Origin of the sequence: Streptomyces fructofermentans (assembly GCF_014651055.1) — a bacterium.
Classification (GTDB): domain Bacteria; phylum Actinomycetota; class Actinomycetes; order Streptomycetales; family Streptomycetaceae; genus Streptomyces; species Streptomyces fructofermentans.
In genome coordinates this window covers 113,370-157,978 of record NZ_BMWD01000023.1, presented here as the reverse complement: position 1 = coordinate 157,978, position 44,609 = coordinate 113,370, and the positions used below count along the sequence as shown (strand labels likewise).

The 44,609-nt window shown below is 69.6% G+C and carries 34 protein-coding genes and 3 pseudogenes (1 of these 37 only partly in view); 17 read left to right on the top strand and 20 right to left on the bottom strand.

The window, feature by feature from the left end; genetic code table 11:
- Positions 1-186: 186 nt before the first annotated feature.
- The 4 genes from IE265_RS27895 to IE265_RS27880 all read right to left on the bottom strand — a co-directional run bounded on the left by IE265_RS27895 (position 187) and on the right by IE265_RS27880 (position 5,011).
- Positions 187-501, bottom strand: a complete 315-nt coding sequence (locus IE265_RS27895; protein ID WP_229916629.1) for a hypothetical protein — start codon at positions 499-501, stop codon at positions 187-189.
- Positions 502-909: 408 nt separating this feature from the next.
- On the bottom strand, positions 910-1,851 hold the full coding sequence (locus tag IE265_RS27890) for a hypothetical protein (RefSeq protein ID WP_190038450.1): 942 nt from the start codon (positions 1,849-1,851) through the stop codon (positions 910-912).
- Between the two features lie 353 nt (positions 1,852-2,204).
- A complete protein-coding gene (locus tag IE265_RS27885) occupies positions 2,205-3,101 on the bottom strand; it encodes a DUF4238 domain-containing protein (protein ID WP_190038449.1) in 897 nt (298 codons plus the stop codon).
- Positions 3,102-3,553: 452 nt separating this feature from the next.
- Positions 3,554-5,011, bottom strand: coding sequence for a hypothetical protein (locus IE265_RS27880; protein ID WP_229916628.1), 1,458 nt, complete (start codon positions 5,009-5,011; stop codon positions 3,554-3,556).
- 846 nt (positions 5,012-5,857) lie between these two features.
- Here IE265_RS27880 and IE265_RS27875 point away from each other — a divergent pair.
- Positions 5,858-6,112 (top strand): hypothetical protein, encoded by a 255-nt coding sequence (locus tag IE265_RS27875; protein WP_190038477.1) that lies wholly within the window; start codon positions 5,858-5,860, stop codon positions 6,110-6,112.
- Positions 6,113-6,208: 96 nt separating this feature from the next.
- On the opposite strand, the gene IE265_RS27870 is transcribed toward IE265_RS27875, so the two are convergent.
- Positions 6,209-7,480, bottom strand: a complete 1,272-nt coding sequence (locus IE265_RS27870; RefSeq protein WP_190038448.1) for an AlbA family DNA-binding domain-containing protein — start codon at positions 7,478-7,480, stop codon at positions 6,209-6,211.
- A gap of 409 nt (positions 7,481-7,889) precedes the next feature.
- Here IE265_RS27870 and IE265_RS27865 point away from each other — a divergent pair, with 409 nt between their 5' ends.
- From IE265_RS27865 to IE265_RS27855, 3 genes are all read left to right on the top strand, one after another.
- Positions 7,890-8,414, top strand: coding sequence for a hypothetical protein (locus IE265_RS27865; protein WP_190038447.1), 525 nt, complete (start codon positions 7,890-7,892; stop codon positions 8,412-8,414).
- 296 nt (positions 8,415-8,710) lie between these two features.
- Positions 8,711-9,028, top strand: coding sequence for a helix-turn-helix domain-containing protein (locus IE265_RS38640; RefSeq protein ID WP_229916626.1), 318 nt, complete (start codon positions 8,711-8,713; stop codon positions 9,026-9,028).
- Between the two features lie 68 nt (positions 9,029-9,096).
- Positions 9,097-10,635 carry an ISKra4 family transposase gene (locus tag IE265_RS27855; RefSeq protein ID WP_190038446.1) on the top strand — a complete coding sequence of 513 codons (1,539 nt, stop codon included), beginning with the start codon at positions 9,097-9,099 and terminating at the stop codon, positions 10,633-10,635.
- A gap of 61 nt (positions 10,636-10,696) precedes the next feature.
- Here the strand turns inward: IE265_RS27855 and IE265_RS27850 are convergent, their stop codons facing one another.
- Complete coding sequence (locus IE265_RS27850; RefSeq protein WP_190038445.1) at positions 10,697-11,305, bottom strand: hypothetical protein; 609 nt, start codon at positions 11,303-11,305, stop codon at positions 10,697-10,699.
- Positions 11,302-11,673, bottom strand: a complete 372-nt coding sequence (locus IE265_RS39370) for a DNA/RNA non-specific endonuclease (protein ID WP_190038444.1) — start codon at positions 11,671-11,673, stop codon at positions 11,302-11,304. Before IE265_RS39370 ends, IE265_RS27850 begins: the two co-directional genes overlap by 4 nt.
- Before the next feature lie 588 nt (positions 11,674-12,261).
- On the opposite strand from IE265_RS39370, the gene IE265_RS27840 reads away from it, so the two are divergent.
- Positions 12,262-12,420 carry a hypothetical protein gene (locus IE265_RS27840; RefSeq protein ID WP_190038443.1) on the top strand — a complete coding sequence of 53 codons (159 nt, stop codon included), beginning with the start codon at positions 12,262-12,264 and terminating at the stop codon, positions 12,418-12,420.
- Between the two features lie 20 nt (positions 12,421-12,440).
- On the opposite strand, the gene IE265_RS38635 is transcribed toward IE265_RS27840, so the two are convergent.
- Together IE265_RS38635 and IE265_RS27830 are read right to left on the bottom strand one after the other, a co-directional pair.
- Entirely contained in the window at positions 12,441-13,649 is a 1,209-nt protein-coding gene (locus IE265_RS38635) for a helicase associated domain-containing protein (RefSeq protein WP_229916624.1), read from the bottom strand.
- Positions 13,650-13,943: 294 nt separating this feature from the next.
- The gene (locus IE265_RS27830) at positions 13,944-16,205 is read right to left on the bottom strand and encodes an MMPL family transporter (protein WP_190038442.1); all 2,262 of its coding nucleotides are present in this window, start codon (positions 16,203-16,205) and stop codon (positions 13,944-13,946) included.
- A gap of 175 nt (positions 16,206-16,380) precedes the next feature.
- Here IE265_RS27830 and IE265_RS27825 point away from each other — a divergent pair, with 175 nt between their 5' ends.
- Both IE265_RS27825 and IE265_RS27820 read left to right on the top strand, forming a co-directional pair.
- Positions 16,381-17,553, top strand: a complete 1,173-nt coding sequence (locus IE265_RS27825; RefSeq protein WP_190038441.1) for a sensor histidine kinase — start codon at positions 16,381-16,383, stop codon at positions 17,551-17,553.
- Positions 17,528-18,190: a response regulator gene (locus IE265_RS27820; RefSeq protein ID WP_190038440.1), complete on the top strand. Its 663-nt coding sequence runs from the start codon at positions 17,528-17,530 to the stop codon at positions 18,188-18,190. Before IE265_RS27825 ends, IE265_RS27820 begins: the two co-directional genes overlap by 26 nt.
- Before the next feature lie 94 nt (positions 18,191-18,284).
- Here IE265_RS27820 and IE265_RS27815 read toward each other — a convergent pair.
- Positions 18,285-18,638 (bottom strand): annotated as a pseudogene (locus tag IE265_RS27815) (transposase family protein); the annotation flags it as partial.
- 568 nt (positions 18,639-19,206) lie between these two features.
- On the opposite strand from IE265_RS27815, the gene IE265_RS27810 reads away from it, so the two are divergent.
- The 3 genes from IE265_RS27810 to IE265_RS27800 all read left to right on the top strand — a co-directional run bounded on the left by IE265_RS27810 (position 19,207) and on the right by IE265_RS27800 (position 21,215).
- A complete protein-coding gene (locus IE265_RS27810) occupies positions 19,207-19,956 on the top strand; it encodes a hypothetical protein (RefSeq protein ID WP_229916621.1) in 750 nt (249 codons plus the stop codon).
- Between the two features lie 228 nt (positions 19,957-20,184).
- On the top strand, positions 20,185-20,532 hold the full coding sequence (locus IE265_RS27805; protein ID WP_190038439.1) for a hypothetical protein: 348 nt from the start codon (positions 20,185-20,187) through the stop codon (positions 20,530-20,532).
- 32 nt (positions 20,533-20,564) lie between these two features.
- Entirely contained in the window at positions 20,565-21,215 is a 651-nt protein-coding gene (locus IE265_RS27800; protein ID WP_229916619.1) for a nucleotidyl transferase AbiEii/AbiGii toxin family protein, read from the top strand.
- Between the two features lie 715 nt (positions 21,216-21,930).
- Here IE265_RS27800 and IE265_RS27795 read toward each other — a convergent pair.
- Positions 21,931-22,524: a peptidase inhibitor family I36 protein gene (locus IE265_RS27795; RefSeq protein ID WP_190038438.1), complete on the bottom strand. Its 594-nt coding sequence runs from the start codon at positions 22,522-22,524 to the stop codon at positions 21,931-21,933.
- 394 nt (positions 22,525-22,918) lie between these two features.
- Here IE265_RS27795 and IE265_RS27790 point away from each other — a divergent pair, with 394 nt between their 5' ends.
- Positions 22,919-26,545, top strand: a complete 3,627-nt coding sequence (locus tag IE265_RS27790; RefSeq protein ID WP_229916618.1) for an nSTAND1 domain-containing NTPase — start codon at positions 22,919-22,921, stop codon at positions 26,543-26,545.
- Positions 26,546-26,695: 150 nt separating this feature from the next.
- Here IE265_RS27790 and IE265_RS38630 read toward each other — a convergent pair.
- The 3 genes and pseudogenes from IE265_RS38630 to IE265_RS27780 form a co-directional block, all read right to left on the bottom strand.
- Positions 26,696-26,848, bottom strand: a pseudogene (locus IE265_RS38630) (DUF6357 family protein); the annotation flags it as partial.
- Between the two features lie 66 nt (positions 26,849-26,914).
- Positions 26,915-27,106, bottom strand: a pseudogene (locus tag IE265_RS27785) (kinase); the annotation flags it as partial.
- Between the two features lie 150 nt (positions 27,107-27,256).
- Positions 27,257-28,111 (bottom strand): CAP domain-containing protein, encoded by an 855-nt coding sequence (locus tag IE265_RS27780; protein WP_190038436.1) that lies wholly within the window; start codon positions 28,109-28,111, stop codon positions 27,257-27,259.
- Between the two features lie 1,480 nt (positions 28,112-29,591).
- On the opposite strand from IE265_RS27780, the gene msrB reads away from it, so the two are divergent.
- Positions 29,592-29,999: a peptide-methionine (R)-S-oxide reductase MsrB gene (msrB, locus tag IE265_RS27775; RefSeq protein ID WP_190038435.1), complete on the top strand. Its 408-nt coding sequence runs from the start codon at positions 29,592-29,594 to the stop codon at positions 29,997-29,999.
- A gap of 138 nt (positions 30,000-30,137) precedes the next feature.
- On the opposite strand, the gene IE265_RS27770 is transcribed toward msrB, so the two are convergent.
- Together IE265_RS27770 and IE265_RS27765 are read right to left on the bottom strand one after the other, a co-directional pair.
- Positions 30,138-30,989, bottom strand: a complete 852-nt coding sequence (locus IE265_RS27770; RefSeq protein ID WP_190038434.1) for an endonuclease/exonuclease/phosphatase family protein — start codon at positions 30,987-30,989, stop codon at positions 30,138-30,140.
- A 379-nt stretch (positions 30,990-31,368) separates the two neighbouring features.
- Positions 31,369-32,802, bottom strand: a complete 1,434-nt coding sequence (locus IE265_RS27765) for a carotenoid oxygenase family protein (RefSeq protein ID WP_190038433.1) — start codon at positions 32,800-32,802, stop codon at positions 31,369-31,371.
- Between the two features lie 487 nt (positions 32,803-33,289).
- Between IE265_RS27765 and IE265_RS27760 the strand changes: the two genes are divergently transcribed.
- Positions 33,290-34,738 carry an FG-GAP-like repeat-containing protein gene (locus IE265_RS27760; protein ID WP_190038432.1) on the top strand — a complete coding sequence of 483 codons (1,449 nt, stop codon included), beginning with the start codon at positions 33,290-33,292 and terminating at the stop codon, positions 34,736-34,738.
- Between the two features lie 658 nt (positions 34,739-35,396).
- Here IE265_RS27760 and IE265_RS27755 read toward each other — a convergent pair.
- Positions 35,397-35,891 carry a hypothetical protein gene (locus IE265_RS27755; RefSeq protein ID WP_190038431.1) on the bottom strand — a complete coding sequence of 165 codons (495 nt, stop codon included), beginning with the start codon at positions 35,889-35,891 and terminating at the stop codon, positions 35,397-35,399.
- 139 nt (positions 35,892-36,030) lie between these two features.
- On the opposite strand from IE265_RS27755, the gene IE265_RS27750 reads away from it, so the two are divergent.
- A complete protein-coding gene (locus tag IE265_RS27750; RefSeq protein WP_229916615.1) occupies positions 36,031-37,182 on the top strand; it encodes a serine hydrolase domain-containing protein in 1,152 nt (383 codons plus the stop codon).
- A gap of 70 nt (positions 37,183-37,252) precedes the next feature.
- Here IE265_RS27750 and IE265_RS27745 read toward each other — a convergent pair whose 3' ends face one another.
- The gene (locus IE265_RS27745; RefSeq protein ID WP_190038430.1) at positions 37,253-38,176 is read right to left on the bottom strand and encodes an AraC family transcriptional regulator; all 924 of its coding nucleotides are present in this window, start codon (positions 38,174-38,176) and stop codon (positions 37,253-37,255) included.
- A 109-nt stretch (positions 38,177-38,285) separates the two neighbouring features.
- Between IE265_RS27745 and IE265_RS27740 the strand changes: the two genes are divergently transcribed.
- From IE265_RS27740 to IE265_RS27730, 3 genes are all read left to right on the top strand, one after another.
- The gene (locus IE265_RS27740) at positions 38,286-39,251 is read left to right on the top strand and encodes an SDR family NAD(P)-dependent oxidoreductase (RefSeq protein WP_190038429.1); all 966 of its coding nucleotides are present in this window, start codon (positions 38,286-38,288) and stop codon (positions 39,249-39,251) included.
- A gap of 601 nt (positions 39,252-39,852) precedes the next feature.
- On the top strand, positions 39,853-41,676 hold the full coding sequence (asnB, locus tag IE265_RS27735) for an asparagine synthase (glutamine-hydrolyzing) (RefSeq protein WP_190038428.1): 1,824 nt from the start codon (positions 39,853-39,855) through the stop codon (positions 41,674-41,676).
- A 44-nt stretch (positions 41,677-41,720) separates the two neighbouring features.
- Complete coding sequence (locus tag IE265_RS27730) at positions 41,721-42,941, top strand: acetyl-CoA C-acyltransferase (protein WP_190038427.1); 1,221 nt, start codon at positions 41,721-41,723, stop codon at positions 42,939-42,941.
- Positions 42,942-43,091: 150 nt separating this feature from the next.
- On the opposite strand, the gene IE265_RS27725 is transcribed toward IE265_RS27730, so the two are convergent.
- Together IE265_RS27725 and IE265_RS27720 are read right to left on the bottom strand one after the other, a co-directional pair.
- A complete protein-coding gene (locus IE265_RS27725; RefSeq protein ID WP_190038426.1) occupies positions 43,092-43,751 on the bottom strand; it encodes a response regulator in 660 nt (219 codons plus the stop codon).
- Positions 43,748-44,609, bottom strand: the 3' portion of a protein-coding gene (locus tag IE265_RS27720) for a sensor histidine kinase (protein ID WP_229916613.1). It continues 329 nt past the right edge of the window; only the last 862 of its 1,191 coding nucleotides appear in the window; its start codon lies beyond the right edge, outside the window; it ends in the stop codon at positions 43,748-43,750. The genes IE265_RS27725 and IE265_RS27720 overlap by 4 nt, the downstream gene beginning before the upstream one ends.

The window sequence follows — 44,609 nt, the reverse complement described above, 5'->3', positions numbered from 1 at the left end:
TCCTCGTTTCCTTGTTCAGGACAACCCTATTGGGCGCCTGTCCGGAAACTTCGTGGCCCCTCACGTCCCAGAAGGCCGCTGGTCTGCGCCGGCACCGCACGGATGCTCAGAAGGATGCGCTGAGCATCGTAAAGAGAGTCTCGAACCGGTCCAACGTCTCATCGTCGACCTGCCCGACGAGCGCTATCAGTGGCGTGCCAGGACTCGTTGCAAATCGTCTCGGTCGAATGCGTGGCCGGAGACCAGCAGAGTTCGGGTGTAGGCGTCCAGAGCAGAGATGAGGTTTTCCGGAAATCCCGCTACTGCGGGTAGATCCCAGGCACCGCTGAGCAGGTCGTCGAGGCGGCCAGGGTCCGCTGGCAGGTGGATGTAGATCTCCCATGGCGGGACACCCTTGAGTCTGGCCCGCTCGGAGCGTGGGAACATCCTGTTTCCCGCTCGCTCCAGAGCCCGCAGCACTGCCAATTCCGGTGCAGCTGTCATGTCCAGTGCTGTCGCCATCGCAGTCCGGTCCGTTCGTTCGTTAATTCGGAGTAACGCCTCGGCAGCGCTCGCCCCAGAGCACTGCCGACCTCGTTGATCCCGGCCTGACGCTAGGCGCTGAGCCGGGGCGGACCGGCGGGGTGCACCGAATTTCAGTGCGTAGGCAGCTCATCGCAGTGTGCGCCGCTCTTGGCTGAAGGGCTGGTTGCTCACTCTTGGCCCGCCGGTCGCAGAGCAGCAACTCGACCTGCCCTTGCCGGCCGAATCCTTGATCGACAAGGGCGATGACGCGGCCGTCTCACCCAGGACCCCACACCCGATTTCCAACGAGTCACTTCATTGAGCGTTCGATCCTATTACTCCTTGAAATCCTAATTAACAGAAAAGCATGAACGAAACACTCACTTAACTCTTGCCTTCCTCGTTCTAGAACAGCTTCTCGAATCGTTGATATTCGCGCTGTAGGCTCAACGTCCCTGTGTAGCCGGCGAGGGTTGTGAGGAAAAGACGCGGCCCCGCCCAAGCACCGGTCGACCACAATCGGATCAACCACGCCGGAGCCGTGCCAAGATCTTGGGACAGCTCAACCCACGACGCCGTGTCGGCTGCATGCTCGCCGTGCGCCATCGACGACCCGCTCGTCCAGGCATACCCCTCGATGCCGATTCGGCGCTCAAGGTTCTCGCTGAGCCAGTCGATCGAAAGCGGCGTGATCTCGGTGGCACGAGGGCGCTTCTTCACAGGCCAGCCCCGGCCCTTTGCGTAACTCTCGATGTCGGCGATGTCCGTCGCAGGATCGCGGTTGCTCCCATGCTCGTCGTCGACCTGGCCGTCGTTGTCGATGACCTGGTCGGCGTCAATGACGCCATCGCCGAGGATGTCCCTGAGACGAATACCTGCCGAGAGTCGTGCGAGGCGACGCGTCAGAGCACGCTGCAAACGCACGTCAGTAGTGATGGTCGGGTCGATCACCGCTGTGGCCCATAGGCACGCCTCGAAGATGCCGCGCGCGACCGAAACCGCGCCCATCAACGATGCCTCCGCGCGAAGCAAGACGGCGAAACCCCGAAGCTGATCGGCGGCGCTAAGGATGTTGACCGCTGCTTCATACCTGAGAATCTTCGCGACTGGTTCGGCACGACCACCGAGCAAGACGTCGGGTGCCATCATGTCCTCGCGCGCTGGGCTCGTTTGTTTCAACGTCCAAGGCTTGAGGCCCAACTGCGTGAAACCCTTAGCTATTTCGTCAACCGCTGCCGCGAGCGCGTCACGACGCTCATGCGCCTCCTGTGCGCCTCGGTTGATCCGGCCGAGCATTTCCATCGCCCAGGCCTCGTCGTTCTGGCTTACATAGCTCTCGCCTGTCACCCGACACAGCCTGCCAGAAGGCACCGATGTAGGAATGGCATTTTCCGTCGCAGGACGCGCCCGGGTACGGTGCAGGTACTCACGCTCACGTCCATCTGAATGCACGCGACATCTTGATCGAGAAGTCCCACGAGGCCTGCCGAACGCCCAGCGGTTGCCAGACGCTCAACGGCCCCTGAGCGGACTCCGTGGTCACCGCGTGCGCACGGGAATCTATGAGGCACCGGACGACGTCGCCGTACCCGTCGATGGTGGAACGATCACGGATGCGCCGACAGTGCCAGACGGGCGAAGGGCATGCCTTCGGCCCGCGGCTGGAACACCTTGAAGTCCCAGTGGGGGCACGTCAACGGCTACTTTGCCGTGCGTCTCCCGCCGACCATGGCGCACAGGGGTTGGCACACCCGATCCAGAGTTTGTGTGCCGTATCCACAGCCGAGTTCAATGCGGCACTTGCGTGCTTGCGGATCGACGGGCTCGCAGGCGAGTGAGAGCTGCGGGCGGCGGGCGAGCCTTCGGCCGGCAGGAAGGTCAGTGTCGTTGGGCAGAGCGATCACCGCCGCCTCCGCGTTCTTGATGACCGCCGCACGCAAGCGGTCGACATCTCTGCGGCCCAGCGTGCGGTGCACGACCTTGCGTCCGCAGAGGCCTTGGCTGAGCACAAGCATGCGAGAGGGGCTGAGTGGCCACCACAGGTATCGGCTCGTGAGCGTGGACGGAGTGCGACTGATGGAGCCGAACGACATAAGGACGGGCTGATCGCTGGTGATCAGCCGTGCTTGAGGGTCGTCCCACAGTTCGAGTTGCCGGGTGGAGTGTTCGTCGGCTGCCCGGTAGGCACTGCGGAAGACCTTCTTCACAAATTCCGTCGAGGTCAGTTCCGGAACCTCCTGTCCCCCGCGTATACGCATCCAGGCATCCTGGGCCTCGAGCAGGCGTTTGCGCTGAGGGGTGCGGTTGCGCTGAAAGGCGAGGACCACGGCGAGGGACATGAAGTCGTCGAACTCCACATCGTCGCCTGGCTCCCAAGCGCGCAGCAGACGAAGGAGACGTGCGGTCTCATCGTCGATCACGGAGAGCATCGCCTCGGCCTGGTTGTGCGGCCCGTGCTGAGGGTCCGTCACGCGGTAGAAGTTCTCCCTGACGCAGGTATCGCGAAGGCCCAAGAGACGGTCGAGGCCGTTGACCGTGTCCAGGACCCGAACGCGCTTGCCGTCAGGACTCCAGGCCCTCAAGTAGGCCTTGGGCACGTAATGGTGCCTGCGGGAGGCACAGTCACGCCTTACCGCAGCCGCCGCCACCCTCGCCATGTACTCCTGTACACGGGGGTTCAGATCCTGACCACCGTCAGATACCGGGATCTGCCCCCACGGGTTGGGCACGCTACTGACCAGCCTCCACTCCATGTTGCTCCCTACGCAGTGCCCGCCACCTACTGCGCTGCCGATTCTCGCAACCCTCACCCCGCGGCCGCTCAGCATTTACGGCCTCACCAAGCCCATCCTTCGCCTGGAGCCCTGGCACAAGCACTCCGCCGTCGCGGGCGCACTCGCAGGTCGGCCACCACAGCCGTACGGACAGACGGCCGCCGCGGGACTGGCCCGACCGGAGTCGTAGGCATGACGACCGGCGCGCGGCGGCCGGGTGACGAGGCGGTCTGGGACCACTGTTGTCGTACGGGGCGGGGTGCCCCGTCATCCCTCTATGCGGAGTTGGCGCCGCGTGAACGGAACCACGGCCTGCGCTGCCGCGGGGCATTCGCTGTGCTCTGTACCGTGGACGGTGTGCTCGGCTGACTGGACTGGGGACGTCCGAGCACGGCGGTCCGCACGGCTGGCCAGTCTTGCGTACGCCACCAGCCGAAGAGCTGGCCACTGGCGAGCACCGGGAAGGTGAGGGCATCGACGAACTCTTTGTGCTGGTTGCGCTGGTACACCTCGGTGGGGCGCTGCGCGGGGTCGAGCCGGTGCTGATGGTTGACGATCAAGGCGGAGCAGGTCACCGGCTGGTCGGGGCGTAGCTGCGGCCACTTGTCCAGGTGCCTTTGAAGGTAGGAGACCAGCTTCTCCGGGGCAGCGCCGGATGCGGCCTTCACCTCGATCAGGCACGTCTCCTGATCTAGTACAGCGAGCAGGTCAGCCGATTGGGTACCCAGCTCCGCGTCCAGTTCGGTGACGGTGAAGCCGGCGGCGCGCAGCACTACCGCGACCGCGACTTCCAGTTCACGGCCAGTGCCGTACAGCAGTCCTGACCGCATGGGTTCGGCCTCCTGCCGAGCCTGTTCGAGGTCGGTCTGGAGGCGGGCCTTGTCGTCGAGGTAGCGGCGCTCCAGTTCGTCGAGGGCGGCGCGTGCTTTCGTCTCTGCGGGGGTCTCCAGGTCGGCATCGATGCTGTGCAAGGACCGGACGCGGCGCAACGCTGCCGGGACATGCTCGGGCAGAGCCTTCTGAACGATCCAGTCGACCATGGTGTTCCAGTCGACCGCATCAGGGATCACGTACCAGATCTGCCAGCCGTCACTGGGCATCCAGCGGGCAGCGACCGGCTCGCCCACGCTGTCCACCAGGATCGGCACCAGTTCACCTTCAGGCTCGTGGACAGTGGTCCCTCGAGGACCCTCAAAACCGATGGACTGCAGAGCCATGGCCCACCACGGGGCACCGGCTGGGCGGTTCTGCAGTCGCAGACCCAGATCCCGGTCAGCCGCGTCCAGACCGGGAGCCAGCGAGACCTCCGCCCCAGCGAGCAGGCGCTTCCCGGCGATCGATCCGGTGAAGTTGAGGAAGTCCACACTGGCGTCGTAGCGACTGAAGATGTTCCTTCGAAGCCCGCCATCGTCCTCGTTGCCCATGGTGGCGATGATCAGCGCCGGCTCTCCGCGCGAGGCCGCTCCGGACAGGAATCGGTCGAACTCGTCTGCACCTCGGTTGTACAAGCGGCTCGGGTTGATGGCCGCGGCGCACGTGCTGGTATCCATACCGAGCCAGCGCGGTTCAGCTCCCAACGCGCTCCAGGAGACGGCTGCGTACTTGGCCGAGGCCGCGAAGAGATCGCGCGCGTAGTCGGCCGCCTCCGGATCAGGCTCCGCCATCGTCGCGGGGTCGCGAACAGCAACGTGCACAGAAACGAGCCCGTTCGGGCCTTGGAAGTGCGCAGCCATAGCAGCACCGTATCCGCCGGGTACGACACCGCGGCCACACTCTTGCCTACGGCAGGTCAGCTTGACCGGCCGGCGTCGCGCGCGGCCCCGCCGCCACGCGCGAGCCACACCCAGCGGCGCCCAATCCCCTCGCGCGCCACCCGGGGTCCGACCCATCCGCTTCGTCCACTGCGAGTTGGCCAACTGGGTGGAGGAATCGGTGCGGTTCACCGGTACGTGGCGCGGGGTGGGGTGGCTCGGCCCGCTAGGCCGTCGTCGTCCTGGTCCACGTTCTCGTCCCGCCGCGCACCAGCTGGCCCGCCATAGGCACCCGACCCCGGCCGCCCAGGTGCTGGCGCCTGTAGGCGATCTGGACCGGGTCGCCAACCAGTCCTGAGGGAGCGCGAGAGCCGGAGGGCCTCCGACTCTCTTACTCGCAGTCGAACAGCTCAGGAACTGTTCACAGAGCAAGGCCCGGACCAGGTCTCCGGGCCCTCGTCGTACCCCCGACATCTTTGCCTCCCGGCTACTGCTGTCCGTGCCCAGGCTTTCGGCACTACGGGGTGAAGGAACCGTGCCCAGCAGGACGAGACGCAAGCACCGGCGACCTGTCACCGTCCCGATCCCTCAGCCGAACTCACACCGGAGGCAGTACCGGTGACCACCCGCCAGACACCCAGGGCAACACCCGCGCCGACCGCCACTACTCTGAACACGCCACCCTGGGCTCGGGCAGAAGCCCCACAGGGACGCTCTCAGGCAGAGAGCAGCAGAACCGCCGACCGCGAGGCGCGCACCACCCCCACGCGGACGCCACCACCACACGTGGCCGCCGTCTCTGTTCCTTCGCCTCGTAGGAGAGTCCCGATGTCTCGGGATCCACACCCGCACTCCCCCGTACCCGCTCCACCCGAACCGTCCGGCACGCCCAGCCCGGGGCGGCCGTCGGAGACCCCGCTGCTGTCGGTGCACGCCGCCGTGGTGTTCCTGGCGGCCTTCATCATCGGCCTCGTCATGGGCGCCCTCATGTTCCTTCACGACAAGTCCGTGCCCGCGGCCGTCGGGACGGGCTTGGGGGCCGCTGGAGGCAGCCTTCCTTTGCTACACAAGCTGATCGGCTGACGGCGGCGGGGCGCCGGGTGCATCTGCTGCACCCGGCCCCACCGCCTCTCTCGCATCTACAGGACGTCTGTGCGACGAGGAGGTCGTGATTGAGGCTCAGGGGGAGGTGCTACGGAGCTGTTCCAGAACCTTCTCCATACCGAGCAGGCCGGAGTCCAGGCTGATTTGCTGGAGCCAGCTGTCGATGAGCTCACGGCGCTCTGCAGGGTCGCGCTGGTCAACGCCCGGGTCAGCGAGCAGGTTGGCCCCTCGGGAGGTGCCGGCGTCTGCCACCAAGGTCAACCCGTTTCCGGCGAGCAGGTCCGGCATGTCCGTACTGCTGAGAAAGTCCAGGCCAAGCGGCTGAGGCAGTACGAGAGGATCGACACCCGCCAGAGCGGCGAGCGCTTCGGTGACCTGGGCATCGACCAGCGTGGCCGTCAGCGCGTCGATCAGCTCATGCAGGCGGGCAATCGAAAGGGGCACGGTGCGGCCGAAGGTGTGCTGGAAGCGCGCGACAACCTGCAAGGAGACCTGCAGGTGCGAGACGGGGGTCCCGTACGCATCCGGCAGGTCGATCCTGGCCACAGCCTCCAACGGGAAGACTGGCGCTCCGTCAGGGCCGCCCTGCCACAGCAGCCGGACCTTGCGGGCCCGGTTGAAGCCCGACCGGTGGAACGGGTTCATACCGCCCTCGCCGATCGATGCGCACCATTGGAACAGGTCACGGTGCAGGGGGGAGTTGTTCAGCGCGTCGGCGAATGCCTGCACGCCGCGCTCCGACAGCGGGCGCCAGGTGGCCGACGCGTCGACCGGAACGAACATCCCTGTACGCACGAGGAAGTCAGCGCTCGGCCTCCCCTGACCGTCCATGGGCAGGTCGGCTGGCGGCAACCTCAGTCCGGCAGTTGCAGCCTGGGGCGCGGTTTCATTGATCAACCGTGCGAGCCCCGCCCGGTCCGCTACCGCGTTGCGTCCGTGCAGTCGGATCGGGGCGGCACCCTGGACCAGAAGTGGGCATGGTGCCTTCGCCGGATCCACACGGACGACCAGAATCATCCGGCCGATACTGTCCGGCAGGGGCACCGGGATGATCTCCGGCTCCCAGGGCGGCTCCAGCGTCTGATGGCAGCCGTTGACGATCTGGACGATCGCGTCCTCGGGCACGCCGATGATCCGGTCGTCGACGCTGCGCTCGGTGACGCCGACCAGGATGAGGCCGCCGTAGCTGTTGGCCATCGCCGCGACGGAGACAGGGACCTTGGGGGTGTACTTCTCCTTGTACTCCAAGGTCAGGCTCTCGGGCTGGCCGATAGCGACCAACTCACGAACCCGCTCCAGGGTCACGTCCGCAGGACGGCAGGCGAACAGCGAAGCCGCGGATGTCATACGAGCCGCCCATCCACTGGACGTGTATGGATCAAAGGTGTCATTAGGTCAAGTTAGCGAAGCCGTAGGGCCCGTGCCCCAGATTTCCCTGCCGCTCGCCGGGCCACTCGCACTCCGTACGCAGGGCTGGCTGCGTAGGTTTCAGGCGGGTTCTGGCACAGATCTTGGGGAGTCGTCGCGGAGGGTGACGGTGTCGTTCGATTGAGGGCGCGGGTCCGGGGCCCGTCAGCGTTCTCGCATTCTGGTCCACCACCAGCCGAACACCGCCAACTCAATAGGGTGCGGATCCTCTGGAGTGAAGGCCAGCGGCCGTCGTTGAAGTGGGCAGCGGCGAGGAGGCCACGCGTGCTTTTGTCGCTCAGCAAGAGCTCGCTTGCGAATTGAGCACTGAGCCTGCCAGGGTCCCGACGTGACCGTACTTCTGGGAGACAAGAACAGGTTCGCTGCCGAGGCCGGGGCGTGGGACAACGCGTTGCGCCGGGTGGATCTGTGGGCTGCAGGTAAGTGGCTGACCTGCGACGACAACTCGGTTTTCGTCGGGCAGTTCCGCCGGGACGTGCTGGACACGGCCGCCTGGCTGCGTTCTGGGCAGGGCTCTCCACTGCCGTTCGACGGCCTGTCCCCGGAAGCCACGCACCGGCGCCTCATGCACCGTGCCGGGGCTGACGACGAGACCGAAGCCGACTACGCGCTTCGCAGCCAGTTCCGCGTCCTGAACTGGGGTCCCACGACTGACAACGTGACGGCTCACCTCTTCCGCGACGCGGACCGCTTGGCACTCACTCTTCAGTTCTGGCGCGAGGAACATCTGATCAAGCATCCGGAGCATGCGGGCGAGGTCTTCGTGGCGGAGATCCCGACCATGGAGTTCGTTGGGATCCTTGAGGGTCTTGTGGCTGTGCTCGATGACGGCCAGAGTCCAGGGGGCCCGTGATCGTCTCACTCGGTCGCTGGGCTTCGAGCTGATTAGGGCTGTGCTCGGGGCTGCTCGTCCCTACCGTGGTGGTGGAGGTGGGTCGCCATGGCGTCTTTGCCGGAAGAGCTGCAGGTGCGGGAAGCCGCTGCTCGGCAGCGAGTAGAGGAACTCCAGGCTGAGGCAGCCGAGTTGGCCCTGCAACTGGAGACGGCGCGGGAGGATCTGTCGCGGTTGGAGATCACGCGGGAGACCGTCACGCAAGTACTGGGGGAGTTGTCGGCCGCGGAGGTCGAACCGGACGTTCCTGCGGGGGAATGCCGGAGGCGCACGAGACGTCGGTGCCTCATGGCGTCGGGGTGATGATGGTGCCGCCGTGGCGGGAGGGCCTGGTCGTGGCGGTGTTGCCGGATGTCTACCGGGACATCGTGGAGATCATCTCTGACGCGCCGGGACCGATGCAGGCCAAGCAGATCGTGCCGCGGATCGGTCTGCCGACGACGACCGGGAAGATCGAGGGAACCCGGGGAAAACTCAAGCGGCTGGTGGAACGGGGCTGGCTGGATGAGGACACGCCGGGGCAGTTCACCCTCGCCCGGCAAGGCCCGGGGCGGGACCGGGCCAACTCCCAGTGACCAAGGGCTCTTCTCCGTAGATTCGTAGGTGCCAACCAAAACGAATCACTCCCGAAGAAGAGCCCTCGATGGAACCGTACGACGCCTTACCCGAGCCTGATCCGTACTCCGCCTCCCGCGATGCCTTCGAACGCCTCATCTCGACGCTGGCCGACGGTCCGGCAGCGAACATGCCTCATGACGAACTGGAAGCCCAGTTAGAGCAGTTGGGACGCGAACTGCTGCGGCAGTTGATGCAGAACCACCTCGATCAGCGAGCCAGGAAGGAGGAGGACACGGTGCGAGCGGACGGACAGCGGCCGCTGGTACTCGGTCCGGAAGGACAGCCGCGGACCTGGCGGGAGACCGGCCACCGGCGCCTGCTGACCTGCATGTTCGGACCGGTCCGGGTGACCCGGATCGCCTACCGCGGCCGAGGCGTTGCCAACGTGCACCCGGCGGACGAGAAACTGTCGCTGCCCGCCGGCCGACACTCACGAGGACTGGCCCGCCTCGCGGTCCTGGAAGCCGTCCGCGGCTCATACGACCAGGCCACCGCCGCGATCGAACGACGATGCGGCAAAGTGCTCGGCAAGCGCCGCCTCAAAGAACTGGTGGTCGCCTCGGCCGTCGACATCGCCGCCTACTACACGGCGAAGATCCCCACCCCGTGCACCCGCGAAATGCCGCTGATCATTCAGATCGACGGCAAGGGCGTGGTCATGCGCCCCGAAGCCCTGCGCGAAGCCACCCGCCGAGCCGTGGCCAAGAGTGCGGCGGCCGGGCGACGCGGACGCCTGGCCCCGGGCGAGAAACCGAATCGCAAACGGATGGCGACCGTGGCCTGCGTCTTCGACACCACTCCCGCCTCGCGCCGGCCACATGACATCGTCCACCCACCCGGCGGCCGCAGCGAAACCCGGCCGCCACGGCCGGGCCCGAAAGCGGTACGGAAATGGTGCACCGCCTCAGTGATCCGCTCTCCGGAGCAGGTCATCGCCGGCGCCTTCGCCCAGGCCGAGGCCCGCGACCCGCAGCATCTGCGGAACTGGATCGTGCTCGTCGACGGCGCCCGCCACCAACTCGACCTGATCCACGCCGAAGCCGCCCAACGCGGCATCCACCCTCACGTCCTGCTCGACTTCGTGCACGTCGCCGAATACTGCTGGACGGCCGCGCACGCCTTCCACCCACCCGGCAGCCGCGAGGCCGAAACCTGGGCCGCGGACAAACTCACCGCGATCCTCGCCGGACATGCGGACCGCGCCGCCACCGAGATGACCGCCCAGGCCGCAGCCGAACAACTCCCCGCCGCCCGCCGCGAAGCAGTCACCACCTGCCACCGCTACCTCACCGGCCACCTCGACCAACTCCACTACGACACCGCCCTCGCGGCCGGCTGGCCGATCGCCACCGGAGCCGTCGAAGGCGCCTGCCGCCACCTGATCGCCGACCGCCTCGACATCACCGGCGCCCGCTGGGGACTCGACGGCGCCGAAGCCGTCCTCCAACTCCGCGCACTGATCACGAACGGAGACTTCGAGGACTACTGGACCTTCCACGCAGTCCGCGAACACCAACGCCTCTACCCCAGCCCTGACCAGCAGGACTACAGCCTCACTACTTGATCCCGACCGTCACTTCAGAGGATCCGCACCCAATTGCGTATGGCCCAAAAGCTTGAAGGGGTCAGGAGTATCCATCAATGGATCTGCCAGCATAGGGATCGGGTTCGCCTGTCCAGGGGAGAACCCCCTCCTCCTCACAGCGCCGAATGTACGCATCGCTAAGAAACTTGGGCGCTGAACACCCCCACACCGTCTCGTCACTGAGCGGACACGTAGCGTACTCACACAGAAACATCCCAACAAGGAACCCTGACAGGCCACAGTCAAAATCGAGCCAGGGCGAGGTGAGATCATTCCGCTTCCAAACGCTCACGGTCCACTGGTCAGGGTCCGAATGCCCAACCTTCCAGCAGAGGATATCGCCGGCAATCGTAACGCCCCACGCAAGGACCGAAAAAGGCTCTGAACCAACGAGGCCATTCGCATTTTCGGTTACGTAAACCATTCCTCCTTCATCAGGATCTCCGGGGACACTCGGAGGAACAATGTACAGCGAGTCCTCAATTCCCCCCGACCCATATCTCGACATAAACTCCACGTAATCCGAGGGGAACCCCGCGACACCCCATCCCGCCTGCAGCCAGCTCCAATCAACCGGCTCCCTCTCACCGAATTCAGGCGCCATCATCCCCAACAGTCGAGAAAAATCGCCAGACCGCTTCCCGCTCACGACATCGCCCCCATCGGCTCGATTTTGTTATCATGGAAGACTACACCCAGGTTTCGCCATCCATACTTTTCGCTATACACCGAATTCGGCACAACCTCATACAGATTAATCCCAGGAGTTCCATATTTCGTGACACCCGAAGCCTTCATTTCAAAAGTCACCGGAACAGTCCTGGGACCTCTATACTGCGGCGTAACCGTATACCTCACACGCTGCCCCAATCCAATTGCAGCTACCACCTGCTCCTCGAAATATCGCATATTGTGCCCCAATCCCTTCTCACCCTTCACGTAGAAATTTGCCGCTCGCGAACAGGTGGCGAGATTGGCGAGATTCCTTCCGTCACCGCCGAGCGCAGCGCCAAGCAAATGACAGTTATTGATGACGACGGGAGGTTTAAAGGCCTAGGGTCGCTGCATATCGGCCCGCCCAATCATATCCAGGAGGCCTTATCTCCTTCGTAACGCTACTGCCTGGATTCTCCTTAATGTATGCCGAATCGAGACACGCGTTCATAGCGGTGGCCCGATTACCATTCGCCGAATCTCTGTCTCCGGGATCAACCCATCCCTTTCCATTCCGCCAGCAGTCCGATAACCTGTCCCCTGTATCGGAGTCATTGTCTGGTCCACCTTGAATTATGGCATTCGGAGCCAGCGCTTCAACCGGTATGAAGTACTGCAAAGCTCCCTCGATCGCATGCACGAGCGCCCTTTGGTCCACACCCACAGCACGATCCAAGGACCTCTGCTGCACCCGCTTAACGTCGACCCGTGGTTTCGGAGCAGGCCGTGTCGGTGCCGGTCTGCTCCGATGTTGCAGACCCTGGTCCTGGTAGAGGTTCCGGAGCTGGTCGGGAAGCAGGTAGCCCTGCCGCGCCGGGCGGGGGTAGTTGCCCTTGTTGCGCGGGCGGTCGGGGCGCTGAAACGGCGGCTCTCCATAAGCAGGCGCAGCTGGTGCACGGTGAGGCCGAGCGTGTGGGCGACGTCTCGGGCGGCTATGTCGGGGGCCAGCAGTGCGCGGAGGCGCTCGGTTTCGCGGCCCTCGTGCAGAAGGTCCCGCACGAGGGCCGAGCGCGCAGCGCGCACGGATCACCTCCCCTCGCGCAGGGGTGATCCGCCGCTGCCTGGGGTGCCTACATGCAGGCGATGCAGCGTGTGAGGTCTCCGGCCAGGAAGACACTGCAGTTCTGCGACCTTTCCGCGGGGTAGATCGCGCCGAGGCAGATGGGATCACCGCCGGCCGCGTGCAATGCGCGGACCGCCTCGGCCAGGCCCGGTTTGAACCTGCCGTCCTCCAGGATGAACTGCTCACGCGACGCCCATACATCAAACAGGTGACGGGCCGATGCGCGGCGGCCGGACCAGACCTCGAACTTGGCGCCGGCTCTGAGGTGCTCGGCGGCCGCACGTGCGCGCTCGCTTCCGTTGCTCTGCAGCACAGCGATCAGTTCCTCGCGTTCCATGCGGTACCAGCGCATGCCGAGTTCGCTGAGCTCCATCCGGCCTTCGGCGGTGAGCTCGTCCGCCCTGCGCTCGATGTGGTCCAGCCACTCTCCAAGCCGGACCGACAGGCCGTCTTCCCCGCTCTCGTCCGCCGCTTCTTCGACGTGGTCGCGCGGCACCCGCAGATGTCCCTCACGCGCATGGAACCGGCGGGCCGCCGCCAGGTGGGCCGCCCAAGGGTCTGCTTGACCTTGCCGGCCCGACTGCTGCCCGCTCTCGCCCTCCGATTCGAGGCCGGACCGGTCGCCCTCGGACCCCGGAGTCTCGGCGGTGGTCATGTACAGCCGCCGTACTGCCGGTATCCGCTCCTGGTCGTTGACGACCGCCCAGGGCCCCGCCCAGGCCGCGCCCACGACCCGGGGAGGGAGGTGGACTTCGTCGACGACGATCAGGTCCCACACCGCCAGGCCCAACTCGTGCGCCTGCGGCATAGCGCCCAAGCGCCCCGGCTCATACGGTTCGAACACCGTCACCACCTCCAAATCCTCGACCAATGACACCAGTTCACCCGGGTCGCCCGTACACGGGAGGCCGGGGGTGTCCAGCGGGTGGAACGAGGACGCCCCGACCATGGCCCCCTCACGGCCAACACTGCGCCAGGCCGCGGCCGCCTGCATCATCCGGTCAAGGCCCCAGCCCGGCACCACCACCAGCACCCGCCGTGCGGACAGGCGCCGGGCCGCTTCCACCGCGATCAGTGTCTTGTCCGACCCGGTGGCGGCGACCACCTCCGCTCTCAAGCCCTCGGAGGGAAAACAGCCGTCGGCGGGAGGCTGGAGATGGCGCACCACCCTGTCCACGGCCTCAACCTGGTGAGGAAGGAGCGTCATCTGGGGCATCGGAGCCTTCCCGAGAGCAAGTGGCGGTACGCACAGGCGATTGTGCCGCCTGGCACACCATGCAGATGAGCCAGGCTGCCGCCAGCCGACCCGCTGCGCCTTGCGTCGCCGCGGCTGTGCCTGATGAGGTCTCAGTCAGACGTGGAGCAGCCCGAAATTGGAGGGGCTACGACCAGCCCTTCGAGCGGCTGGCAGCCGGGCTGGCGCAGAGAGTCACACCGGTCGGCGCTCGGGGCCGGCACTAGCTAGGTGACGCGCTGAGGTGGCGGACGCCAGGGGCGGGCAGGAGTTGAGTCAACGGTCAACCAGCCGTGGACGCGGGGCCTCCCCCGTTGATTGCACGTCGGTGCCGACCGGGCCGCGGGGAAGCATCCGGTCCAGCCACTTCGGCAGCCACCAGTTGGTCCGGCCGAGGAGCGTCATGGTCGCCGGTACCAGCACCATGCGTACGACCGTGGCGTCGATGAAGATCGCGGTGGCGAGGCCGAGCCCGAACATTTTGGTGGAGGGGTCGTCGGCGACGGCGAAGGACAGGAAGACCGCCACCATGATGAGGGCGGCCGAAGTGATGATCCGGGCGGTGCGCGAGACGCCCTCAACGATCGCCGTGCCGTTGTCGCCGGTGCGCAGGTACTCCTCGCGTACGCGGGAGAGGAGGAACACCTCGTAGTCCATCGACAGGCCGAACAGGATGGCGAACAGGAACATCGGGATGAACGACACGATCGGAACCGTCGCTTCCAGCCCGATGAGAGCGCCTCCCCAGCCCCACTGGAAGACCGCGACCATGATGCCGTAGGCCGCGCCGATGCTCAGCAGATTCAGCAGTACCGCCTTGAGCGGTACGAGTATCGAGCGGAAGACCAGCATCAGCAGCAGGAACGACATCGCCAGCACGGCGGCGACGAACACCGGCAGGCGTTGGCTGGTGCGTTGGCCCACATCGGACAGGCTCGCGGCGGCGCCGCCGACGTGGGCCCTGGCCGGGCCGTGCCCGATCGCCATGGGCAGCACGTCGGTGCGCAGCCGGGCGATGGTGTCGGCTGTGGCCTTGTCCTGAGGGCTGGTGGTCGGGAACACCACGAGGGTCGCGATGCCGGTGGCCCGATCGATGTGCGTCGGCGCGACGGATGCGATGCCCGGATCCGCCGCGACCGCCCCGACGAGTCGGTCCAGCACTCCCGGATCACCGGTGGGGTCCGCGGCGATGACGAGGGGACCGTTGGCGCCCGGGCCGAACCCCTCGGCGACGAGGTCGTAGGCCCGGCGCTCGGTACGGCTGTGGGGCAGTGAGCCGTCGTCGGGCAGGCCGACGCGCAGGCCGAGCACGGGCAGCGTCGCGGTCAGCAGGAGTCCCGCCGCGCCGACCGCGTACGGCACCGGGTGCTGGCTGACGTGCCCGATCCAGCGACGCCACCCGGCGGCGTGGGCGGAGCCTGCCGCCGGGTGGCGCCGCCGTGCGAGTCGGCCCAGTTTCCTGGTCTGCAGAGCCCGGCCGATCCGGCCGACCCGGGCCAGGCGCGGGCCGGCGGCGCCGAGGAAGGCCGGCAGCAGCGTCACCGACGCGAGCACCATGGTCAGGACGACGATCGAGACGGCAAGCCCGCCCACCGTCATGAACGGCACGTTCGCGACCGCCATGCCGAGGATCGACACGACGACGGTGCCGCCGGCGAAGACCACCGGCCGCCCCGCCGTGGCCACCGCTTGTCCGGCCGCCTCGTGCGGATTGAGCCCGCGCGCGAGGTACTCCCGGTGCCTGGCGAGCACGAACAGCGCGTAATCGATGCCGACTCCGAGCCCGACCATGCTGCCCAGGACCGGTGCGAAGGTGGGGACGTCCGTGACCCCCGCCAGTACCGTCATCGTGGCGACCCCGACGGTCAGTCCGAAGACCGCCATACCGATCGGCAGCGCGGCGGCGACGAGCGAACCGAACGCCAGGAACAGGATCGCGGCCGCGGCGAGGAGGCCGATCAGCTCGCTTGCGCCGCCGTCCGGGTCGGAGAAGGCGTAGAAGAGGTTCCCTCCCATCTCGATGCGCAGGGGCAGTTCGGCGCGCAGCCGGTCGCCGAGATCGACGAGGGCGTCGAGGTCTTTGGCCGACAGCCGGCTCTGGTCGGGGTACTGCACCCGGACGACTGCGATCCGCCCGTCGGCCGAGACAAGGCCGCCGTGCGCGATGGTGTCCCCGCGTGCGTCGAGTGCCCCCGCCGGGTCGCTCGTGCCGAGGACGTGCGGCAGCCGCTTCACCTCGGTCTGCAGCCGCGTGAGAGCGGTGCGCGCGCTGCCGTGGTCGAAGAACGTCGCAGCGCCGTCGAGGGGGGTGACGACCACTTGGGCGGTCATCCCTTCCTGGCCGGTGCCGGCCCTCTCGATCAGTTGCGCGGCCTGTTGGGAGTCCAGTCCCGGAGCGGTCATCGAGTCCGCGGTCCGCCCGCCGAAGGCGACGGCGGCGAGGACGGCGAGTGTGGCGGCGACCAGCCATGCCGCGATCACCCGCCAGGGATGGCGGGCGGCGCTTGCGCCCAGGCGCAACAGGGCTTTCGAGAGCATCGGGTCCTCCAACCACCTCGTCGGCCGTCCTTGTACGGCCGCCGATGCCGAGGCTCGTCGCCACGGCGCTCCGCGGCATCGGCCCGCGGGCCGCGGATCCGTCGGCCCCGGGGCGGAGTGAGGAACCGTCCTTTCGGCCGATGCGCGGCACGCCGCGGTCCCTAGGCTGAAAACCGTGCTGCGAGAAGACCTGCGACCCCTGTGGACCGAACCCCGGCCGCCCGACGCGCCCGCCCGGGTGTGGCGGGACTGGGCGCTGCTCGCCGCGGGCCTTGCTGGTGTGGTGCTGGAGGCCACCCTGCGCGAGAACGTCGTGTGGCGGCCGGTGGCGGTGGTGTTCGCCGTATGGCTGTGCCTGCTGCCTCTGTGGCGCCGGACCCGCCCCCTGGCAATGGTCACGCTGGCGTTCGGCTCGGTGATCCTGCTTCAGGTGGCCTGGTTCGTCGCCGCTCCGCGCGAGCCCGTCGGCCTGTACACCGGCGCGGTCGTGCTCGTGCTGGTGTACGCGCTGCCCCGGTGGGGATCGGGACGCGAGATCGTGCTGGGCGGCGCGGTGATCCTCGCGTCCGGCGCGCTGTGCTCCGTCACGGACGAGACCCCGGTCGTCGAGAACGTCATCGGCTTCGTCTTCCTGCTGCTGCCCGGCGTGTTCGGGGCTGCCGTGCGGTTCTGGGTGACCGCTCGCGAGCGGCAGTTGGACCAGGTGCGGTCCCGCGAGCGCGAGCAGCTCGCCCGGGAACTGCACGACACGGTGGCCCACCACGTATCGGCCATGGTGATCATCGCCCAGGCGGGCGGGGTGCTCGCGGGCGCCGACCCGTCCGCCGCCGTCAAGGCGCTGGAGGGGGTCGAGGAGGAAGGAGCGCGCACGCTGGAGGAAATGCGCGCCATGGTGGCCGCGCTGCGCGACCGCGGGGTCGGCGCCGAGCTGGCGCCCCCTGCCGGAGTCGCGGATCTGGAGCGCCTGGTGCGCACCCCGGGTGGTCGTCTCAGGGTCGACCTGGGGCTCGACGGCGAACTGGACGCGCTGCCCCCGGCCGTGGACGCGGCCGTCTACCGGATCGTGCAGGAGTCGGTGACCAACGCGCTGCGCCATGCGGTCGACGCGACCGAGCTCGTCGTTCGGGTCGCCGCGGAACGGCACGCGGTTCGGGTGAGCGTGCGCGACAACGGCCGGCGCACCGGCCGGGGTCGCGACGGATACGGACTTACCGGACTGCGCGAGCGCGCGACGCTGCTCGGCGGCACACTACGAGCCGGCCCGGGTACCGACCGGGGCTGGCACGTCGAAGCCGAACTGCCGAGAGCGAGGAACGAGAGTCGTGTCCATTCGCGTCCTCGTCGCTGACGACCAGACCATCATTCGCACCGGGTTGCGGATCATGCTCAACGCCCAGCCCGACATCGAGGTGGTCGGCGAGGCCGCCGACGGGCGGGAAGCGGTACGTCTGGCTCGCGAACTACGCCCCGACGTCTGCCTGTTCGATATCCGCATGCCTGCACTCGACGGGCTCGAGGCCACCCGGCTGATCGCCGGCCCGGGCGTCGCCGACCCGCTGGCCGTGGTCGTCATCACCACGTTCGACCTCGACGAGTACGTCTACGGCTCACTGCGTTCCGGAGCCCGCGGATTCCTCCTCAAAGACACGGGACCAGACCTTCTGGCACAGGCCGTACGGTCGGCGTCCGACGGTGAGGCGCTCATTGCCCCCAGCGTCACCGTCCGTCTGCTCCAGGCATTCGCGGACCTGCCCGCCGGCCGGCCCGTGTCCCAGCCGGTCTCCCCCGTCACCGCCCGCGAGGAGCAGGTGCTCCTCGCCGTCGCCCGCGGGCTGACCAACACCGAGATCGCCGATGCACTGCACATCAGCCTCAGCACGGTGAAGACGCATCTGGCCAGCCTGATGGCCAAACTCAACGCCCGCAACCGGGTCGAGATCGCGATGTGGGCCTACGAAACGCGCCGTATCCTCCCCGCAACCTGAGCCGGGTGCCGGGCCATGTCCCATGAGCCCCCGCCCGGACATCAGTGCACCGGTCGGCTCACGTCGTCACATGGAGTGCATTCAATGAGCTTCTTCAGCGTTGCCTCTCCAGGGTGAGGATGGCCTTGGCGATTGACGTCATGCGGTTGGGGCTGCATCGGGATCTGCGGAAGATCCGCCAGGACTTCAGGCGGGCGACCCCGCGTTCGACGGGTGCCCTTGCCGCGGCCGGCGCACGGTTGCGGGTTTTCTCGGTGGGGGTCAGCTCCTGCAGGGGCCTGCGTTTGATGCCGGTGGTCAGCCACGGGCCGGCGCCCTGGTAGGCGAGATCGGCCACGATCGGAACGCCCTGGCGCTCGCAGATCCGGATGATCCGGTGGGTTCGGGCGGCGGTCAGGTCATGGGTGCGGCCCGGCAGGGCGGGTGAGAGCCACAGCAGCCGGCCGCCTCAACAACCGCACCACTGAAGGCTAATTGCGCAGCGCCGATAATGCGGAGCCACTACCCACCTGCCGGGGATGCCCGAAGCTTCGCGGCGCGGCCTGCCGATCAGGCGGCGGGTCACCGGATCGAGATGACCAAGATTCCGGAAGGTGCCCTTCCGCGACGCTGAGCTGCGAGGATGGCGCGATGGTGAGGCCGAGAAGGCGCGTGCTCACAGTCGCCGCGGCGGTCGTGAGCGTCATGTCCCTGGCGTTGACCGCGTGTGCGCAGAACGACTCCGGGGTCGGCAGCGGCGACCGCGAGGCGGCGTACAAGCGTGTCGTCAACGACCCGCACGCGAGTCCTGACGCCGTCATCGAGGCGGCCGGCGCACCGGCCGGGGTGGCGCGGGCGGGCGACGGCTCCCTGCTGCTGTCGTACAACGCGCGCTCCATCGGGGACGACGAGGGCCCGGCGGCCGCCGCCTGGCGGATCGTCTCGCCGGCCGGCCGCACGGTCGCGCAGCAGGCGTGGCACGCGAACGTGGAGGATCAGCCGGACCAGTACATCGGCGTGCGCGACGGCTTCGTCCGATGGCACCGCAGCAGCCGCGTACGTCGAGCGCGTACGCGCTCGACGTACGCGGCAAGCGGCACAAGGTCACCGCGTCGGACCGCGCGCTGGGCACCCACCCGGGCGACATCGTCCTCCACGAGGGGATGCCGGCTCGCTTCTACCGCCCCGCCAACCGCACCGTGGCGGCCCCGGTCGGCGCACCGGAATACGTAGACTTCGCGCTGGCCGAGCGGGGCTCGGTCTGGTTCGTGGACCAGTCGCGGATGCCCAACCGCGTCGTGCAGCAACGCGACGGCCGCACCCTCACCTCCATGCCGATGCCCAAGCCGTACACCAGCGGCGGCGCCGTCACCGCTGCGGGCGGCACGACGGCGTTGGCCTTGCTCCGCGGCGGCACGGTCCGGGGCCTGATGGTGACCGCGGACGACGGCGCGCACTGGCGCAACCTCACCGGGGGCGGCATCCCGTGGCAGGACCTCAAGCGCGATCTGGTGTTCCTGGTACTGCGGGCGCTGCCGGACGGGCGGCTGCTCGTCGGCGAGAGGGAGGGCCGCTACTGGCTCGCCGACGACCGCTCGAACCGGGCCTTTCACCAGCTCAAGACCCCGGTGCCGTTTGCCTCGTTCACCGTCCAGGGCAAGACGCTGTACGGCATCGCGGACGCGACGAAAGCGACGTACAACCTGGTGAAGGGCGAGGGGCTGTACGCCTCGGACGACGGCGGGCGCACGTGGCGGCGGCAGGGGAAGCGCGGCCTACGGAGGTGAGCCGCAGAGCCTTGGTGGCCTCGCGGCCAGCCGAGGCTGTTCTCCGCGCGAGCCGCGGTGAGTCGATGGGGAGGGAAGACGCCGAGGCGGGGCTGCGCTGCTCTCCGCAGCGCATACGGTTGCGGTCCGCAAGAATGCCGCTCTTGTCCGCGTCGGCTGCCCGCCCCGTTGCGAGAGACTAGGCTGGGAATGCCCGATCATGCCGGTCCGGACGCAGGAGTGGGAGTCATGGCCGAGGGAACACCGAGCCCAGTGGCATCCTCGCGCTGGGCTCCGGCCGCGGACCAGCTCCCCCGTGATCTTGCGGAGCTCGCCGGACCGGTACACGGTGCGGTGACGTTGCCGCTGCACCTGGCGTGGTCGGGGCTGCGGACGTTCGACCTGGGGGACGAGAAGCTGCTGCTGGGGATGTACCGGATCGTGCTGCTCAACGGCCGGCACGAGGACTACACCCACTACCTTGACGCCAACCTGCTGGTGAGCCGGTGGCCCGTGCTGCGCAAGATGCTCGGCCGCGGTGTGCGCACCGTGTGGGAGGAGCGCTTCCCCCGGCTGCGGCCTGTGGCGGCCGCGTGAGTCTGCACGGCCTGCCCGAGCATCATCGGCGGTTGCTCGCCGACGCTCTCGCCGCCGGGCGCCCGTACGGGCTGGCGCTGATGGGCGGCTACGCCGTCCAAGCGCACGGCATCGTGCACCGACCCAGTCAGGACCTGGACTTCGCCACCGAACACCCCGCCGGCATGACGGAGATCATCGAGCAGATCGCTGACTCACTCGCCGACAAGGGCTGGCGGATCACCGTCGTCGACGTGGCGCCGCTCAAGGCCCGCTTCCTGGCCACCGACCCCGCCACCGACGCCACATGCGAGGTGGATCTCCTCAAGGAAGTCCTGTGGCGGCCGCCCGTGGTCATGGACATCGGTCCGGTCCTGGACCTGGACCTGGATGACTTGATCGGCACGAAGGTGCGCGCGCTCGGTGACCGCGGGCTGGCCCGCGACGCCATCGACGTCCACGCCGCCCGTGACCTCTACACCCGTGCCGAACTGGAAGCCCTCGCCGCCCGGCGCCCCGACGAATTCGACCTTCGCGAACTCCACGACCGGCTGGAGAGCCTGGAGTGGATCAGCGACGCCGAGTTCGAGGCCTATGGCATGGACCCCGTCCGCATCACACACCTGCGCCGGTGGGCCCAGCAGTGGCTGGACGACCCCGCTCAGCGCCTCGCCGAACCCTACGACGAAACCCCCGACACGTAACCGCACGCAAGCGCCATAGTGCGCACCCGGCGGCGCGCCGCCGTCAGCGCACCGTGGGCCCGGGCCGGGAATGGGACCGATGGCCTTCCGGTCCGACCGCGCGAGGAGAACAGCCCGCGTGAACAGGCGAACAAGGATTCTTTTCGCGAACCAAGACGAGAAAACGGGACACCCCCCTCACCGCACGTCGAAGGCCTGCTGCGCGCAAGTGAACTCGTACAACCCTTGGTCCGTGCTGACAGTCTGATCACGCGGGCCGTTCGGTTCTCTGATTCCCGCGGGCCGGTCGCGCAGAGAACTGCCGTACCGACCGCCTGTTTTGGCTTGGACTCACATGCGTATACATGCTGCGGCGATGGCCGGGACAACGTCCGCCGCCCTGCTGCTGACCGCTGGTGCCGGTGTTCCGGCGCACGGCGCTCGCCGCCCCGTCCCGGCCGCCGCCACACCGCCGCACCGGCGCCGTGCTCCTGGAGCTCTCCAGGGTGGTGACGACGACGGGCACCGCCTGGCGGTAGTCCCGGGCGTGCACGGAAAACCGCAGCGCCAGGGGCCTCCTGTTGCTCTCCATGGATTCGACACCCACGAGCTGTGCAGGAGGCCCCTGGCATCCGCGGCCGACCCGAAGATCACCCGACCGAGCCGCCACCCTCGAACTCACGCCCACCACGGGCGATACAGCCGCGGCTGCTCTGATGATCGGGCCGGCAAGGGCTCAGCAGACGTCGACTATGTCGATCATGTTGTCCCAGGGGGTGTTCGAGAGGCTGTCCTCCGTGTGGTACGCCGTGCTGCCGAACTTGTAGACCTTGCGGCCCTCCCAGTTGTAGAACCGAGCCACCGTGCCGGTGGTCTGGTTGTTCTTGTACGAGGTGAGGGTGTCGTTCCTGAAGGCGCTGTAGTGGCTCAGGTCGTAGTCCCGACACTGGTAGAACGCCAGCTTGCTGTCGGTCCAGTTGGGACCGGTCCACAGGCACAGGTACTCGTAGTCGCAGCTGGTGTTGGCCACGCCGGGCACGGACACCGTGATGATCGCGCTGCCGTCCTTCGCCCGGATCTCGTTGTACGCCACCTGTTCCGCCGGAACCTTGATGTCCGCCAGCTGGGCGTCCACCCGGTCCTGCACCTGGGCCGCCTGCCGGCTCGAAAGGCCCACCGCTTTCGCCTGCGCCGCGTACTTCGACTCGGCCGACTGCGCGGTCCGGTCCGTGGCGGCCGCAGCCGCGGCCGTGCTGCCGGCTCCGACTGCCAGCGCCATGACACACAGCACGGCTGAGACGGGCTTCGTGATCCGGGATCGGAACTTCATGTGGTTTCCTCCGTCGGTTGGTTTCGCTTCATGAGCAGCTCCGGTCGCCGGCGGACAGCCTCCGGCGACTGATGCGGCCGGGCCCTGACTCCCCTGGGCTGTCCGGCGAGACAGCAGGGTTGACAAGACCGGGTGGGGCGCGGACAGGTGCATGCAGTCAGGGCCGGATCTGTTGTTCCGCCGGGGAGCCGTAGGTACGACCGTCTCCCCAGCGGCAGCCCCATCCCTCGGTGCCGCTCGCCAACTGATCTCAGCGGTTGGCCTATTGGTTGGCAGGGCTGTTCCGGCGGCCAATCAATGGACGGGGGTGACGTTTCGGGCCGGGTCGGGGGGTGCAGTGGTTGAGGTGTCCGGTGTGGATGGCGAGGGGGCGGGTATGGCGGGACGTCGTGAAGTGCCAGTGGATCCGGGGGCGGGTCCGGTGCAGCGGTTCGCGTTCGAGTTGCGCAAGCTGCGGGCGGAGGCGGGCGGGATGACGTATCGGGCGATGGCCGAGCGGGCCGGCTACTCGGGCACGACCCTGTCGCAGGCGGCGGCGGGCGGGCAGTTGCCCACGCTGGTGGTGACCTTGGCCTACGTGTCGGCATGCGGGGGCGATGCGGTCGAGTGGGAAGCCCGGTGGAGACAGGCCGTGGACGACGCCGCCGCGGTCGGCGCGCAGGAGGAGGGCGGTGAGGGGGCGGATGCGCCCTATCGAGGGCTGGCCCGGTTCGAGCCGGGCGACAGCGGACTCTTCTTCGGCCGGGACCGGCTCACCACCGACCTGCTGGACCTGTTGCGGCGCCGACGGTTCGCCGCGGTGTTCGGCCCGTCCGGCAGCGGCAAATCCTCCCTGCTGCGTGCGGGCCTGATCCCCACCCTCCAGCACTCCCAGGATTCCGGCTTACGGCCCGCCGCGATCCAGATCCTGACACCCGGCGACCACCCCGCACGCGCCCACGCCGCTCTCCTTGACACGAGCAGACCCGGCGACGGCGGCACGGATACGTTGGTGATCGTCGACCAGTTCGAGGAGGTCTACACCCTCTGCCAGGATCCAGCGGAACGTACCCGCTTCATCGACCTCCTGCTCGCCGCCCTCCTACCGGCAAGCCGATTGAAGGTGCTGATCGCGGTCCGCGCCGACTTCTACGGCCGCTGCGCCGAACACCACGCCCTGGCCGGCGCACTGCGCGACGCCAACCTGCTGGTCACTGCGATGAACCGGGACGAACTGCGCGACGCCATCGTCAAACCGGCCGCAGCCACCGGACTGACCCTGGAACGCGCCCTGACCGCCCGCATCATCGAGGACGTCGCCGATGAGTCCGGCAGCCTGCCCCTGATGTCGCACGCGCTGCTGGAGACCTGGCGAAGACGCAGAGGAAGAGCACTCACCGAGGCCGCGTACGACGCCGTCGGCGGGGTGAGCGGTGCCATCGCCCGAACCGCAGAGCGTCTCTACACTCAACTTTCTCCTGAACAGGCCTCTGTCGCCCGCGATCTGCTGCTGCGGCTCATCACCCCCGGTGAAGGAGCCCAGGACACCCGTCGGCCGGCTCTGCGCACCGAACTGGCCGCAAGCACCCGCGGGGATACTGCGCTGGTACTGGAACGACTGGCCCGCGCTCGTCTGGTCACCCTCGCTGACGACACCGTCGACCTCGCCCACGAAACCCTGATCACTGCATGGCCGCGACTGCGTATGTGGATCGAGACCGGCCGCGAACAATTGCGCGTACACCGGCGTCTGACCAATACGGCCGGGGAGTGGGCGGAGCACGGCAGGGACGACGGGGTGCTCTACCGCGGAGTACGGCTGGCCGAGTGGGACGACCGGGACACCAGCCGGCTCAATGATCTCGAACGCGAGTTCCTGGCGGCGAGCCGCGACCGCGCACAGGCCGAGCGGGCGGCGGTGAGGCGCCGTGTGCGGCTGACCGTGAGTGGGCTCCTGGCGGCGGTGGTCGCACTGGCCGTTCTCGCGGGCGTCGCGTTCGTACAGGCCCGGCGGGCGGAGGCCGGGCAGGCGCTCGCGTTGTCGCGGCAACTCGTGGCGAGCGCGCGTGGCCAGGCCGAGCTCGACCCTGAGCTGGGCCTGTTGCTGGCTACCAGTGCCTACGGGACCAGTGCGACTGACGAGACCGAGGCGGCACTGCGCCAAGCCGTGTTCGAGTCACGGGTGAGGGCTGTGCTCGCCAGCCACGACGGGCAGGTCCTCGGGGTCTCGTTCAGTCCGGACGGCCGGTACCTCGCCACCAGCGGCGGCGACGGCGCGATACGGGTGTGGCGGTACGGCACGACGCTGCGAGACCCGGTGGTGCTGCGCGGCCGCGACGGCGAGGTGTGGACGCCGGTGTTCAGCCCGGACGGCACCCGGATCGCGGCAGCCGGCGAGGACGGCACGGTCTCGGTGTGGAAGTGGGCGAGCGGCGCCGAACCGGTGATCCTGCGAGGCCACACGGGACAGGCATGGGGCGCCACGTTCAGCCCGGACGGCCGCAGCATCGCCAGCACCAGTGACGATGGCACCGTACGGATCTGGAACGCCACGGGCAGAGGCAAACCGGTCGTGCTGCGCGGCCACAAGGGGTGGACGCTCGGCGTCTCGTTCAGCCCCGACGGAACCCGCCTCGCCAGCAGCGGCGGAGACGGAACGGTACGCGTCTGGAACGTCAAGGGCCGGCGGACGACCGTGGTGCTGCGCGGGCACAGCAATTCCGTGGAGGCGGTCGCCTTCAGCCCGGACGGACAGCGCATAGCCACCGCGAGCACCGACGGGACCGCGCGCCTGTGGGACCCCGACGCCCCTGCCGAGTCGGTCGTGCTCGGCAGCCACGACGGCACGGCGGAGGCTATCGGCTTCAGCCGGGACGGCGCCCGGGTCGCCAGCACGGGCAACGACGGCACCGTACGGATCTGGAACGTGCATCACCGTGCCGCACCGCTGATCCTGCGCGGGCATCGCGGCACCGTGACCGCGGTCGCGTTCGCCGCCGACGGACGGCGCCTGGTGAGCGCCAGCGAGGACGGCACCGTACGGATCTGGGAGGCTGCCCCGACGGGCAGCGACAGCGTCCTGACCGGTCACGACGGGCCGGTGTGGGCGACGGTGCCCAGCCGTGACGGCCGTCGGCTCGCCAGCGCCGGCGCCGACGGGACCGTGCGCGTCTGGCGAATCGGGAGCACCGCACCGCCGACCGTGCTGGGCGAGCACGACGGCGAGATCCTGGGCGTGGCATTCAGCCCGGACGGCCGCCGGGTGGCTGGAACCGGCGACGACGGGACCACGCGGATCTGGTCGGTGGACAACGCGACGAAACCCGTCGTACTGCGCGGCCACGACGGGCCGGTGTGGACCGCGGAGTTCAGCCCCGACGGACGGCGGCTGGTCACCGGCGGCAGCGACGGCACCGTACGGATCTGGCGCACCACTGCGGGCGCGGAGCCCTTGGTGGTCGACACCGGTCAGGACAAGGTGCGGTACGTCGCCTACAGCCCCGACGGGCGGCACGTGGCCGCGGCCGGCCTGGACGGCACCATCCACGTCCTGGACCCCGCCACCGGCAAGGATCTGCAGGTCCTGCGTGGTCACAAAGGCCTGGTGTGGACGGTGGCGTTCAGCCCCGACGGACGGCACCTCGTCAGCGGCGGCAACGATGGATCGGCCAGGCTGTGGGATCTCACGAAGCCCGGCCGGCCGCGGGTATTGAACGGGCATCAGGGAGTGGTGTGGAGCGCGTCGTTCGGTTCCGACGGCCGTCGGGTGGTGACCAGCGGCAACGACGCGACCACCCGGATCTGGAGCACCGCTGACAACAGCCCGCCCGTGGTCCTGCACGGATTCGGTGCCTCTGTGGAGAACACGAACGTCCTGCCCGGCAATCGGTTCGTCAGCTCGCACGACGACGGCACCGTACGCGTCTGGACCTGCCTGCCCTGCGCGCCGATTGACGAGGTCCGCCAGCGTGCCCGGGACGGCATCACCCGTGAACTGACCCAGGAGGAACGGGCCGGTTACCTCAACGAGTCGGCCGGATGAGGCGACTCCGGCGGGCTGTGGCCGACGGCGAGTGAGCCGTGCACCTCGGACTCCACGCCGGCTGCCGGCCCCTCGACGGCGCACTGCCCGGCCGAGGTCAGTCACACCACGCAGCGGGACACCGTCCTCCCGTTGCCGGGGGGCCGTCCGATGGTGCTGGATCCCTTCGCCCATCTCCTCGTCCTCGATGGTGAACACGTCGTTGTCCGCGGCGGAGTGATCGCCGGCGAAGTCCCAGAACTCCGCGGCGGCACCGCGGGGACCGTCCCGTGGCCACTTCTTCTCGGCACCCTTGTCGTCGGTGCTGGGATCACGTCGGCCGCGGACCCGGGCGGCACACCGCGGACGGTGCGCTCAGCGGGCGGTCGGGCCGATGTTCGCGGCACCGGGCCGGTCGCACTCCCGGAGCACGATGCGGCGGAGGCTGTCCTGGCCGGCCAGGGCCAGTCCGCGGCCGAACCGCTCACGCGGGCCGGCCGCGACGGACGGCTTCCCTGGGGTGCTCTTGCCGCGGACCACGACCGGCCGGGCCTCTTCGGTCCCCGCCGTCAAGGCCCTCACCTTTGTTTGGTTCTTCTCTGGCGCCCCGGACTCGCGCGGTACCCGCGTCCTGGACAGAACGGAACCCGCAGCGGCCCCTCCGGAGCGGGCGGAGCGGCCGCCGTCGGCGTGATGGCCGGCGGCCCGTGACGGGCGTGGGCCCCGTGCGCGTCAGCGGGCCGTGCCGAAGTCCTGCGTCCAGTAGTTGCCGGGCTGCGCCACTGCCACACCGATCTCCTTGAAGCCGCAGTCCAGGATGTTGCGCTTGTGGCCGGCGCTGGCCATCCAGCCCGCCATGACCTGCTCGGGCGTGGAGTACCCGTACGCGACGTTCTCGCCGTAGCTGCCCCAGAGGTAGCCCGCGCGCGTGATCCGCTGTCCCGGGTCGGACCCGTCGGAACCGGTGTGCGACATGGTGTTGTGGCTCGCCATGTCCGCGCTGTGGGCCTGGGCGGCCTGCGAGAGCTTCGTGTTCAGGGCGACCGGGGAGCAACCGACCTTGGCGCGCTCGCTGTTGACCAGGGCGACCACGCGGGTGACGGCAGCGGACGCGGGGGTCGCCGTGCCCGGGGCCGTGGTGGTGGGCGGCTTCGGCGCGGCGGCCGGCTTCGAGGGGGGCGCGGCGGCCGGCTTCGGCGCGGCGGCGGTCCTCGTCGGGGCGGCGGTCCTCGTCGGGGCGGGCGGGGTGGCCGCCTTCGAGACGGTCGCCCTGGGCTTGTCCGGGGCGGGCGCCGCAGTCCTGGGAGAGGTCGGCGAGGGCGAAGCCGTCGCCGTGGGCTTCGCGGTCCGGACGTCCCGGCCCCGGTGCCCGTCCCAGGACTTCTTCCCGTCCGTCCGGTGCCCGTCCCAGGACGCCTTCCTCCCGTCCGTCCAGGGGCTGCTGGACGTGGTGGTGATGGCCTCGGCTCCTTCGTCGCCCATGCGCGCCATGGCGGCCGACGGCACCGCCACCGCACCCATCGCCAGGACGGCGACGGCCATGGGCCGGCGGCGCGTCTTCCTGCGGTGCTTCCGGTGGTTCCTCATGCGGACCTCGTTCGGTCGACTCTCCTTGCGCCCCCGGCGGGCTCGGTTTCGCACAGACACTGCGCTTGACCTGCGGGGACGCCTTGCGGGGCCGTCATTGTTAAAAGCCGCGGGAGGGCACGGCAACGGGGGCTTCCCACTACCTCGCCTAGTAGACGAGGACACCCTTGAATCCGGCCCGGGATTGTGCGGGGCCGCCGCGCCGGACGCCGACGGAGCCTCACGTTCCGTCAGAAGGGCGGCAGAGGCGGTCCGGCGGCTCGAGGCCGGTGACCCGGCCCGGCGACCCTGGACGAGATGCCGCGTATGCCTGCTTCCATATGCCAGATCCGCCTATATCAACCACATGCCACGTACTATCGCGGCACGTTGACGAGGACCGGGCGCGTGAGGGATGTCACCGGCTTTCCCCGCAACCCCTTCGTCGCCCGGCGCGCGGGGGCACCCCTGCCCCTTCAATCAGGGCCGCAGGCCGGGATTGCGGCATGACGCCCCGGTTTCGCACCTCCTACGACGACGAGGGCCTGCGGCTGCACTCCGAGGCCGATGACGAGGGCCGGGCCGCACGGCAGGCTGAGGTCCGGAGGCAGGATTCACGTCCCGTGACGGCGACGTCGGGACACCACTCACCCCTCTCCCCCGCCGGCGGGGGAGAAAGGGGCGGAGCGCGTTCACCGGCCGGGGCCGGCCCCCGACGATCCGACCATGCCCGCAATCCTGGCAGCGGTCTTGAACTGCAGCGTGCGGCCCGGGCTGGTGCCGGAGTTCACCCAGCACCGGGCCAGGCAGGTACGGGTGGAGTTCACCCACGCCCTGTCCGCCCACTTCGACCTGGTCGCGCTCAAGCGCGCTGCCGACGCAGGCCCTGCAAAAGCCGGTCGACCAGTCCGGTCGGTCGGTCCAGGCGCGTATTGACGAACGCGAGGGTGCGGCGGGCATCAAACACGACGACAGCCAGTAGTGCCTGGTCAGGCCGGTCTGGATGGTGCGTGCCCTTGAGGATCGGAGGACCTCACCTGTTCGACGGCGTGGCGGGGCAGGTGCGTGCGTTACGTACGGGGGTGTCGGGCCGCGGGCCGTGTGCAGGTCGTTGCCGGTCAGGTTGCAGGCGTCCTGCGGCTCCTCCAGTGCGCGACCCGTCGATCCGCACGGCGGTGCCGTCGGGAGTGCGGAACCCGGCGAAAACACCGAGCCCAGTCCCAGGCCGTGATCGGCCGCCTGTTCCTCCTGGCCCCGCCAAAGCCATCGAGTCACCGTCCTGGGCGGTGACGGAGATCACTGCTTCCGTCCCGGGGCGGCCGGAACACCTCGGATTTCGTGACTGTTCAAAGGTATGTAGGTGTCCGGAAGAGACGATGTGCCCGGCCGATCCCAGATGGCTTGCAGCAGGAAATCAAAGCCCTGCAATGCCCCTGGCCGTGAGGCGCCCCCTTCCCGCCACCTCTCCCACTTTCCGTCACCACCCTTGAGAGGTCGGATCATGCCGTACGACATCGAGAAGACAGACGAGCAGTGGCGCGCAGAACTCACCCCTTCCGAGTACAAGGTCCTGCGCCGGGCCGCCACGGAGATGCCGTTCACCGGCGAGTACACCGACGCCGAGACGAAGGGCGTCTATTCATGCCGTGCCTGTGACGCCGAACTGTTCACTTCGGCCGAGAAGTTCCACTCGGGCTGCGGCTGGCCCTCGTTCTTCGACCCCAAGGACAGTGACGCGGTCGAGCTGGCCGAGGACCGGTCCTACGGTCAGGTACAGACCGAGGTCCGCTGCGCCCGCTGCGGATCACATCTCGGGCACGTCTTCGAGGGAGAGGGCTTCCCCACTCCGACCGATCAGCGCTACTGCATCAACAGCATCTCGCTGCGTCTGACTCCCGACGAGAGCTGACCATCACCCCTCTCCCCCCGCCGGCGGCCGTCCGTCGGTTCGGCAGGGCGAACCGGGGCGGGGCGGGAGGGGTTCGCCGCTCGCGGGAGGGTGATGGGGACGCGGTGAACGCGGCCCCATCACCGATGGCGGCCCCGGTCAGCGTCGGGCGCGGGTACGGATCACCATGGCGTCGTGGTCCGTGTAGGTGGTGGGCTCGATTTCCACGGTCGGCGTGGCGAGGTTTCCGTAGGCGTGCTGAATGCCGGGTGACTGGACGGCCGCCGCGTCGGTCGCGGTCCAGAACCCCTTCGGGGCGCAGGACGAGCGCCGGTTGACGTCGCCGGCGAAGACGGTCGGCCGTCCGCGGTCGGCCAGCACGCGGGCGAGTTCCGCGCACTGGACGGAGTTCGTGCTGTCGGCGCCTTCACCGTCGGTGGACAGGTGACTGGTGCACACGTCGGTTCCCCGCACGGTGGTCACGCAGAGCCAGCGGCGCTGCTCGACTCCGCTGAACACGGAGAACGGTGCGTCCTCGGAGGAGCGGATCCTGTCCTTGGTGAGGACGGCATTGCCGAAGAAGCCCCGTCCTTCCGGGGTCTTGCAGGCCAGCGGCGCGCCCTTGTAGATCACCGTGGCGAAGCGGGCGTGGTATCCCGTGCGCTTCGCGATCTCGGTCACGTCCTCGCTGCACGCTTCGTTGAGCGTGACCGCGCGGGCGTGGTTGGCCTCGATCCGGCTCACGGTCTCGTCGAGGATCATCGGGTACTGGGTCTTCGCGTAGCAGCCGGCGTATCCGCTCAGGCAGAGGTTCATCTGGAGCAGGGAGAAGGGCTTGCGGGCGGCTCCGTGGCCGTGCCCGTGCCCGTGGTCGCGCGCCTGATCGTGACGCCCGCTTTCGGCCGTCACGGCGGCGGAAGCCGTGGGAACGCCGACGGACAGCGTCACGAGTGCGGCGGCCAGGCATCCGAGTATCAGGGTGCGGAAAGTAGTCAGCATGGTTCTTGTCACGCAGCGGATTATGGCTACGCGCGGACGGCGGAAAAAAGGATCAACGCCATCAATTCAACTGCCACTCATGCGTCCGACACCTCGGTGAACAGTCGAATGTGATGATTCATCAAAAGGCCGGGGACAGGCAGCCGCCCTGTCACTCCGGCCCGCCAGAATCCCCGATCCGCGGCGGCTGAGGTGCTGTCCCCGTCACGCCGGTCACCTTCCGGCCGAGCATTCCGTCCGCGCCGGACGCCCCGGGCAGACGCCTGGAGCCGCTGCCGGCGGCCGCCCCGCAGGCCTGCGGGGAGCTGCCGTGGGGCGGCCACGGCATGTGCGGATCCGTCGGCGCGTGAGGCGCCGGCCCACCCGGCGGGACACACCCGCCCGGGCCGGGTTACTCCTCGGTGGGCAGCCAGTTCCCGTGCAGGCCCAGCGGGACCCGTACCGGAATCCGCACGCGTGCGACCGGGCCGGAGCCGGGATCGTCTGCCGGGATCACCAGCAGCCAACTGCTCTCGTCAGTGCGGTCGGTGGCGTACGTCATCCAGTAGCCGCCCTCATGATCCGGGGAGCCGGGTGACGGGGCGAACACCGGCTCGCCGACGGACAGGTCCCCCGCGTCCCACATCACGCTGGTGCCGTGGGCGTCCCTCCCGTCGTACCAGCGCAGGGCGTCGTACTCGCCCGGCAGGAGGTCCAGCTTCCCCGTCTCCGAGGCCACCGCCAGCTGTTGATGCCGCTGCCCGATCAACCGGTCGTCCGTGCGCGGCAGTTCCATGCGCGCGTCGTCCAGCAGGGTGCGGCGCATCGTGCCGGCGGCCGGGTCGATGACCGCGCGGACCAGCCCTCCCGGATTGGTTCCGGCCGACTTGTCGGGCGAGCCCATGGACAGGTGCGACCACTGCACGTACTCGAGCACGACATCGCCGCCGTCGGGCTCGGTGTCGTACGCGTTGACCGTGTGCCACAGCCAGAAGGCGTCGTCGGACGCCCAGCGCACCCGGCTTCCGTCGCGAGGGATCAGTGCCACCCGCGTGCCCTGTTCCGGACGCCAGTCGATGAAGGACCCACCGCTCATCGCCGCGGCGAGGTCGAAGAAGACGGGTGCGAGGACCAGCACGAGGAAGCGCGAGGTCAGGGCCATGTCGTGGATCATCATCGGGGCGTCGAGCCCGTCGACGGTGGTGGGGCCGCGGACCACGTCGCCGGTGGGCCCGATGAGGGACCAGGTGAGGAAGGGCGGCTCCAGGCCGTAGCAGAAGACCGCCATCTCTCCGGTGAGCGGATCGATCTTCGGGTGGGCGGTGATGCCGGCGGGCAGTGCGCCGCCGAACGTCTCCTTCCCCGCGGTCTCCAGTTCCCCGGTCATCAGGAACGGGCACTCGGACTCGGCGAGTGCGAGCAGGCGTCCCGCGTGACGCACCACGTTGATGTCCGGCAGGTCGCGGAAGGTGCCGGCCAGCTCCGGTTCCACGTCCGGGACCTGGGGGGTGATCATCGATTCCAGTCCGCCCCACAGGGCTCGTCCGGCCCGCTCTTCCGCGACCACCGCGGGGGTGCGTACGAAGCGGTTGCGGTAGCGGGCCTGTCCGCCGGAGATCCACACCCCGTGCAGCATGCCGTCGCCGTCGATCGGATAGAGGAACGATCCGATCGGGCTGAAACGAGGATTGGGCCCGTTGCGCAGGAACAGCCCGTCCAGTTCCGCCGGCAGCTCCCCCGTCACCTCGAGCCCGGTCTCATCCACTTCCTCCGTGACCGGGGCGAACCGGCCGGAGAGGTGGGGTACGCGTGTGGGATCGAAGGTCTGCAGAGCGTGCGTGGCCATACCCGGCCTCCCTCGACGGGGCGATGCGAGCCGTGGGCGTGTGCCGCCTCATCGTCCATTGAATAGCCCGATCGGACCCGCTGCAATGCGTGGCCGGGAGGGCGCGACATTCGCGACACCACAGGGATCTCCCTGTGGGCAGCCCGATGATCCAAGCGAAAAAGGCCAGCTCACACGGGGGATCCAGGCCGCGGTCGGAGGGCGATGCCTCGGTCGTCGCCGTGCGGGACCAGGCTCGGCTCGGCCGGCGCCGGCCAGCTCGACGGCGCGCTCCTCGGAGATCACGCCCTCATCATTCACCCCAGGCCAACCGGGCCGCCACAGCGTGGGCGGCGGCGCGGCAGGACGGGTGGCCCCATTGCACGCGGACGTACGCGAAGGATGCCCAGGCCGACCACACCGTGTGGACCGCCCCGGCGCACGGCGCGTCCGGCACCCGGCTGGGAGCGCCGTACAACCATCGGCCCCGGGGGCGAGTCTGGGTGTCATGCGAAGACTCATCGTTGCCGGCGCCGCGCTGCCGGCCGCCCTCGCGGCTTCCGTCCTGCTGCCCCCGGCCGCCGCCCACGCCCGCACACCGACGCCCTCCGCCGACTTCAACGGCGACGGCTACGGCGACCTCGCCGTGGGCGCGCCCGGCGCGGCGATCGGCGGGCACACCCTGGCCGGGGCGGTCGTCGTCGCCTACGGCTCGTCCGCCGGGATCAAGTCCTCGAAGACGACAACCGTCAGCCAGAACACCTCGCGCGTGCCGGGTGTCGCCGAGGCGTTCGACCGCTTCGGCACGTCCACCGCGGCCGGGGACTTCAACAAGGACGGATACACCGACCTCGCGGTCGGCTCGCCCGGCGAGGACATCCCGCGCGGCAACGACTGGGGCTCCGTCACCGTGCTGTGGGGCAGCCCGAAGGGACTCGGCGCGGGCGGGGCGCTGAGCCAGCCGCTGGGCATCGAGCAGAGCGGATTCGGCACCGCGGTCACCGCCGGGGACTTCGACGGCGACGGCCACGCCGACATCGCGGCGAGCACAGGCAGCGGCACCCACCTGTGGCTCTACCTCAACCGGAGCACCGGCCAGTCCGGCGAAATGGGCTTCGCGCTGGCCGACTTCGAGGCGTCGGCGGTGCCCGCCACCGACACCGGCGTCACCGCGCTCGCCGCCGGGGACGTCGACGGTGACGGCACCGACGACCTCGCCGCCTCCACCCACCCGCTCGGCAGATTCGGCGGCGCGCTCTACCTCTCCCCCGGCATCCCCGCGAACCGCCGCGCGGCGGGCGACCTGCCCCCGGCACTCTCCCTGGCCATCGGCGACGTGGACGGCGACGGCCACGGCGACATCGTGTCCGGGCAGCCGCACGGGCCCGAGGAGATGACCGACGGCCGGAACGGCGGCAGCGTGAGCGTGCTGCGGGGCTCGGCACAGGGCGTCGACAGCCGACAGGCTGTCGTGATCACGCAGGACACCGCAGGCGTGCCCGGGGTCGCCGAGGAGGGCGACCGCTTCGGCTGGTCCGTCGAACTCGGCGACGTCAACCGGGACGGACGGGCCGACCTGGTCGCCGGCGCCGTCGACGAGGGCGTGGGCCTGACGGGCTACACCGGCTCCGTCACCGTGATACCCGGCTCCGCGAAGGGCCTGACCGGCACCGGCTCGTACGCCTTCCACCAGGACACCGCGGGCGTGCCCGGCGTCGCGGAGTCCCGCGACTCCTTCGGCGAGGCCCTGGCGCTGGCCGACACCAACCGCGACGGGCGGCTCGACCTGGCCGTCGGCGCGCCCGGCGAGAACGGCTGGTTCGGCGCGCTCACCTCGCTGCGCGGCAACGGCGTGCGGATCACCTTCACCGGCGGGGTCGGCTTCAGTGCGGAGACCCTCGGGCTCGCCACCGGCGAGGACTGGTTCCCCGAGTTCGGCGCGCCGATCAACGGCTGAGCCCGGACGCTCGGGCAAGGGGGCGTGTCCCGGTGCACCACCGGGGCGCGCCCCCTTGTCGTTCCAACGCGGGCCGACACGCCGGGGGTTGCGCGGTGAACACACCCCGCCACGCGGCCCGACCTGCCAGGACCGGTGGGCTGCCCTCACCCCCCTCGCCCCTCTCCCCCGGTCCGTGGCCGGTGTCGCTCGGCACCGCGCGGCCCGGCTGCTCCTGCGTCCCACCGAGCCCGCCGACGTACATGCTTGTGCTGTCGCGGCGCAGGCCCAGGCCCGGCCCTGAGGTGCGGGGTCACCTCGGCAGGCCGGTGACAGACAAGGTGCGAGGAGGCGGGCCGGCCCTCACCGCTGTGGTCGGCCCCTGCACCTACCAGGGCGAGGCAGCGAGGTGACCGGGAGCGGGAGGGCGTCCCTGTAGGCGCGGTGTCCGTCGGCTGGCTCACCGGCGCGGCCGCCGCTCATGCGCCCCGCCGGCCGGACCAGGTCTCGCGGGTGAGGTCCAGGAGCTGGTGCATGCCGTGAAGTCTGACCAGGCAGTCGGGCAAGCCCGATAGCGCTTGCCCCTCGTGGCGGGGGCAAGGGGCATCCTCGGGGGCCGACTTGCTCTCGGCCGATGCTGCGGGCCTGCTCCGGGAGGACGCTGGTCGCCCCTGCTGGGTCACAGGCGGGCCGACATCGGCCTCTCCAGCACCACTTCGTCGTCGTCGGTGAAGGCGCCGGACGCCGTCGCCCCGCCGAGGAGCGCGGTGGCGAGTGCTGCCGCGACGGCGAGTGTCCACCGGGCCCGCCACGACCTGGCGCGCGCCGGTGCGGCCGCCACGGGTGCGATGGGTGCCGTGGGTGCGATGGGTGTGGGTGTGGTGTCCGCCGGTGCGGGGCCGCATGCGATGTCGGTGCGGGCGTCCAGCCATGCCTCCGCCTCGGTGCCGCGGATTCCGCAGGCCGCGACGAACGCCGCGACGAGTTCCTCGCGGGGAAGCCGGTCCCTGCCGAGCATGGTCGCCGCCGTGGAGTAGGGCAGGCAGTGGCCCTCGTCAGCCGCTCGGCGTTCCAGGCGTCGGTAGCTCAGTCCCGACCATGCCTTGAGCCGGCGCAGGGCCGCCACGAAGGCGGCCGCGTCGGTGGACGGCGGGGTGGGCGGTGCGGTGGTCATGACGGTGGTCCCCCTGATGAGCTGGACATACACGGGCTCGCACAAGCTCGAACACCCCGACAGCTTGAGGAACGGCGGTGGCGACGGTCAACCTCGGTGCGGATTCCCGATGTTGGAGGTCGTAGGTCATATGGGCCATATGGGTCTGTCCCGCAGTCGTCGCACCCGCGTCGCCGTCACCGCCCTGGCGAGCCTGCTGATGCTGGGCGCGTGCGCCCAGGGGGGCGATACCGGGCGGTCGGCGGCCGGGCCCGCGCCGAAGGAGCGCGGTGGGGAGTCGGTCGCCGATTTCCTCGACCGTGTCCTGCCCGCCGGGGCGAGCGGCACCGTGGTCGCCGCGCGCGGCGGCGAACTCGCATACTGCGGGGGCTTCGGGGCGGCGGACCGCGCCTCGGGCACGCCGGCGAGCTGCCGCACCGTGTACGACGTCATGTCGATCACGAAGCAGTTCACCGCCGCCGCGATCCTGAAGCTGGAGGAGATGGGGCGGCTGAGGGTGAGCGACCGGATCGGCCGGTTCTTGGGGCCGGTGCCCGAGGGCAAGCGCCACATCACGATCGACCAGCTGCTGACGCACACTTCGGGTCTCGTGGAGTCGGTCGGCGACGACTACGAGCCCGTCTCGCGCGACGAACTGGTGCGGCAGGCACTGGCATCGAAGCCGCGGTCGGCCCCGGGGGCAAAGTTCCACTACTCGAACACCGGGTACAGCCTGCTCGCCGCGATCGTCGAGAAGGCGTCCGGGGAGGGGTACGAACCGTTCCTGGCCCGGCACCTGTTCGGCCCGGCGGGCATGGAGCGAACCGGATACGTCCTGCCCCGGTGGCCGCGGAACCTGGTCGCGGTGGAGTACGACAGGCACGGGCGGAGCCAGGGCAGGCCCTTCGACCACCCCTGGGCCGCCGACGGCCCGTACTGGAACCTGCGGGGCAACGGCGGCATGCTCTCCACCGCCGAGGACATGTTCCGCTGGCACCGGGCGCTCCTGGGTGACAAGATCCTGCTGGCGCGGGCCCGGGAGAAGCTTTTCGAACCCCGCACGACGGAGCCGGACACGGGCAGCTCGTACGGTTACGGCTGGAGCATTCGTGACACTCCGAACGGCCCTCTCGCCTGGCACGACGGCGGCAACGACTGGTCCCTGGGACTCCTGAGCCGGTCCCTGCGCGACGGCGTCCTGGTGTTCTGGGTCAGCAACCACGCCTACCGCAAAGGGAAATGGAATCTCGAGGACCAGGCGCAGGAGCTGACCCTGGGCGTCGCGGATCGCGTCCGTTCCGAGGACCGCTGAACCGGTGCCTCTTCAAAAGGCACTTCTGCGGGTCGTCCCATTCCACGGTGACGGTATGGAGTTCCGTGAGCTACGTGTCCGCGCCGAGGATGTGCTGTTTGCGGTAGGCGCTGGGGGAGATACCGGTGACCCGTTTGAACGCGGTGCTCATCGCGCTTTCGGATCCGTATCCCGTGTTGCGGGCGATGGAGGAGATCGTCTCGTCGCTCTTGCGCAGTTTCTGGGATGCCAGGTGGATCCGCCATTGCGTCAGGTACGTCAACGGGCCCTGGCCGACGGTCTGTTTGAACCGTGCGGCCAGGGTCGAGCGCGAGACCGAGCCGGCCCTGGCCAGTTCGGCGACGGTCCACGGGCGGGCCGGGTCGTCGTGGAGCGAGGTCAGTGCGGCGGCGACGGCGGGGTCGGTCATTCCCGCGAGCCATCCCGAGACGCTCTGGGGCTCACGTGCCAGGTGCAGGCGCAGGACGTAGACGAGCATGACCATGGCGAGGTGCTGTGTGACGAGGTCCGAGGCCACGGGGCGCAGCAGGAGTTCGCGTTCGATGACGGTGAGCGCCCATTCCACGGTCTCCGCGTGTGCTGTTCCGGCCGGTAGGTGGATGACCGGGGGGAGGCTGGTCAGCAGCAGGTCCTGGCCGGGTTGGTTGAAGGTGAAGCGGCCGCCGATGAGCAGGACGTCGTCGCCGGTTCCGGTGCGTGCGATGCCGTGCTCCGCCTCGGCGAAGACGGTGCTCGCGTCGAGTTCCGGTGCGTCGGGGTCGCTGCGCAGGGTGAAGCGTTTGGGGCGGGTGAGCAGGTAGCAGTCGCCTTCCGTCAGGGCGATCGGTTCGTTGTGGCCTTCCACGTCGAGCCAGCAGTTGCCGCGGCGGACCGCGTTGAACTTGATGTCCAGGGGGGCGTCGAAGCGGACGGCCCAGCGTCCTCCGGCGATCAGGCTGGTGGAGAGGTGGCTGCGGGTTTCGAGCAGGTCGAGTACGTCTTCGAGCGGATCCATCAGACCTCTGGACGATGAGTAATATTTCGCGGACTTTTGATTATGGTACGTACAGACGGGCGCTTTTAGGATTACGTCATAACGCTCTAATCCACGGAAAAGGAACATTGTGAGTACCGAGCAGCGTCTGACCACCCCGTTCTCCGCGCAGACCACGGCTGCGGAGGTGATCGCGGGCCATGACCTCACCGGGCGGCGGATCCTGGTGACCGGCGGTGCGTCCGGCATCGGAACGGAAACCGTGCGAGCGCTGACCGCGGCCGGAGCGGAGGTCACGGTCGCCACCCGGCGCCCCGAGGCGGTGGAGCAGCTCCGGCGTGAAGCGGCCGGCGACCGCCGCAGCGGCCCCGTACACGGCGCGCGCCTCGACCTGGCCGACCTGGCCTCGGTGAAGGCGTTCACCGAGCAGTGGCAGGGGCCGCTCGACGTCCTGGTGGCGAACGCGGGCATCATGGCGCTCCCCCAGCGGGAAGTGGCGCGCAACGGGTGGGAGCTCCAGCTCGCCACCAACTTCCTCGGCCACTTCGCCCTCGCCACGGCACTGCACGGGGCGCTGGCCGAGAGCGGCTCCGCGCGCATCGTGGTGGTCAGCTCCGGCGCGCACCAGGGCGCGCCGTTCGACTTCGACGACCCGCACTTCGAGCGCCGCCCCTACGATCCCTGGCAGGCCTACGGCCAGTCGAAGTCCGCGGAGGTGCTGTTCACCGTCGGCGCCCACCGCTGGGCCCGGGACGGCATCACCGCCAACTCCCTCAACCCCGGGTACATCCTCACCAACCTGCAGCGGCACATCGACGACGACACCATGCGTTCGCTGGGTGTCATGGACGACCAGGGCAACCTCACCCCGCTGCCGTACTACAAGACCCCGGCCCAGGGCGCGGCAACGTCCGTGCTGCTCGCGGCCTCGCCGCTCCTCGAGGGCGTGAGCGGCCGGTACTTCGAGGACAACCAGCAGGCGCCGGTCTCGGCGGACGGCGAGAGCGTTCCGGGGAGCGTGGCCTCCCACGCCCTCGACCGTGAGGCGGCCGACCGGCTGTGGCACTACGCGTCCGACGCCCTGCGGGCCCGGTAGTCGACTTGTCGGCCCGCGTTGCCGACGACGGCCCGTCCGTCGCCCTGCGCGGTGCGCCGGGCGGCCGGGCACGGATCGACGTCCGCCGGCGGGCGAGTGGCGCGTTGCTCGTCTTCCGGGACGGTCACCAGGTGGTCGATGAAGCACTCCTGGTGTCCGCGGTCCGTACCTCTCGGACCATCGGATCGTAGGCAGCCGCCTCGTTGATGGCGGCCTGCACGGCAGCGTGGGCAGGAGTACCGCAGCCGCCAACCTGCTGGCCGCCGCCCGACGCGATGCCGATCCGTTCGTCCGGCCGGCCGGCCGGCCATAGGGATCCGTGCGGACCGCGTGTGAGGGACGCTTCCCCAGTTACGGCCGGCGGCCGCGGCGTGAGCCGTGCTCCGTGGCGCTCCAGGGGTGCGCCGCACAGCGCAGGAGGCCGACGCGGCGGCCTGGGGAGTAACCCGAGCGCTTCTTGATCGTTCCCGTGGTGGTGGCCGGCCTACCGGGTCCGGCCTCGGGTTTTCGTCTTGCGCGCGCGGTAGCCGCGATGGGGCGGAAGCCCCGGATCGGGATCGTGCGGCGGGCCCCGCGCTGGGGGCCAGGGGGATGTTCGACGATGTGTGGGCTGGTTGGTTACGCGGGTTTCGCGGACTGTGTGCCCCAGGGCACCGAGCACACTTCTCTGAAGGAGATGACTGAGACCCTTGCGTGCCGGGGGCCGGACGCCTCGGCGGTGTGGGCCGAGGATGCTGCCGGGTTGGGGCACACCCGGCTGGCCACCGTGGACCTGGTCGGCGGACGGCAACCGATGCTCCTGGCGCGCGACGGCCGGACGGTGCTGGCGGTGGCGTTCACCGGTGAGGTCTACAACCACGCCCGGCTGCGCGGGGAACTGACTGCCCTCGGGCACCGGTTCACGACTCGCAGCGACAGCGAGGTCGTACTCCACGCGATCGCCGCCTGGGGTGAACAGGCGCCCGCCCGGCTGGACGGCATGTTCGCCTACGCCGCCTGGGAACCGGACGCGCGACGGCTGACGCTGGCCCGGGACCGGTTCGGGATCAAGCCGCTGAGCTACACCCGAATCCGCGACGCGGTGGTGTTCGGCTCCGAGCCCAAAGCGGTGCTGGCGCACCCCGCGGTGGGCACACGACTGGAACTGGACGGGCTGCGGGAACTGCTGCTGTCCGCCCAGCCCATGATCAAAACACCCGGCCGCAGCGCCTTCGCCGGTCTGAACGAGGTCGCCGCCGGCACCGTGGTCACCGTCACCCCGCAGGGTGCGCGCACCCACCGCTACTGGTCGCTGACCCCGGTCGAGCACTGCGACGACCTGCCCACCACCATCGCGCGGGTGCGGCAGTTGCTGCAGGAGGCGGTCACCGGACAGCTGGCCGCCGACGTGCCGGTGAGCGTCCTGCTGTCCGGCGGCCTGGACTCCAGCGCGATCGCCGCGCTGGCCCGCCCCGCGGCCGGAACCCTGCACACCCTGTCGGTGGACGTCGGCAGCCGGGCCTCCTCCGAGGACGCCATGGGACGCGACCCGGACGGCCCCTACGCCGAGATGATGGTGGGTCACCTCGGCAGCGCGCACCGCCGGGTACGGCTGGCTGCCGGCACGCTCGCCGACCCCGCCCACCGTGCCCGGGTCGGCCGGCTGCGCGACGGGCTGACCCTCGGAGACTTCGACACCTCCCTGCTCCAGCTGTACCGCGCGGTGCGCGAGGACTTCCCGGTCACCCTGGCCGGTGACGGTGCCGACGAACTCTTCGGCGGCTACCGCTGGTTCACCCCCCGCGCCGCGACCGCAGAATCCTTTCCCTGGGACTCCGTGCTGGGCCGCGCCGACCTGACCCGACTGCTCGACCCGGCGCTGGCCGCCGCACTGGACCTGCCCGCACATCGCGCCGAACTCCACCGCACGGCCTGCACCGAGATCGAGCACCTGCCCGGCACCACTCCCGCCGAGGCCGCGCTGCGGCGCGACAGCTACCTCAACCTGACCCGGTTCCTGCCGTGCCTGTTGGATCGCGCCGACCGCCTCAGCATGGGCGTGGGCCTGGAGGTGCGGGTGCCGTTCCTGGACCACCGGCTGGTCGAGTACGTCTTCAACGCCCCTTGGGGGTTCAAGACCTTCGACGGCCGGGAGAAGAGCCTGCTGCGCGCCGCCGTCACCGACCTGCTGCCCGAACCGGTCCTGGCCCGGCGCAAGAGCCCCTACCCGATGGTCCGCGACCCGGCCTACCGCACGGCCCTGGCCGGGCAGGTGGAGCGCCTGCTGGCCGACGCCGGCCCCGCCACCGACCTGCTGGACACCACCGCCGTGCGCAGCCTGCTGCTGGAAGCCACCGGAGCGGACCGCTTCCCGCGCGAGGGGCTGGAACTGGTCCTGGACCTGGACCAGTGGCTGCGCACCCACCGGCCCACCCTCCACCTCTGACCACTGACTTCCGACGCCCCCTCCGAGAGCCACGGGACACCGCCATGCAGCACGTCGTGATCACCTCAGCCGTCCGCACGCCCATCGCACGCGCCCACAAGGGCGCCCTGGCCACCATCCGCCCCGACGACCTGCTCGCCCGCACCCTCGCCGAGGCCCTGGCCCGCACCCCCGGCCTGGAACCGGGCCACGTGGAGGACCTGGTCGTCGGCTGCGCCCTGCCCGGCGGCGAGCAGGGCTTCAACATCGCCCGGATCGCGGCCCTCCTGCTCGGCTGGGACCACGTGCCCGGCGTGACCGTCAACCGCTTCTGCACATCCTCTCTGCAGGCGATCCGCACCGCCGCCCAAGCCGTGCGCTGCGGCGACGCCGACGTCGTCATCGCGGCCGGAGTCGAGTCGCAGTCCCGGCTCAGCCACGGCAGTTCGGACACCTGGCCCGGCACCGAGAACCCCGCCTTCCACACCGCCGGACAACGAACCATCAGGCGCTCGCAGGCAGACCCGGGGCCCTGGAGCGACCCACGCGAACAGGGCGGGCACCCCGACCCCTACATCCCGGTGGGACTGGCCGCCGAGAACACCGCCGATCTGTACGGCATCACCCGCACCGACATGGACGCCTACGCCGCCCGCTCCCACAGGCTCACCCAACAGGCCATCGGCCAGGGCTTCCACTTCGGCGACATCGTCCCGGTCAAGACCCCGGACGGCACCACCGCCAGCGCCGACGACTGCCCGCGCACCGGAGTGACCCAGCAGAGCCTCGCCGCCCTGCCCCCGCGGTTCCGGCTCGACGGCAGGGTCACCGCCGGCAACAGCGCCCCACTGTCCGACGGGGCCGCAGCGGTCGTCGTCATGTCCGAGACCTACGCCCGCGCCCACGGCCACACCCCGCTCGCCCGCATCCTGGCCACCGCGGTCAGCGCCGGCACCCCCGAGACCGAGGGGCCCGTCCCCGTCGCCGCTACCCGCGCCGTCCTGGCCCGGGCCGGCCTGTCCCTGGCGGACATCGGCACCGTCGCCGGCAACGAGCCCTTCGCCGCCCAGGTCCTGGCCTACTGCACTGAACTGGGCCTGGACCCCGAGCGAATGAACCCGCACGGCGGCTCCATCGCCCTGGGCGAGCCCTACGGCGCGGCCGGCGCCCGACTGACCACCACCGCCCTGACCACTCTGCGCCAGGACGACCTCGACACTGCCCTGATCAGCATCGTTGCCGCCGGCGGCCAGGGCATGGCCATGCTCCTGGAACGCACCGTCTAGGACCACCACCCCACGCAGGCAACCCCGCAGTCCCCGCGCTACGTGGTGCTGCCCGCCCTCGGCCTGGGGTCGCCGTGCTCGTTGTCGTGGTCGGACCGCTGGTGGCGCTCGTGTCCGCCGCGCCGCTCTTCCCGCAGTCCCGGGTCCGGGTCAGAGCCGGCCTGCCCGGTAGACGAGGAGGGCGATCTGGACTCGGTTGTTGAGTTCGAGCCGGGCCAGGATGTGGGAGATGTGGGATTTGACGGTGGGGATGCTCATGTAGAGGTCCCCGGCGATCTGGGCGTTGGTCTTGCCCTGGCTGACGGCGAGGGCGACCTCGTGCTCACGGGGGCCGAGTTGGTCGAGCCGGCGCTGGGCGTCGGCGTGGGTGAGGGGCAGTGGAGCCGGTTCGCCGGTGGTGACGGCGGTGATGAGCTGGCCGAGCGCGTCGGGGGACATGACCGGTTCGCCTGCCGTGGCCCGGCGGACAGCGTCGATGATCTGGCTCGGCGGGGTGTGCTTGAGGAGGAATCCGGCCGCTCCGGCCTGCAGGGCACGCAGGACGTATCCGTCGGTGGTGAACGTCGTCAGCATGACGATCTCGGGTGCGTCGGCGCGGGCACGCAGTAGCCGAGTGGCCTCCAGGCCGTCCATGCCGGGCATGCGGATGTCCATGAGCACCAGGTCGGGCCGGTGTCGGTCGACCAGGTCGGTGACCTCGGTGCCGTCGGCGGCCTCCGCGACGACGGTGATGTCCTCGGCGGAGGCGAGCATCAGGCGCAGTCCGGCACGGACCAGGGCGTCGTCGTCAACGAGCAGGACGCGGGTCATGCAGGCCATGGCAGGTCGGCGCGGACGTGGTGGCTCTGGCCCTGCCGGCCGGCGGTGAGGGTGCCGCCGACCAGGACGGTGCGCTCCTTGAGACCGGTGAGACCGGATCCGCTGCCGGGCAGGCCGGGTCGGCCCGGGGCGGGCAGGGGGTTGGTGATCTCCACGGTGAGTCCTGTTCCCGGGGCGCCGCGCAGGAGGATGCGGACGGGTTGTGCCGGTGCGTGCTTGTGGGCGTTGGTGAGAGCTTCCTGCACGATCCGGTAGGCCGTGCGTGCGGTGGTGGCCGGCACCGTCGCCGGACGGGCGAGGTCTTGGTCGAGGTCGATGTGCATGCCGGTGCGGCGGGAGTCCGCAAGGAGGCGGGGCAGGTCGGCGAGGGCGGGCTGGGGTGGTTCGGGGCTCTGCTCCTGGGGCTGGAGCGGGGTGCGCAGAACACCGAGGACCTGCTGAAGGTCCTCCATCGCCTGGTGGGCGCTGGAGCGGATGACGCCCATGGCCTCGGAGACCTGTTGGGGGGTGACCTGCTGATTCACTTCGAGGGCGCCGGCGTGCACGCTCAGCAGCGACAGACGGTGGGCGAGTACGTCGTGCATCTCGCGGGCCAGCGACTCCCGCTCACGCTGGCGGATCTGCTCGGCCCGCCACAGGGCTTGTGTGCGGCTGTGTTCGCTGCGTTCGTGCAGGCCGCGCAGGAACAGGCCCCAGATCACCGCGGCCGCCACCAGGACACCTCCCGTGACCGTGGTGGCCAGGGCGAGTGCGGACACCGGCACAGTCACGGCGAGGTACAGCGGCAGGGGCAGCAGGGCCAAGACGGTGACGGCAGCGGTGGTCCGGGCCGAGCACAGGCTGGCGACG

Excerpts from the sequence above, each read along its gene's own strand:
- IE265_RS27895 (WP_229916629.1), bottom strand. The coding sequence starts at position 501 with ATGGCGACAGCACTGGACATGACAGCTGCACCGGAATTGGCAGTGCTG.
- IE265_RS27880 (WP_229916628.1), bottom strand. The coding sequence starts at position 5,011 with ATGGCTGCGCACTTCCAAGGCCCGAACGGGCTCGTTTCTGTGCACGTT.
- IE265_RS27875 (WP_190038477.1), top strand. The coding sequence starts at position 5,858 with ATGTCTCGGGATCCACACCCGCACTCCCCCGTACCCGCTCCACCCGAA.
- IE265_RS27870 (WP_190038448.1), bottom strand. The coding sequence starts at position 7,480 with ATGACATCCGCGGCTTCGCTGTTCGCCTGCCGTCCTGCGGACGTGACC.
- IE265_RS38640 (WP_229916626.1), top strand. The coding sequence starts at position 8,711 with ATGCCGGAGGCGCACGAGACGTCGGTGCCTCATGGCGTCGGGGTGATG.
- IE265_RS27855 (WP_190038446.1), top strand. The coding sequence starts at position 9,097 with ATGGAACCGTACGACGCCTTACCCGAGCCTGATCCGTACTCCGCCTCC.
- IE265_RS38635 (WP_229916624.1), bottom strand. The coding sequence starts at position 13,649 with ATGCCCCAGATGACGCTCCTTCCTCACCAGGTTGAGGCCGTGGACAGG.
- IE265_RS27830 (WP_190038442.1), bottom strand. The coding sequence starts at position 16,205 with ATGCTCTCGAAAGCCCTGTTGCGCCTGGGCGCAAGCGCCGCCCGCCAT.
- IE265_RS27810 (WP_229916621.1), top strand. The coding sequence starts at position 19,207 with ATGGCACCGCAGCAGCCGCGTACGTCGAGCGCGTACGCGCTCGACGTA.
- IE265_RS27805 (WP_190038439.1), top strand. The coding sequence starts at position 20,185 with ATGGCCGAGGGAACACCGAGCCCAGTGGCATCCTCGCGCTGGGCTCCG.
- IE265_RS27795 (WP_190038438.1), bottom strand. The coding sequence starts at position 22,524 with ATGAAGTTCCGATCCCGGATCACGAAGCCCGTCTCAGCCGTGCTGTGT.
- IE265_RS27780 (WP_190038436.1), bottom strand. The coding sequence starts at position 28,111 with ATGAGGAACCACCGGAAGCACCGCAGGAAGACGCGCCGCCGGCCCATG.
- msrB (WP_190038435.1), top strand. The coding sequence starts at position 29,592 with ATGCCGTACGACATCGAGAAGACAGACGAGCAGTGGCGCGCAGAACTC.
- IE265_RS27765 (WP_190038433.1), bottom strand. The coding sequence starts at position 32,802 with ATGGCCACGCACGCTCTGCAGACCTTCGATCCCACACGCGTACCCCAC.
- IE265_RS27760 (WP_190038432.1), top strand. The coding sequence starts at position 33,290 with ATGCGAAGACTCATCGTTGCCGGCGCCGCGCTGCCGGCCGCCCTCGCG.
- IE265_RS27755 (WP_190038431.1), bottom strand. The coding sequence starts at position 35,891 with ATGACCACCGCACCGCCCACCCCGCCGTCCACCGACGCGGCCGCCTTC.
- IE265_RS27750 (WP_229916615.1), top strand. The coding sequence starts at position 36,031 with ATGGGTCTGTCCCGCAGTCGTCGCACCCGCGTCGCCGTCACCGCCCTG.
- IE265_RS27745 (WP_190038430.1), bottom strand. The coding sequence starts at position 38,176 with ATGGATCCGCTCGAAGACGTACTCGACCTGCTCGAAACCCGCAGCCAC.
- asnB (WP_190038428.1), top strand. The coding sequence starts at position 39,853 with ATGTGTGGGCTGGTTGGTTACGCGGGTTTCGCGGACTGTGTGCCCCAG.
- IE265_RS27730 (WP_190038427.1), top strand. The coding sequence starts at position 41,721 with ATGCAGCACGTCGTGATCACCTCAGCCGTCCGCACGCCCATCGCACGC.
- IE265_RS27725 (WP_190038426.1), bottom strand. The coding sequence starts at position 43,751 with ATGACCCGCGTCCTGCTCGTTGACGACGACGCCCTGGTCCGTGCCGGA.